The 57,671-nt window shown below is 59.3% G+C and carries 50 protein-coding genes (2 of these 50 cut by a window edge); 24 read left to right on the top strand and 26 right to left on the bottom strand.

Annotated elements, in window-relative coordinates; all coding sequences use genetic code 11:
• The 4 genes from ppk2 to groL form a co-directional block, all read right to left on the bottom strand.
• Positions 1-147, bottom strand: partial view of a polyphosphate kinase 2 gene (gene ppk2 / locus B142_RS0106705; RefSeq protein ID WP_018120780.1) — the beginning only. 753 nt of this gene lie to the left of the window's left edge; only the first 147 of its 900 coding nucleotides appear in the window; its start codon is at positions 145-147; its stop codon lies beyond the left edge, outside the window.
• Positions 148-304: 157 nt separating this feature from the next.
• Entirely contained in the window at positions 305-427 is a 123-nt protein-coding gene (locus tag B142_RS14185; RefSeq protein WP_018120779.1) for a hypothetical protein, read from the bottom strand.
• Between the two features lie 85 nt (positions 428-512).
• On the bottom strand, positions 513-710 hold the full coding sequence (locus B142_RS0106695; protein ID WP_018120778.1) for a hypothetical protein: 198 nt from the start codon (positions 708-710) through the stop codon (positions 513-515).
• A 626-nt stretch (positions 711-1,336) separates the two neighbouring features.
• A complete protein-coding gene (gene groL / locus B142_RS0106685) occupies positions 1,337-2,983 on the bottom strand; it encodes a chaperonin GroEL (RefSeq protein ID WP_018120777.1) in 1,647 nt (548 codons plus the stop codon).
• 236 nt (positions 2,984-3,219) lie between these two features.
• On the opposite strand from groL, the gene B142_RS0106680 reads away from it, so the two are divergent.
• From B142_RS0106680 to B142_RS0106640, 9 genes are read left to right on the top strand one after another with little or no spacing between them, the layout of a single operon-like run.
• Positions 3,220-4,650: a M20/M25/M40 family metallo-hydrolase gene (locus B142_RS0106680; RefSeq protein ID WP_018120776.1), complete on the top strand. Its 1,431-nt coding sequence runs from the start codon at positions 3,220-3,222 to the stop codon at positions 4,648-4,650.
• Between the two features lie 45 nt (positions 4,651-4,695).
• A complete protein-coding gene (locus B142_RS0106675) occupies positions 4,696-6,093 on the top strand; it encodes a M20/M25/M40 family metallo-hydrolase (protein WP_018120775.1) in 1,398 nt (465 codons plus the stop codon).
• 50 nt (positions 6,094-6,143) lie between these two features.
• Positions 6,144-9,185, top strand: a complete 3,042-nt coding sequence (locus B142_RS0106670; RefSeq protein WP_018120774.1) for a Na+/H+ antiporter subunit A — start codon at positions 6,144-6,146, stop codon at positions 9,183-9,185.
• A complete protein-coding gene (locus B142_RS0106665; protein WP_018120773.1) occupies positions 9,185-9,691 on the top strand; it encodes a Na(+)/H(+) antiporter subunit C in 507 nt (168 codons plus the stop codon). Before B142_RS0106670 ends, B142_RS0106665 begins: the two co-directional genes overlap by 1 nt.
• Positions 9,684-11,438, top strand: a complete 1,755-nt coding sequence (locus B142_RS12145; RefSeq protein WP_051067312.1) for a Na+/H+ antiporter subunit D — start codon at positions 9,684-9,686, stop codon at positions 11,436-11,438. Before B142_RS0106665 ends, B142_RS12145 begins: the two co-directional genes overlap by 8 nt.
• Positions 11,438-12,037 carry a Na+/H+ antiporter subunit E gene (locus tag B142_RS0106655; RefSeq protein ID WP_018120771.1) on the top strand — a complete coding sequence of 200 codons (600 nt, stop codon included), beginning with the start codon at positions 11,438-11,440 and terminating at the stop codon, positions 12,035-12,037. Before B142_RS12145 ends, B142_RS0106655 begins: the two co-directional genes overlap by 1 nt.
• Before the next feature lie 3 nt (positions 12,038-12,040).
• On the top strand, positions 12,041-12,316 hold the full coding sequence (locus tag B142_RS0106650; RefSeq protein ID WP_018120770.1) for a monovalent cation/H+ antiporter complex subunit F: 276 nt from the start codon (positions 12,041-12,043) through the stop codon (positions 12,314-12,316).
• A gap of 2 nt (positions 12,317-12,318) precedes the next feature.
• Positions 12,319-12,711, top strand: a complete 393-nt coding sequence (locus tag B142_RS0106645; RefSeq protein ID WP_018120769.1) for a monovalent cation/H(+) antiporter subunit G — start codon at positions 12,319-12,321, stop codon at positions 12,709-12,711.
• A 39-nt stretch (positions 12,712-12,750) separates the two neighbouring features.
• The gene (locus B142_RS0106640) at positions 12,751-13,212 is read left to right on the top strand and encodes a hypothetical protein (RefSeq protein WP_018120768.1); all 462 of its coding nucleotides are present in this window, start codon (positions 12,751-12,753) and stop codon (positions 13,210-13,212) included.
• A gap of 27 nt (positions 13,213-13,239) precedes the next feature.
• Here B142_RS0106640 and B142_RS0106635 read toward each other — a convergent pair whose 3' ends face one another.
• From B142_RS0106635 to B142_RS0106625, 3 genes are read right to left on the bottom strand one after another with little or no spacing between them, the layout of a single operon-like run.
• Positions 13,240-14,415: a glutamate--cysteine ligase gene (locus tag B142_RS0106635; protein WP_018120767.1), complete on the bottom strand. Its 1,176-nt coding sequence runs from the start codon at positions 14,413-14,415 to the stop codon at positions 13,240-13,242.
• Positions 14,415-15,275 carry a LytR C-terminal domain-containing protein gene (locus tag B142_RS12140; RefSeq protein WP_018120766.1) on the bottom strand — a complete coding sequence of 287 codons (861 nt, stop codon included), beginning with the start codon at positions 15,273-15,275 and terminating at the stop codon, positions 14,415-14,417. The genes B142_RS0106635 and B142_RS12140 overlap by 1 nt, the downstream gene beginning before the upstream one ends.
• 10 nt (positions 15,276-15,285) lie before the next feature.
• Entirely contained in the window at positions 15,286-15,555 is a 270-nt protein-coding gene (locus B142_RS0106625) for a DUF3263 domain-containing protein (RefSeq protein ID WP_018120765.1), read from the bottom strand.
• A gap of 16 nt (positions 15,556-15,571) precedes the next feature.
• Between B142_RS0106625 and B142_RS0106620 the strand changes: the two genes are divergently transcribed.
• The 4 genes from B142_RS0106620 to B142_RS0106605 are packed head-to-tail and all read left to right on the top strand — an operon-like array spanning position 15,572 to position 19,731.
• Positions 15,572-16,189, top strand: a complete 618-nt coding sequence (locus B142_RS0106620; RefSeq protein WP_018120764.1) for a peptide deformylase — start codon at positions 15,572-15,574, stop codon at positions 16,187-16,189.
• A 6-nt stretch (positions 16,190-16,195) separates the two neighbouring features.
• Positions 16,196-17,329 (top strand): N-acetylglutamate synthase, CG3035 family, encoded by a 1,134-nt coding sequence (locus B142_RS0106615; RefSeq protein ID WP_018120763.1) that lies wholly within the window; start codon positions 16,196-16,198, stop codon positions 17,327-17,329.
• A 35-nt stretch (positions 17,330-17,364) separates the two neighbouring features.
• Positions 17,365-18,189, top strand: coding sequence for an exodeoxyribonuclease III (locus B142_RS0106610; RefSeq protein ID WP_018120762.1), 825 nt, complete (start codon positions 17,365-17,367; stop codon positions 18,187-18,189).
• A gap of 3 nt (positions 18,190-18,192) precedes the next feature.
• Positions 18,193-19,731 carry a phospholipase D-like domain-containing protein gene (locus B142_RS0106605; protein WP_018120761.1) on the top strand — a complete coding sequence of 513 codons (1,539 nt, stop codon included), beginning with the start codon at positions 18,193-18,195 and terminating at the stop codon, positions 19,729-19,731.
• Positions 19,732-19,756: 25 nt separating this feature from the next.
• Here the strand turns inward: B142_RS0106605 and B142_RS0106600 are convergent, their stop codons facing one another.
• Positions 19,757-20,353, bottom strand: a complete 597-nt coding sequence (locus B142_RS0106600) for an NUDIX domain-containing protein (protein WP_018120760.1) — start codon at positions 20,351-20,353, stop codon at positions 19,757-19,759.
• 50 nt (positions 20,354-20,403) lie between these two features.
• Here B142_RS0106600 and B142_RS0106595 point away from each other — a divergent pair, with 50 nt between their 5' ends.
• From B142_RS0106595 to B142_RS0106585, 3 genes are read left to right on the top strand one after another with little or no spacing between them, the layout of a single operon-like run.
• On the top strand, positions 20,404-22,023 hold the full coding sequence (locus tag B142_RS0106595; protein ID WP_018120759.1) for a hypothetical protein: 1,620 nt from the start codon (positions 20,404-20,406) through the stop codon (positions 22,021-22,023).
• A complete protein-coding gene (locus B142_RS0106590; RefSeq protein ID WP_018120758.1) occupies positions 22,020-23,081 on the top strand; it encodes a glutamate ABC transporter substrate-binding protein in 1,062 nt (353 codons plus the stop codon). The genes B142_RS0106595 and B142_RS0106590 overlap by 4 nt, the downstream gene beginning before the upstream one ends.
• Entirely contained in the window at positions 23,078-25,678 is a 2,601-nt protein-coding gene (locus B142_RS0106585; RefSeq protein WP_018120757.1) for a serine/threonine protein kinase, read from the top strand. The genes B142_RS0106590 and B142_RS0106585 overlap by 4 nt, the downstream gene beginning before the upstream one ends.
• Here the strand turns inward: B142_RS0106585 and purT are convergent.
• Positions 25,675-27,192 carry a formate-dependent phosphoribosylglycinamide formyltransferase gene (gene purT / locus B142_RS12135; RefSeq protein ID WP_018120756.1) on the bottom strand — a complete coding sequence of 506 codons (1,518 nt, stop codon included), beginning with the start codon at positions 27,190-27,192 and terminating at the stop codon, positions 25,675-25,677. The genes B142_RS0106585 and purT overlap by 4 nt on opposite strands.
• A 6-nt stretch (positions 27,193-27,198) precedes the next feature.
• On the bottom strand, positions 27,199-28,491 hold the full coding sequence (locus tag B142_RS0106575; protein WP_018120755.1) for an adenylosuccinate synthase: 1,293 nt from the start codon (positions 28,489-28,491) through the stop codon (positions 27,199-27,201).
• A 107-nt stretch (positions 28,492-28,598) separates the two neighbouring features.
• On the opposite strand from B142_RS0106575, the gene B142_RS0106570 reads away from it, so the two are divergent.
• Entirely contained in the window at positions 28,599-29,528 is a 930-nt protein-coding gene (locus tag B142_RS0106570; RefSeq protein ID WP_018120754.1) for a diacylglycerol kinase family protein, read from the top strand.
• Between the two features lie 30 nt (positions 29,529-29,558).
• Here the strand turns inward: B142_RS0106570 and B142_RS12130 are convergent, their stop codons facing one another.
• The 7 genes from B142_RS12130 to B142_RS0106535 all read right to left on the bottom strand — a co-directional run bounded on the left by B142_RS12130 (position 29,559) and on the right by B142_RS0106535 (position 36,902).
• On the bottom strand, positions 29,559-30,788 hold the full coding sequence (locus B142_RS12130; protein WP_018120753.1) for an FUSC family protein: 1,230 nt from the start codon (positions 30,786-30,788) through the stop codon (positions 29,559-29,561).
• Positions 30,789-30,826: 38 nt separating this feature from the next.
• Entirely contained in the window at positions 30,827-31,861 is a 1,035-nt protein-coding gene (gene fbaA, locus B142_RS0106560) for a class II fructose-bisphosphate aldolase (protein WP_018120752.1), read from the bottom strand.
• Positions 31,862-31,919: 58 nt separating this feature from the next.
• Complete coding sequence (locus tag B142_RS0106555) at positions 31,920-33,125, bottom strand: glycoside hydrolase family 76 protein (protein WP_018120751.1); 1,206 nt, start codon at positions 33,123-33,125, stop codon at positions 31,920-31,922.
• A 138-nt stretch (positions 33,126-33,263) separates the two neighbouring features.
• Positions 33,264-33,953 carry a TrmH family RNA methyltransferase gene (locus tag B142_RS0106550; RefSeq protein WP_018120750.1) on the bottom strand — a complete coding sequence of 230 codons (690 nt, stop codon included), beginning with the start codon at positions 33,951-33,953 and terminating at the stop codon, positions 33,264-33,266.
• Complete coding sequence (gene pyrE / locus B142_RS0106545; protein WP_018120749.1) at positions 33,953-34,495, bottom strand: orotate phosphoribosyltransferase; 543 nt, start codon at positions 34,493-34,495, stop codon at positions 33,953-33,955. The genes B142_RS0106550 and pyrE overlap by 1 nt, the downstream gene beginning before the upstream one ends.
• Entirely contained in the window at positions 34,488-36,062 is a 1,575-nt protein-coding gene (locus tag B142_RS14015) for a hypothetical protein (RefSeq protein WP_018120748.1), read from the bottom strand. Before B142_RS14015 ends, pyrE begins: the two co-directional genes overlap by 8 nt.
• 9 nt (positions 36,063-36,071) lie before the next feature.
• Positions 36,072-36,902: a sulfurtransferase gene (locus B142_RS0106535; RefSeq protein WP_018120747.1), complete on the bottom strand. Its 831-nt coding sequence runs from the start codon at positions 36,900-36,902 to the stop codon at positions 36,072-36,074.
• On the opposite strand from B142_RS0106535, the gene B142_RS13570 reads away from it, so the two are divergent.
• A complete protein-coding gene (locus B142_RS13570; RefSeq protein ID WP_018120746.1) occupies positions 36,901-37,146 on the top strand; it encodes a hypothetical protein in 246 nt (81 codons plus the stop codon). The genes B142_RS0106535 and B142_RS13570 overlap by 2 nt on opposite strands.
• On the opposite strand, the gene B142_RS0106525 is transcribed toward B142_RS13570, so the two are convergent.
• From B142_RS0106525 to B142_RS0106515, 3 genes are all read right to left on the bottom strand, one after another.
• Positions 37,109-37,897: a putative hydro-lyase gene (locus tag B142_RS0106525; protein ID WP_018120745.1), complete on the bottom strand. Its 789-nt coding sequence runs from the start codon at positions 37,895-37,897 to the stop codon at positions 37,109-37,111. The genes B142_RS13570 and B142_RS0106525 overlap by 38 nt on opposite strands.
• 93 nt (positions 37,898-37,990) lie before the next feature.
• Positions 37,991-40,549, bottom strand: coding sequence for an ATP-dependent chaperone ClpB (clpB, locus tag B142_RS0106520; RefSeq protein ID WP_018120744.1), 2,559 nt, complete (start codon positions 40,547-40,549; stop codon positions 37,991-37,993).
• Positions 40,550-40,719: 170 nt separating this feature from the next.
• Positions 40,720-42,117: a sodium/glutamate symporter gene (locus B142_RS0106515; RefSeq protein ID WP_018120743.1), complete on the bottom strand. Its 1,398-nt coding sequence runs from the start codon at positions 42,115-42,117 to the stop codon at positions 40,720-40,722.
• Positions 42,118-42,359: 242 nt separating this feature from the next.
• Between B142_RS0106515 and B142_RS12940 the strand changes: the two genes are divergently transcribed.
• The 3 genes from B142_RS12940 to B142_RS0106500 all read left to right on the top strand — a co-directional run bounded on the left by B142_RS12940 (position 42,360) and on the right by B142_RS0106500 (position 46,413).
• Complete coding sequence (locus B142_RS12940) at positions 42,360-43,586, top strand: hypothetical protein (protein WP_018120742.1); 1,227 nt, start codon at positions 42,360-42,362, stop codon at positions 43,584-43,586.
• A gap of 63 nt (positions 43,587-43,649) precedes the next feature.
• Positions 43,650-45,689, top strand: a complete 2,040-nt coding sequence (locus tag B142_RS0106505; RefSeq protein WP_018120741.1) for a hypothetical protein — start codon at positions 43,650-43,652, stop codon at positions 45,687-45,689.
• Positions 45,690-45,768: 79 nt separating this feature from the next.
• Positions 45,769-46,413: an ABC transporter ATP-binding protein gene (locus tag B142_RS0106500; protein WP_018120740.1), complete on the top strand. Its 645-nt coding sequence runs from the start codon at positions 45,769-45,771 to the stop codon at positions 46,411-46,413.
• On the opposite strand, the gene B142_RS0106495 is transcribed toward B142_RS0106500, so the two are convergent.
• Entirely contained in the window at positions 46,408-47,235 is an 828-nt protein-coding gene (locus B142_RS0106495) for a nitrilase-related carbon-nitrogen hydrolase (RefSeq protein ID WP_018120739.1), read from the bottom strand. The two genes, B142_RS0106500 and B142_RS0106495, sit on opposite strands and share 6 nt — an antisense overlap.
• Positions 47,236-47,347: 112 nt before the next feature.
• On the opposite strand from B142_RS0106495, the gene B142_RS0106490 reads away from it, so the two are divergent.
• Both B142_RS0106490 and B142_RS0106485 read left to right on the top strand, forming a co-directional pair.
• Positions 47,348-47,668, top strand: a complete 321-nt coding sequence (locus B142_RS0106490; protein WP_018120738.1) for a hypothetical protein — start codon at positions 47,348-47,350, stop codon at positions 47,666-47,668.
• A gap of 2 nt (positions 47,669-47,670) precedes the next feature.
• Complete coding sequence (locus B142_RS0106485) at positions 47,671-48,924, top strand: alpha/beta hydrolase (RefSeq protein WP_018120737.1); 1,254 nt, start codon at positions 47,671-47,673, stop codon at positions 48,922-48,924.
• A 6-nt stretch (positions 48,925-48,930) separates the two neighbouring features.
• Here the strand turns inward: B142_RS0106485 and exaC are convergent, their stop codons facing one another.
• From exaC to dnaK, 5 genes are all read right to left on the bottom strand, one after another.
• A complete protein-coding gene (gene exaC, locus B142_RS0106480) occupies positions 48,931-50,445 on the bottom strand; it encodes an acetaldehyde dehydrogenase ExaC (RefSeq protein ID WP_018120736.1) in 1,515 nt (504 codons plus the stop codon).
• 244 nt (positions 50,446-50,689) lie between these two features.
• Positions 50,690-51,151, bottom strand: a complete 462-nt coding sequence (locus B142_RS0106475) for a heat shock protein transcriptional repressor HspR (RefSeq protein WP_018120735.1) — start codon at positions 51,149-51,151, stop codon at positions 50,690-50,692.
• Positions 51,152-51,181: 30 nt separating this feature from the next.
• A complete protein-coding gene (gene dnaJ, locus B142_RS0106470) occupies positions 51,182-52,375 on the bottom strand; it encodes a molecular chaperone DnaJ (RefSeq protein WP_018120734.1) in 1,194 nt (397 codons plus the stop codon).
• A 25-nt stretch (positions 52,376-52,400) separates the two neighbouring features.
• Positions 52,401-53,189: a nucleotide exchange factor GrpE gene (gene grpE, locus B142_RS0106465; RefSeq protein ID WP_018120733.1), complete on the bottom strand. Its 789-nt coding sequence runs from the start codon at positions 53,187-53,189 to the stop codon at positions 52,401-52,403.
• On the bottom strand, positions 53,190-55,052 hold the full coding sequence (gene dnaK, locus B142_RS0106460) for a molecular chaperone DnaK (protein WP_018120732.1): 1,863 nt from the start codon (positions 55,050-55,052) through the stop codon (positions 53,190-53,192).
• 446 nt (positions 55,053-55,498) lie between these two features.
• Between dnaK and B142_RS0106455 the strand changes: the two genes are divergently transcribed.
• A protein-coding gene (locus B142_RS0106455; protein WP_018120731.1) for a proline dehydrogenase family protein crosses the window boundary here: on the top strand, positions 55,499-57,671 show its 5' portion. Its footprint extends 1,283 nt past the window's final position; 2,173 of the gene's 3,456 nt are visible here — the first part of the coding sequence; its start codon is at positions 55,499-55,501; the stop codon falls past the right edge of the window.

Below are 57,671 nucleotides of genomic sequence, written 5' to 3'. Positions count from 1 at the left end.
ATACGGATAGTTTTCCCGCCACGTGTCGACGGGTTCGCCGCTGGGGGTGATCAGCGAGGGATCGTCTTCGTCGGAGTCATCGACGATGTAGCCGTCGGTTTCTGCGAGGTCGATGGTGGGGAGTTCGTCTTCAAAATCGGCTGCCATGGTGCCAGTCTAGCCCGCTGTGTGTTTTCTGTCGCAAGTGTTGGGATAAACGCTAAGTGTTTACACATTGTTCACTGTAAATTTTTCTGGCATGCAAAAAGCTCCCTCTCCGCATAGGAGAGGGAGCTTAACCCTGGTGGCTATCTAGCCTCTGGGATTACTTAGCCAGCTTCGCGAGGCCCTCGAAGCCTTCAACGATGTTCTTGAAAGCGCCGAAGATGTCCTTGAAGTTAACGGACATTGCAACGAAGTTAGAGGAAGTCTCTACAAGAGTGTTCATGTTTATCTCCTTGGAAGAAATATGAAGTGAAATGAGTGATGGTTAGTCACTCACAAGAATTCCCGGCAGCTTGGCCGTGAGGTGATTACTTAGCAGCTGGAGCGTTCGAGGAGCTGGAGCTCAGTGGCTCAAAGGCACCCTTGATAGCTCCATAGATACCGGTAGCTTCTTTGCTTTCACCCTGTGGGGTGTAGAAGAATTCCAAGCCCTTGCTGATGTTCTCGAAAGCCTTGAAGAAGGTAACTGCGTTGTTCAGCTGTTCCTGGATCATTTCAACGTTCATGAATTTCTCCTCATGAGGATTCCCCCGGCGATCCCAGGGTAGATGTTCAATTTCCCGACGCCCCAGGGCGTCCTGGGTCTTATTGTGACACAGTTCGAAGAAAAGTCAAGCACCTACGACAAATTCGCTAAATATAAAAAATATGGCATATCCACCACTTTTGCTTTCCACCCAACCTTAACCAGTAATTAACGGTTAACCCGCCCCCATAGGGAACGCTTACCAAAATAAACCTGCAGGTCACAGGGTGGTTGCAGCTGATTTTCAGCAAACCACAATCCGCACCTCACAGAACAACCCCGCTTGGAAAATTCCGACCATCACCCATTCGCAACCAACCCCGCCCTGTGCGTCTTACCCTCTTATGGGTGAATGGGTTTGACCTAGAAAGCAGCAATAGTCGTTTATACACGGTCGCTTATACATGGCCGCTTATCCACGGCTCCGCACATCTTTGAATGCTCAGCCACTCTCCCGCAGGCCGATTACTCAAGCCCCTAAGTCCCCTTAACACACCCCTTACGCACGCAAAAAGCGCCGATCCCCGATCACCCGGGAAACGGCGCTTCAGTTAGCAACTCACTGCATCATGCGACACAGCCTGCGAGTTACACACCGGCGGATGTTTACATCATGCCGCCCATGCCACCCATTGGGTCAGCACCAGCAGCAGCGTCGGCACCGGCTGGCTCTGGCTTGTCCGCAACCACGGCCTCGGTGGTCAGGAACAGCGCTGCAATGGAAGCAGCGTTCTGCAGAGCAGAGCGGGTGACCTTGACTGGGTCGTTAATACCAGCAGCCATTAGGTCTACGTACTCGCCGGTAGCAGCGTTCAGGCCTTCGCCAGGGTTCAGGCGGGAAACCTTGTCCGCAACAACGCCAGGCTCCAGGCCAGAGTTGAAAGCGATCTGCTTCAGCGGAGCAGACAGTGCCTCGCGGACGATCTTAACGCCAATGGCTTCATCGCCAGTCAGCTCCAGCGCATCCAGTGCAGAGGCAGCCTGCAGCAGGGCAACGCCACCACCAGCGACGATACCCTCGTCGACAGCAGCCTTAGCGTTACGCACAGCGTCCTCGATGCGGTGCTTGCGCTCCTTGAGTTCAACCTCGGTAGCAGCACCAACCTTCAGCACGGCAACACCGCCGGACAACTTCGCCAGACGCTCCTGCAGCTTCTCGCGGTCGTAGTCGGAATCGGAGTTCTCGATCTCCGCGCGGATCTGCTTGATGCGGCCGTCGATCTGTGCCTGCTCGCCAGCGCCCTGCACGATGGTGGTCTCATCCTTGGTGACAACGACCTTGCGTGCGGTACCCAGCTGCGCGATGTCGGCAGTCTCCAGGGACAGGCCAACTTCTTCAGAGATAACTTGGCCGCCGGTCAGGATAGCCATGTCCTGCAGGGTCGCCTTGCGGCGGTCACCGAAGCCCGGAGCCTTCACGGCTACGGACTTGAAGGTGCCGCGGATCTTGTTCACCACCAGCGTGGACAGGGCTTCGCCCTCGACGTCCTCGGCGATGATCAGCAGTGGCTTGTTGGACTGCATGACCTTTTCCAGCAGGCCAACCAGTTCCTTGATGTTGGAGATCTTGCCGGAAACCAGCAGGATGTATGGGTCTTCCAGCACAGCTTCGCCGCGCTCAACGTCGGTGGCGAAGTAACCCGAGATATAGCCCTTGTCAAAGCGCATACCTTCGGTGACTTCAAGGTCCACGCCAAAGGTGTTGGATTCTTCGACGGTGATAACGGAATCCTTGTTCACCTGGCCGTTGCCCACGGTGTACATGGCTTCGGCGATCTTTTCACCGATGGCAGGGTCCGCTGCGGAAATACCTGCGGTGGTAGCGATCTGCTCCTGGGTTTCTACTTCCTTGGCGGAATCCAGCAGACGCTCCACAACCGCCTTAGTGGCGGTCTCAATGCCGCGCTTGATGCCCATTGGGTTGGAGCCAGCGGCGACATTACGCAGACCCTCACGTACCAGTGCCTGTGCCAGCACGGTAGCGGTGGTGGTGCCGTCACCGGCGACGTCGTCAGTCTTCTTGGCTACTTCCTTGACCAGCTCAGCGCCGATCTTTTCGTAAGCCTCATCCAGCTCAATTTCGCGAGCGATCGACACACCGTCGTTGGTGATCGTCGGCGCGCCCCAGGACTTTTCCAAAACGACGTTGCGTCCCTTTGGTCCCAGGGTGACCTTGACGGCGTCGGCCAGCGTGTTCAGGCCGCGCTCGAGGCCACGGCGTGCTTCTTCGTCGAAAGCGATCTGCTTTGCCATGTGTTATGTGCTCCTTTTATTGGTGAAGGACAACACTCACGGTAATGATCACGCCAGGCGCCCGCGACGGCACGAATGGCGTGAGTGTGCACCATTCTCACCTGCGTGATAGGTCTTTTAGTAGTGGTTTAGCACTCCACTACTGGAAGTGCTAGCAACCATTCTGGCACTCGGCCCCCGTGAGTGCAAGGTTATGCCCGGCGTTTCGCTAGCCGATTCCTGCTAGGTTGGCGGTCATGAATAGCACGAGCAACACCAACAGCACCGGCAAAAGCACCGAAGCCGCCCTGCAGGAGCACATCCGCGGCCAGCACGAAGAAATCTTTGCGCAGCTATCCGAGATCATTGCCTTTAATTCTGTATACCTCCCGGACAACCCGGAGCTGAAAGAAGAACACACCAACGCTGGTAACTGGGTGGATGCCGCGCTTGCCGACGCCGGGCTCGAAGTCAGCGCCATTCCCACCGCCGACGGTTCCACGACGTACCTGGCGTCCACCCCAAAGATTGAAGGCGCGCCGACGGTTCTGCTGTATTCGCATTACGACGTCGTCCTGGCCGGTGATCCAGCTGAGTGGACCGCAGATCCGTTCACCCTCACCGAGCGCGACGGCCGTTGGTACGCCCGCGGCGCCGCGGACTGCAAGGGTTCGCTGGCGATGCACCTGGCCGGTCTGCGCGCAGTCGACGACACCGTCGGCCTGCATAACCTGGGCATCAACCTGCGCGTGCTGGTCGAAGGCTCGGAAGAACAAGGCGGCGACGGCCTGGACAAACTAATCAAAGAGCGACCGGAACTATTCCAGGCAGACGTCATGCTGATTGCCGATGGCGGCAACGTCGCCGCGGGCACCCCAACCATCACCACTGCCCTGCGCGGCGGTGCCCAGCTGAAGGTGTCCGTCGACACGCTGCGCGCACCCGTGCACTCTGGCCTATTCGGCGGCGTCGCCCCGGATGCCACCCTGGCGCTGCTGCGCGCGCTGAACTCGCTTTTCGACGACAATGGCCACACCGTCATCCGCGGTTTCGAACCCACCGACGATGCGAAGTGGCACTGGGATGGCGCTAGCTATGATGCAGCCACTTTCCGTTCCGATGCCGGCGTGCTCGACGGCGTCGGCCTGCACGGCACGGGCACCGACGAGGAAATTGCTGCCCAGTTGTGGTCCCGACCTGCCGCAACGGTGACGGCATTGAGCTCGCGGCCAACCTCGGACGTCGTTAATGCTGTCACCCACCACGCCGAAGCCGTGGTTAACCTGCGCGTGCCTTTCCACCTGGATACCCAGGACGTCGTCGAGGCTGCTGCCCAGCAGATCCGCGATGCCGTGCCTTTCGACGCCCGCATCAAGGTCACGGCAGAAGATGTCTTCAGCCCGTTTTCCACCAGCACGGATTCCGCCGCCTTCGAAACCTTCGAATCCGCCATGGCCACCGCCTTCGGCAAGGACGTCCGCAATACCGGCAACGGCGCGTCCATCCCGCTGACCACCGCTTTGGCCGAGGCCAACCCGGATGCCGATATCGCCGTCTACGGGCTGTGCGAGCCACAAACCACCATCCACTCGCCGGATGAATCCGTGGATCCGGAAGAAATCATCCGCCTGGCCACCACCGAAGCGCTGTTTATCACTCGCCTGAGCGAGCAAACGCGTAACTCATAAGCAACGCCCCGGTATAACACTCGGACAACCCCAAGGATTAGCACCGTGTCCAGCTATCACGATCCGTCCAACCCGAACCACGGCCACCTCGCCCACGCCCTGCGCCACCACATCGGTGGCCAGCGCCAACGCATCTTCGGTGACCTCGCACAACTGTGCGCTATCCCATCGCTAGCGCTCAACGACGAGCACGCCAAGGATATGGACCGTTCCGCCGCGATGATCCGCGATCTCATGGTAGAACGCGGGCTGACTACCGAGATCATCACCACCAGCGATGGTTCCCCGGCGATCGTCGGCAAGCGCGCGGCCAAGAACAACGCCCCCACGGTGCTGTTGTATTGCCACCACGACGTCGTCGATATTTCCACCCCGGACGAGTGGGAAACGGATCCATTTATCCTCACCGAGCGCGCGGGTCGCTGGTATGCGCGCGGGTCTGCGGACTGCAAGGGAAATGTGCTGATGCACCTGGCCGCTATCCGCGCGGTCGATGCCACCGGCGGTTGCGATGCGGGCATCATCCTGGTCTGTGAGGGCTCCGAGGAACGCGGCGGGCAGGGTTTACGCGATCTTGTCGACGACCGCCCAGAGCTTTTTGACGCCGACCTGATCTGCATCGCCGATACCGCCTCTGGCCAGGCAGGCTTGCCGACGCTGACCACTAGCCTGCGCGGCGGCGGGCAGTTGACCGTCACCGTGAACACGCTCGAGGCCCCGGTGCATTCCGGACAGTTCGGCGGCGCGGCCCCGGATGCAGTCGCCGCGCTGGTGCGGGTTCTGGCCACGCTGCATGACGACGACGGGCAAGTTGCGGTCGACGGTTTGGGGCAACACCGCAACTGGGAAGGCAGCCCCTACCCGGCCGAAGACGAGGAAGCACGAGAAGCCGCGGGCCTGCTCGACGGCGTCGACATGCTCGGTGCTCGCAATGATGAGATGGCTGATCTGGTGTGGGCCCGCCCGGCAGTCACCATTACTGGTTTTAGCTCCACTCCAGTCGAAGAAGCTATCAACGCCGTACCAGCCACCGCCTCGGCCCAGCTGAACCTGCGGGTACCGCCAGGAGTCGATACGGCGGCCGCGGCAGAAAAAGTTGCCGAACATTTGCGCGCGAATATCAGCTGGGGCGCGCACATCGACGTCGAAATCACCTCTGCCAATCCGGCATTTGCTGCTGATACCTCCGGCCCACTTTTCGGTGTGCTCAGCGACTGCATCGCAGAAGCCTATGAGCATGAGACCGAGTTGATCGGCACCGGCGGCTCCATCCCGCTGACGGTGAAATTGGCGGAGAAATTCCCTGATGCCGAATTTGGCTTGTACGGGGTAGCCGAATCGGCTTCGGCCATACATTCGAGTAACGAATCTGTGGATCCTGAAGAAATTGCGCGCTTGGCGCTGGCAGAAGCTCTGCTGTTGACGCGTCTCCATTTCCGCTAGACTTGAAAAAGTCTTTAACCCGCGCGCAATAAACGGGAGGCGGAATAATTGTGCTCATCCTGCTAGGTTCCCTAGCCTGCGCCTCAATCCTGGCGCCGCTTCTGATCCGCTGGTTGGGCCGCCCGGCCTTTGCCCTTCTCGCCGTGGTTCCCGCGGTGAGTTTTTTCTGGTTGCTGCAGCATTTCGTCGACGGCACCTTCAGTGACGAGGGCACGCTGGAATATTCCTTGGCCTGGGTGCCGGAAATTCAGCTGTATATAGATTTGCGCATCGATGCCTTATCGGCGCTGTTTGGGCTGATCATCACCGGGGTGGGTGCGCTGGTGATGCTGTATTGCTGGGGCTATTTCACGTCCACCACGCGACGCCTGGCCATGTTCGCAGGCCAGATGATGGCCTTTGCCACCGTCATGATGGGCTTGGTGGCCTCGGATAACTTCCTGCTGCTGTATATCTTCTGGGAAGCCACCTCGATTCTGTCTTTCCTGCTGGTTTCCTACTACGGCGAGCGGGCTTCTTCCCGACGTGCCGCGGGCCAAGCTTTGATGGTCACCGTACTCGGCGGCCTGACGATGCTGGTGGGCATCGTATTGTTGGGACAAACCACCGGCACGTGGCGGTTCTCGGAACTCAGCGCTTTCGCGGCCACAGCAGAGCTCAACGAAGTGCCGTATATCGGTATTTCCATCGTGCTGGTCATCGTCGGCGCGCTGTCGAAATCCGCCATCGCCCCATTCCACTTCTGGTTGCCTGGCGCCATGGCTGCCCCGACTCCGGTCTCGGCATATTTGCACTCTGCGGCGATGGTGAAAGCCGGTATTTACTTGGTTGCTCGCCTAGCACCGGATTTTGCGCAGGTGCCCAGCTGGCACGCGTTGATTATTCCGCTGGCATTGTTCACCATGCTGCTGGGCGGTTGGATGGCGCTCAAGCAGCGCGACCTGAAGCTGATTCTGGCCTACGGCACCGTCTCCCAGCTCGGTTTTATCACCTCCGTCGTGGCCATCGGTTCGCGCGAAGCCATGCTGGCAGGGTTGGCGCTGACCGTTGCGCACTCACTGTTTAAGGCCACGTTGTTTATGGTCGTCGGCGCGATCGACCATTCCACCGGAACCCGCGATATTTTCGATCTCTCCGGTTTGGGCCGCAAACAACCCCTGTTAGCAGTCATCGCCATTCTGGCTGCGGCCTCCATGGCTGGTGTGATCCCGATGCTGGGATTCGTTGCCAAGGAAGCGGCCCTGGAGGCCGTGCTGCACGAGGATCTCCTGGTGGGCACCCCACGACAATTGATGCTGGTGTTCATCGTCGTCGGCTCCGTGTTCACGGTCGCCTATTCCATCCGGGTGATTTATGGTGCGTTTGCCAGCAAAAAACCCACCCACCCCACTGGTGGCGGCATATGCCACGAAGTCACCCAGATGAAACCAATCACGGTGCGGCTCTGGGCCCCACCGGCAGTCCTGGTGGGGTTGACCATTTTCTTCGGTCTGCGCCCCGTCATCATCTCCAATGCCATTAACCAACACCTGGATTCCAAGTATGCGCACCTAGCTGGCGCGGGCCATGGCGAACATGGCGAAGCAGCCGCGCACGCGACGGACCTGGCGCTGTGGCACGGCTGGACTGTGCCATTGGCAATTTCGGCCGGCATTCTGGTCGTCGGTGGTCTTTTCCACTGGCAGCGTCATGCCCTGGCGAAGGCCTATTTCGAATATCCCGCACTAGGTAATGCCAACGACGCCTACTACGCCATTCTGAACCGACTGCGTCGGATTTCGCTGCGTTTGACGGCCTCCACCCAGCGCGGTTCGTTGCAGTACAACCTGGGTGTCATTTTCGTCGTCCTCACCGTGTTGCCTCTGGTGGCACTGCTGTTGGGTGACCGGACGAATATCCGGCTGAGCCTGGGTGAATCACCCTGGCAAGCCGGGGCCGCGGTAGCGATCATTGCAGCCGCGATCGCCGCGACCGTCATGCACAATCGTCTGTCGGCGGTGATCTTGGTCGGTGTCACCGGTTACTTCTTGGCGTTTATTTTTGCGATGTACGGCGCACCTGATCTGGCTTTGACCCAGGTGCTGGTGGAAACCGTGCTGATGATCATTTTCATGTTGGTGCTACGAAAGATGCCGACCAATGTGGAATGGCGCGGCAGCCCGCAGTTCAACCGTTTCCGCGCCTGGCTGTCCATCGCAGTGGCGTTTTCCGTGGTCACGGTCGCGTTATTTGCGATGAACGCGCGCACGGCACCATTGATTTCCGAGCCCATGCCAGCACTCGCGGAACAAATCTCGCACGGTTTGAACACCGTGAATGTGATCCTGGTGGACTTCCGCGCCTGGGACACGATGGGCGAAACCATCGTGCTGATCATCGCCTCACTCGGTGTGGCATCGCTGGTCTTCCGCACCAACTCATTTGTCCGGCATTCCCGTCGGCCAATCCTCACGGCGGTTTCGCGCCGCTGGCTGGCCGCCCAAGTAGAAACAGAACGTGCGGCAAACCGCTCGATCATGGTCGATGTGGCCACGCGCGTGCTTTTCCCATCGATGATGGCACTGTCGGTGTATTTCTTCTTCGCCGGCCACAACGCCCCCGGCGGTGGCTTCGCTGGCGGCTTGGTCGCTGCCCTGGCTCTGTCCTTGCGCTATGTTGCCGGTGGTCGCGCCGAATTGGAAGAAACCCTGCCCGTCGATCCCGCACGCTTGTTCTTCGTCGGCCTGCTGCTTTCTACCGGCTCGGCCCTGGTACCAATGGCCTTCGGCGATCCGCCGCTGACGTCGTACTATGCGTCGGCGGAAATCCCCGTCATCGGTGCGGTGTCCTTGCCTTCGGCGTTGATTTTCGATGCTGCGGTGTACCTGATCGTGATTGGCATGACGATGTACGTGCTCACCTCCCTGGGCACGCAGCTGGATCTGGAAGAAGAAGAGCGCAAGCAGCGCGCGCGTGATCGCGCCAAAAACTTGCAACGCAAGAACCTGCAGCGTAAAAACGAGCAACGCAAAAACGAGCAGAAGGCTGCCAAACGCAAGCAACAACAAGCAGCCGCCACCGCGGGAGAATCCGGAGAAAGGAGCCGTAGCTAATGGAAGCGAATCTGTTTCTGCTACTCGCCTCCGGGGTGATGCTCGCCGCCGGGGTTTATCTGATGCTCGACCGCGCGGTCACAAAAATTGTGCTTGGTTTGCTGCTGATCGGCAACGCCGCCAATTTGCTGATTCTGCAAGCTGGCGGCCCCGCCGGATCACCACCGATTACCGGCAGCGAATCCTCGCTTTATCCGGACCGGGAAGCTGATCCACTGGCCCAAGCCATGATCCTGACTGCCATCGTAATCGCCATGGCTCTCACGGCATTCTTGCTTTCCCTGGCCTACCGCCAGTACCGCTACCGTTCTGCCGACGTCGTCGAAGACGACCACGAGGACGCAGCAATTGCCGCCCGGCCGATCAACGCTGCCGCCGGCCCAGACCACGACGCCTCCGACGACCCGAAGACCGGGCGCGCCACCGAAGAAGGCGACCGCTTCGGCCCAGAGTCGTTTGAAAAGCCCGTCGAAGACGCCAAAGGAACGGAAGGCGCCGATGACTAGACTAGAACCCTTCACCGAGGCAGTACTGCCATACATGCCTTTTTTGATCCCGCTGCCGGTGATCCTTCCCGCGCTTGCAGCGGCCGGGTGTCTGCTGTTTCCCCGCATGCTCAACGTCCGGCGGGCCTTCGTGTTCTTCACCCTGTTGGCACTCGCGGTGCTCTCAGCCACCATGCTCATCGTCGTCGACGGCGAAGGCATCCAAACCCTGCAAATCGGCGGTTGGGACGCCCCGCTGGGCATCACTCTGGTTGCTGATCGCTTGTCGACGATGATGCTGTTCGTCAGCTCCATCATTTTGTTTGCGGTGATGTGGTTCGCTATCGCGCAGGGCATCCGTGATGACACGAAGGATGAGCCCGTCGCGGTTTTCCTGCCGTCGTACATGCTGCTGACGATGGGCGTGAACTTGTCATTCCTGGCAGGTGACTTGTTCAACCTGTACGTCGGCTTCGAAATCTTCCTGGTGGCCTCGTATGTCTTGATGACGCTGGGTGCTTCCCCCTCGCGCGTTCGCGCCGGTGTGGGTTATGTGATGGTCTCGATGGCCAGCTCCATGGTGTTCCTGTTCGGCATTGCCGTAACCTACGCGGCCGTCGGCACGGTGAATCTGGCCCAGATTGGCCAGCGCATGGAAGATATTCCGGGTGGCACGCAGGCCGCGATTTTCGGCGTGCTGCTGGTCGCCTTCGGTATTAAAGCCGCGGTTTTCCCGCTGGATTCCTGGCTTCCCGACGCCTACCCCACTGCCCCATCGCTGGTCACCGCCGTGTTCGCGGGCCTGTTGACCAAGGTTGGTGTCTACGCCATCATCCGCATGCGCACCACCGTGTTCACCGACGGCAGCTTGGATGCGCTGCTGATGCTCGTCGCCCTGGCCACGATGCTCATCGGTATCTTGGGCGCGATGGCGCAAAACGATATCAAGCGTTTGCTGTCGTTCACGCTGGTCTCACACATCGGTTTCATGATCTTCGGCATTGGCTTGGGTAGCTCGCAAGGCCTATCCGGTGCGATCTTCTACATGGTGCACCACATTCTGGTACAAACCGCATTGTTCCTGGTCGTTGGCCTGATCGAACGCCACGCGGGCACGTCGTCGCTGCGCCGGTTGGGATCACTGATGTATACCGCACCGATTATCGCCGTGCTGTACCTCATCCCGGCGCTCAACCTGGGCGGCATCCCACCGTTTTCCGGCTTCATGGGCAAAGTCATGCTCTTCCACGCTGGTGCCGAGGCCAATACCTGGATGTCGTGGGTGCTGATCGGCGGTGCCGTGGTGACCTCGCTGCTGACGCTCTACGTGATGGTCATGGTCTGGTCCAAGGGCTTCCTCCGCGACCGGAAAGATGCCCCGGAAGGCAACATGGCCATCGCCCGGCCCGCCCCTTTGGCGGATATCACCCAGGAAGTGGAGTTCTCTGAGCGGGAATCCGTCGGACGCACGCCTTTTGGCATGATCGCAGCCACCGCGATGCTGGTGCTCGCATCCAGCGCGATCAGCGTCGTGGCTGGCCCCATCGCCAGCATCACCGACCGTGCAGCCAATTCCACCCAAGACGTCAATATTTACCGCACCGCGGTATTAGGCACCGATCCGAGCGAGCCGACGCGCAACCTGAAACTCGAGCGGCTCGACGACGGTGAGGATCGTCGGGAAGAGTCTGCAGAAGACACAGAGTCTGAAGAACGCACAGAGTCTGCTACACCGTCCCGTACATCCGGCAAGGGAGGCGATTCCTAATGAGAACCAGGACACCGGGCTCGCAGGGAAACCAGGCCCACGATAAATCGCAGAAGAGCCCAGCCCGTGAAGCGCATTTAAAAAAGCGCGTGCCTAAGGGACTGCGCAACCGCTTCCGCCCGTGGTTTATCACCTGGCTGATGATCATGTGGATCATCCTGGTCGGCGAGATCAGCTGGGGCAATATCGTCGCTGGGTTAATCGTCGGCACGCTCGTGGTCTACCTCCTACCACTGCCTGCAATGCCCGTTACTGGCCTGCACGTCTCCTGGCACAAACTGGCATGGTTTTTGGTGGTATTCGTTGTCGAGCTGCTCAGAGCCTCACTGCACGTAGCATTTCTGGCACTGCGCCCGAAAGAGCTGCCGAAAACCGCGATCGTCACCGCCCCGATGCGGGTGTCCAGCGAATTCATTTTGGTCATTGCAGTCACGCTGTACAACCTGCAGCCTGGCGGCGCCATCACGGATATTGATATCGCCAACCGCACGCTGACGATTCACCTGCTCGACGCGGATAACGACGAGCGCATCGAGCAAGAACTCGAACGCGTCAAAATCCTCGAAGCCCGGATGATCGAGATCTTCGAAAGGACCTAGCCCATGGATCCAGAGTTGTATACCACGCTACTGATCATCCCCGGATTACTGATCAGCGCGGCCTTGGCCATCACGGTGTGGCGCATTATCGTCGGGCCGAATTCGCTGGACCGCCTCATCGGGCTGGATGGCATGGTCGCGATGATGCAATGCGCAGGCGCCACGTATATCGCGTGGAGCTCTAATTCCACCGTGGTCTACGCCATGATGGTCATCGCGATGCTGGCGTTTATTTCCACCGTGGCCGTCACGCGTTTCCGCAAAAGGGATGTGAGTTAACCATGAATTGGGCTTTGCTTGCCGACGTCGTCTCCCTGGTGTTACTCACCGTGGGCGCGTTTTTCGTCTTCTCTGCCGCAGTCGGTGTCGCACGATTCCACGACACCATGTCGCGGGTGCACGCGGTGACGAAACCGCAGACCGTCGGGTTGATCATGTGCATCGTCGGCGCGGGTATTCATTTACCGGCGGCTGATTACAACACCGGTTGGCAATCCGATATCGGCGTGCTGTTCTTGCTCGTGATTTTCGCGCTACTGACCAGCCCTGTTACCGCCCAGCGTCTGGGCCGCATCGGGCGTCGTGAAGGTTTGTATGGCGCGGATGCCGCGATGTCACGCAACGACCGCCCGGCCAAGCGCACGCTGCGCAAAAAAGACCCGCGTAAAAATTAATCCATGCGTTAAGTCTCGCAGCATTAAGGGGCTCTCAAGGTGAGCAACAATAGCCGTTCTTCTTCTCTGTGGGATTGGCCACTATGGGCACTTCCGTTCCTGGAAATTCTACTGATCGTCGCACTACAACTCACAGCGTGGATCTACTGCTCGCTCAATGACTGTGCAGAAGGCGTCACCGATTTCACCACCGGCGGCAGCTCTTTGTGGTGGTGGCAGCTCATGAGCGTGTTCGCCATCGTCGTCAGCATTATTTTCGCCGCATTCCCGCTCCGCAGTCATCTACCAGAAATCGGCTTATTACTCTGGTCCGTTTTTACGTGGTCACTACAGTTGTGGGCCTTTAACCAAGACCTAGTCGATAACTACGACTTACAGTTGCTCCTGTACCCAGTCTCGGAATCCTGGCGGGTCGGTATCATCGCCGCAGTAAGTTTATTCCTCCGGAAGAGCCTGCTCAAACGGCAGTTAAGCAAAAAGGCAGCTGTCCCCAGCAGCTAGTGGCCGCCTAGGGGCCGCGAGCCAGCATTATTCTAGGGGCCGCCAGGTGCTCATTTCCTCCGCGGTGCCCGCCACAACTTTCTTCCAGTCTCCCCCAGCTTGCGCGAAGCGCTGCCGTTGGCGTTGGTATCCGGCGCCCTTGTCGACGATCTCACTGACCAGCTGCAGCTCGCGGGCACATCCCAATTCTTCCGCGATCGGGGCGAGTTCTTCCACCAGATCCGCGAGTTCATCTTTGACCCAGCGCTCGTGCGTATCCCGGGAGGTAATCACCAGCGCGTCCAGCCCATAGCGGGCGGCGCGCCATTTGTTTTCCGCGATATGCCACGGCTGCAGGCTGGGCAGCGCGATGTTTGTGTCGGCATCGGCACGCTGCTCATCCAGCATCCGGTCGTAGTAGACCACCAAACAATGCGTGAGCGCAGCGACGGCGGACAACTCGCGCAGGTTCGACGAGGCATCCGAAACCCGCACTTCGATCGTGCCCCACTTGGAGGCCGGGCGGATATCCAGGTGCATCGAACCGGTGTGGCTGATCACCCCGGATGCCGCCTGGTCGCGCATATAGCCCTGCCATTGTTCCCAGGTGTTAATCGCCGGTGGCAGGCCCGCCGTCGGCAGCTGTTGGTACAGCATCGTGCGGTTAGAGGCATAGCCAGTATCGATGCCATCCCAGCCCGGCGAGGATGCCGACAGCGCCAGCAGGTGCGGGAACTTCGTCATCATGGCGTTGATGATCGGCCACACGCGGTCTTCGTGGCTGATGCCGACGTGCACGTGGGTGCCCCAGATCAGCATTTGGCTGCCCCAGTATTGGGTGCGCTCGATGATCTCGGCATAGGTCATCTTCGCGCTGACGGGGTTGGTGCGGAAATCCGAAAACGGGTGGCCGCCCGATGCCCACAGCACCAGCCCGTGGTGCTCAGCGGCCTGGCGGATGACGGCAAGATCCCGGTCAAGCTCGGCCACGGCCTGCGGGATGGAGTCGCAAATGCCGGTGACCAGCTCAATGGTGTTTTGCAGGAATTCTTTTTCCAGGTGAATATCCGGCTGAATCTGCTGCGCCGTCGCGATTACGGCTTCGGCCTGGTGCGCCAGGTCCCAGGTTTCTGGGTTGATCAGCGCAACTTCCCACTCGATGCCGACGGTGGGTTGTGGCGAGCGTTTGAAGACTTCCGTGCCCGCTGCAGGCATATTCGCCATTAGATAGAGACCTCTCCGATAAGAACCATGGTCAAACCATTATTATCGGTAGCTTCGCGTGGTAGGTAATCCATGTTTTCGCGGGCGACGCCGCCGACGCGATCGGCGAGTTCGCGGGCGCGCTGTTCTGCGGCAGCGTTGCCAGCTGGAAAGAACACGGTGTTTTCGCGCAGCACCTTTTCGCCGCCGGGCAGGTTGCCGGATTCGCGGGTTTTTTGGCCTTCGCGTTCCAGGGATTCGGTTACCCGGTGTGCCAGGCCTGACACGGTGGAGTTGTTCAGTACGGTGACGTCAAAAGTTTGTGGGGCCCCAGCGCCCGAGCCTGCTCCGGCACCAGAACCTGCACCACCAGAGCCTTGACGACGCTCACCCGGCGCGGGTGCGCCTTCTGGGCGTGCGCCATCACGATCCGTACCTTCTTCGCCGTTGTGTCCGGCGGCGTCTGGGTGTGCACCATCGGCATGGTCAATATGCTCACCGTCAGCATGGTCACCTTCGCGGCGGTCGCCGTCGGCAGGCGCACCGTTCTGGTTGTTGCCGCCGTTGGCGCCATCGGCACCGTTCGCGCCCTCCCCGCCGTTGGCTGCGGATTCCTGCGCGTTATTGGCAGTATTTGTCGCGGTGGTCTCATCCGAGCTGGTCAGCGCGAAAATTCCCCATAGACCCAACAAGATGGCCACAGAAATCAGAACCATCGCTAGTCCGCGCAGGGGAAGTTTGGAGCCAGCAACACCTGCGCCCCCAGCTGCTCCCGCAGCGCCGCCGGCAGTGCCCGCGCCAGCACCGGCACCGTTCGCACCGGCGTTGTTCGCGCCGGAATTGTTCATGTTCGCCTCATCACCGTGGTTTACATTCGTCACACTAGCCACTCTAATCTTCAGTGGCCCCAGAACTGGTCACGGCACGCCGATTACGTACCCGACGCAAGCGTTTTACCAACAACGGATATTCCTGCATCGCGGGGGCATAATCCAATAAAATATTCAGCCGCCGGTAATAGCGCACCGGGCTCATCCCTAATTCGGCGCGAATGGCTTCTTCTTTCGCCCCGGCGGCCCTGGGCGCGCGTGCGGTGAAATCCAAAAGCTCCCTGTCACGATCGGAAAGGCCACCGTCTGTGAGCGTTTGGTGATCGGTCATAGTTAAACTGTAAGGCATGACTGTGCGCCCCATTGTTATCCACGGCGATCCCGTGCTGCATAACCCCACGACTGTTGTCGATACCCCACTGGATACCCCAGAAATCCAGCAGCTCATTAAAGACATGTACGAAACCATGGACGCTGCCCGCGGCGTCGGCCTGGCTGCCAACCAAATTGGCGTCGGGCTGCGAATTTTCGTCTATGGTTGCCCAGATGTCGACGGCCCAGACGGCAGCGATAAGCCAGACGGTGGCATGCGTCGTGGTTGCGTGATCAACCCGAAGCTGGAGACCTCCGAGATTCCCAAGACCATGCCTGCCGACGACGGCAGCGACGACGAAGGTTGCTTGTCCGTCCCGGGCGAAGGCTTCCCGACGGGCCGGGCAGACTGGGCTCGGGTGACCGGACTGGATGAAAATGGTGAAGAAATCTCTATCGAAGGCTACGGCTTTTTCGCTCGCTGCCTGCAGCACGAGGTGGGCCACTTGGATGGCTACCTGTACACCGACGTGCTGACCGGCCGTTATAAGCGCGCCGCGAAAAAGGCCATCAAGGCCAATGGTTGGACCACACCGGGCCTAACCTGGATGCCGGGCGAGGACCGCGATCCTTTCGGCCACGACGAGCGGTAATCACGTATGAACCACCCCCACGCTCCACGCAGCACGAAGTCCCGGATTTTCCGCAGCGATGAGGTTTCTCTCGGCGATCGCGTCATCGTGCGCCGTGCGCTGGGCAACCGCAATGCCCCGGTGTATTCGGATGTCACCGGGCACGTGGTGGAGCTGGATCCGTTGGTGGTACGCCCACAAGAAATCGGTGGCTTCCCCTCGGAGAAGCCTTCGGTGCACATCGCCGACGAAGAGATTTATGTGATCAAACGCCTCTCTCCCCGCCGAATCCGCAATTCGGAGATCCGCGCGGTTGAAGAGGCCACGGCGGCGGCGTTCCCGGGCATTCACAACCGGGTCTCTTCTGATGGCCAGTGGCTGATGCGTGCAGGCGATGGCATCACGGAGCGTTCCAACTCCGCGGTGCCGTTGGGGCGTTCGGCGGGTTTTGTGCCGGTGCCGATTGCCGAGATTTTTGCTTTTTATCGCGAGCACAACCTGCCGCCGCGGCTGCTGATCCCCGAGCGTATTGGCGCTCCCGCCGAGCGCCTGCTGCGCAGTGCCCCGGAAGGCCAGTGGGATCTTGGCCCGGAGATCCTGGTCATGACCCGTTCGCTTGCCGACGCCGAGGTGGACGCATACCAAGCACCCGCCGCGCCTGCGCCGCGAGCACAACCTGCACCGAGCACGCCAGCACCTGCACCAGGCACACCAGGCGTCGACACGCTCATCTTCCGCGTCGACGACACCCCGGACCAGGAATGGTTTGACCTGTATACATTCCGCGGCACCGCGCTGCCGCAACACGCGCTGCAATTGCTCGCTGGGCGGATCGATGGCGAGATGGGCTTTGCCCGCCTGTTGGAACCAGAAACCGGCCGGACAGTCGCAATCACCCGCGCCACACTGACAGAATCCGAAAGCGGCGAAAAATGGCTCGGTTATTCCGCGGTCCAGGTCGCCGAAGATTGGCGCCGCCGCGGGCTGGCTACCCGCCTGGGCGCGGACATGCTGGCGTGGGGCGCAAGCCGCGGGGCGGATTCGGCGTATCTGCAGGTCATTTCCACCAATACCCCGGCGATTTCTCTGTACCACAAGCTGGGTTTCATCGAGCATCACCGCCACCGCTGCGCCACCTGGCTTGGGGCTAGCCCACAGTAAGCGTCGGCACGCCTGCGCGCGTAAAATAAAGCGCCATGCGGATCGCTAACTGGAATGTGAACTCAATTCGCACGCGCACCGAGCGTGTCCTGGATTTTTTGCAGCGCCACAACATTGACGTGTTGGCGGTGCAGGAAACCAAGTGTGCGGATGACAAGTTCCCGTACCAGGCTTTCGAAGATGCCGGTTACCACGTCGCCCACTGCGGTTTTCACCAGTGGAATGGCGTGGCTCTGATTTCCCGGCACGAACTCCACGATATCCGCCGCGAGTTCCCTGGCCAGCCGGGATTTCACAAAGATCCCGACGAACCGCAAAACATTGAGGCCCGCGCGATCGGCGCCCGTATCGGCGATACTGACACCGAGGTCTGGTCCCTGTACGTGCCCAATGGCCGCGAGATCACCGACCGCCACTACGAATACAAGCTGTTTTGGCTCTACGCGCTGCGCGATTATGTCCGCGACCAGCTTGCCATTGCTGCCGACAAGAAAATCCTGCTCACCGGTGATTTCAACATTGCCCCGCGTAACGAGGACGTGTGGGACCTGCGCGTTTTCGATGGCGCCACCCACGTGACCGAGCCGGAGCGCGCCGCTTTCCAGATGTTGGAGGAAGCCGGCACCCGGGAAATCACCCGCGAGCTCACCGAATCCCGCTATACCTACTGGGATTACACCTCCATGCGCTTTGCCAAGGGCGAAGGCATGCGCATCGACTTCCAGCTGGCGTCACCGCAACTGGCGAAACAGGCCCGTGCTGGGTTCGTGGACGTCGACGAGCGCCACGGCAAAGGTGCTTCTGATCACGCACCGGTGGTGGTGGATTTCCAGGCGAGTGATTTCGACGAGGTTCGCTAAATCGTGGAACCGGCGCTGTCTATCGATGTGACGTGGTGGCAGGCCGCGTTTTTTATCCTGGATTACACCATCAAGATACTGGCGGTCGGCTTCGTGCCGGAGGGGCGGCGTCCGTCGTCGTCCACGGCCTGGCTGTTAGCGATTCTGCTGATCCCGTTTTTGGGCCTGCCGCTGTTTTTCCTGATGGGCTCGCCGTTTATCAACCGGCGTCGCCACGAGGTGTATAAAAACGCCAATGCGCAGCTCAACGACGCCCAGAAGCAGTTGCCGGATATGCCGCCGCATCTGGGCCAGTCCCGCGAAGTCGCGTCCGTGATCGCCTTGAATCGCCGCCTGACGGGGTTCCCGGCCGTCATTGGCGATCAACGTGGCCTGCTCGCCGATTATGACCAGGCCATCAAGCGCATGGCGGAAGTCATCGACACCGCCACCGACTACGTGCACGTGCAGGTTTATATCCAGTCCTGGGATGAGACCACCGACGTGTTTTATCAGGCGCTTGCCGACGCCGTCGCCCGCGGGGTGAAGGTGCGGCTGTTGTTTGATCAGATCGGTAGTGTGAAATACCCGGGCTACCGCAAGCTGGGTAAACGCTTGGACGCGATTGGCGTCGACTGGCATTTGATGCTGCCGCTACAGCCGTGGAAATGGCGCTTTCGTCGCCCCGACCTGCGTAATCACCGCAAGATCATCGTCGTCGATGGCAAGGTCGGTTTTATGGGTTCGCTGAACCTGATTGATCGCAGCTACCGGATCCGGAAAAACGTGCGCGCTGGGCGCCAATGGATTGATTACATGGTGGAGCTGGCCGGGCCGATCGTCACCTCGATGGAATCGGTGTTTGCGATCGACTGGTACTTGGAATCCGATGAGGTGCTCGACCTGGAAAAACAGCCCAACAGCACACAGTCTGCAGCACCATCCCAGTCGGCTACCCTTCCCCAGCCGGAAAGCATCCATGATGCCAACGTCGTGCAGATGATCCCTTCGGGGCCGGGCTATAGTTCCGAGCCGAATCTGCGTATGTTCAACCAGGTGGTCCACCACGCAAAAAACCGGCTGGTGCTGTGCTCGCCGTATTTCATTCCCGACGAATCCCTGCTGGAAGCCGTGACCAGCGCGGCATTTCGTGGCGTGCGCGTCGAACTCTATGTATCGGAACGTGCGGATCAGTTCATGGTGCACCACGCACAATCGTCGTACTACCAGACGCTGCTGGAAGCCGGGGTGCATATTTACCAATTCCCTGCGCCGTACGTGCTGCACTCGAAATTCGCGTTGGCGGATCCGCAGGATAATCACTGCGAGGGCATCCACGCCGTCGGCATGCTCGGCTCGTCGAATATGGATATGCGTTCTTTTGGTTTGAACTACGAGTCGACGCTGTTTGTGGTTTCGGGATCACTCATTGATGATCTCAACGAACTTGCCGCCACCTACCGTTCCGTGAGCCGCCCGCTCACGCTGGAAGAATGGGAAAAACGCGGATTCTTCCGCCGCTACATCGATAACGTCATGCGGCTGACCTCTGCGCTGCAATAACGCCAACCTGTCCAGGGTCTAGCGTCTAGCCCAGTTTTGCCAGCGCGTTGCGCAACGTCGGCAAGGATTCCGCAAACGGGGCCAGCAAATCCAGCTGTTCCAGCTCGTCGATCGGTACCCAGCGCAGATCATCGGATTCCGCGTTCGGGAAAGTCTGCAACTCGCTGCCGTCGGCGGTTGTCGCCAGCACCGTCGTATAGGTCCACTCCCCTGCCAGCTCCGGACGCTCGGGATCACCCGGCAATGGGCCCGCGGTCACGATTTCCTGCAGCACCGTGACATCGGCTTCTTCGATACCGCATTCTTCGAAGGTTTCCCGCACCGCGGCCTGGCTAGCGCTTTCGTGACCATCCCGTGCGCCACCGGGAATGCCCCAGGTGCCACCTTGGGAGGTCCACGGTGCACGCAGCTGCATCAACACCGTGGAATCGCCGGACAGCAAAAACAGCCCGGCAGCACCGAAGCGTCCCCACAACTTACTGCCGTTCGGCCCGGCCGCCCAGCCGTCACCACTGCCTCGGTGAGTACTAGGCCGGTGAGTAGGTGCTTGGGTGCGTGCCCGTTCTGTGCCCACCCGTTCTGTGCCTACCCGATCTGCGCTTGCCCGGTGTGTATCTGACATGCCGCCTATTTTAGTAGCCCAGCGCACATAGTGTGCGTTAGTCTAGGGTAATGAACGGTCACAGGCCTGCGACGAGCCTCGATCGCCCCGTCGATGTAGATGACTCAGAAGATGAGGTCTCGGCACATTTCGCCCGCCCCTCTGCTGGTCCGTCGCTGCGCGTCGAATCCGTCCCGGCGCATGCCCAAGATCACTGGCTCGATGAAGCCGAAACCACCGACGCGCCCGGTATGTCATTCATTCGGCGCTTTTTCCGCTCCTCATTTTCGGGTTCCACGCAGATCATCACCCGCGTCTTCGGCTTTTTTGGCACCACCCCGGGCAAAATGGTCGTCGGCATGATTGTGCTCACCGCAGCGCTGCTGGCCGCGGGTTTGTCTATGGCCAATTCCGTGTCTAATCGGCAAACTGAACTCAACCATTTGTTGACGTCCACCGAACCCATGAGCAATTCGGCGCACAAGTTGTACATGTCGCTCTCGCTGGCAGATACCATCGCTACCACCGGGTTCGTGCAGGCTGGCGTGGAGCCAGAAAACACCCGCGAACAATACCTAGGCGCGATTGATTCTGCCGCCGCCGAAGCCACCTCGGCCGTGCTGGATTCTGACGACGACGAAGAATACCTCCGCCAACTGGCCGTGCAGATCCAACGCCAACTGCCGGTCTACACCGGGTTGGTGGAAGCCGCGCGCACCAATAACCGTGCTGGCAATGCCGTCGGTGCTGCATATATGTCGAATGCCTCGGCGATGATGCGCGATGAGATCCTACCCGCGGCAGCTTCGTTGTTCCGACTGTCCAGCAACAATGTTTCTGAGCAGCAAGATCAGCTCACCCGTCCGCAGTGGGTGCCGTTATCCGGGCTGGTCGCCGCCCTGATGTTTTTGGGGCTCGCACAGTATTGGCTATGGCGTATCAGTAGGCGACGTTTGAACCGCGGTTTCGCCGCCGCGACCGTGATGATGGTGGTAGCGCTGCTGTGGGTGTCCGGCACGAATGTGTACACCTGGCATTTAGGCAGCCGCGGTTTTACTGAGGCTTCCACCCCATGGGATTCGCTGACCCAGGCCCGCATTGATGCCCAGCGCACCCGCACCGAGGAAATTTTGGCATTGGTGCAGCGCCGCACAAATTACAACCCGTCGTTGGAGTTTTCTTCCACCAACAAGCATATTTCTGCCGCCTTGGATGATTACAGCAATTCTTCTGCGTTGCGGACCGCAGCCGAAACATCCGCTGACGAGGGATCTGCTGACAAGGCATCTGCCGACGCCACGGACTTATCCACCATCGACGAGGCCCGCACCGCTTTGCAAGAATGGGATGAGGCCAAAGCGCACCTGCTGCGCGCGCTCGATTCCGGTAATTATGAACAGGCCTTGGCCTTGGCGACGGATTCCACGATGGGTGCGCAGGGTTCTGGCGCTGACAGCACTGGTACAGCAGGCTCCGGCACCAACCAAACAATGAGTTCAGCTGCCGCCTTCGAAAAACTCGATGCCGCCTTGGCTACGTTAATCGCAAACGCGCGTGATTCCATGCGCTCGTATTTAAGCGAAAGTTTGGCCGCGCTGAACTTGGTCGCTGCCGCCGTCAGCCTGTTGTCCTTGCTGTCGGTGCTGGCAATCTGGCTCGGTATTCGGCCAAGGATGGTGGAATACCTATGATCGCGCCCAAACGCCGCACGGCCCTTGTTGCCAGCATCACCGCGCTCGCAGTGGGCCTTTCCGCCTGCACCACCCCGGATTTCAATACCCGAAAAAACTCGCTGGATATCCCCCGTGATACCAGCGCTGTTGTCCCACTGCCCGCCGGGGCCCGTCTTGAGGAAGCCGGCACCCGCCGCGGCGTCGAACTCGAAGAACAAACCCTACTCGGCTCATTGGAACCCGATGCCCGCACCGCAGCCGAGCGCATCCCCAAAATCGTGGAGCGCGGCTACCTCATCGTCGGCATCCAACAATCGCAAAACCTGCTGTCTTTCCGCGACCCCACCACCGGCCAGCTCTCCGGCTTCGAAGTCGACTTGGCCCACGAGATCGCCGAAGATATTTTTGGCGACCGCAACGCCGTCGATTTCCGCTTCGTCGAATCACAAAACCGCGTATACACGCTGCAGACCGGCAAGATTGATTTCTTGTTATCCACGCTGACTATCACCCCGGAGCGACAACAAGAAGTGGAATTTTCCACGCCGTACTTGTCGACGAATACCCGGCTGCTGGTCAACCGAAACTCGAATGTCGGGCGCTTAGAGGATTTGGCAGACCGCACCATTTGTGTGACGGATAATTCCACCGGCATTAACCTCGCGCGGCTGCATGCCCCGGAGGCTGATATTTTAAAGGCGGTGACCTGGGCAGATTGCCTGTACGCGATGCAGCATAACCAGGCTGACGCGATCCTCGTCGACGATGTGATTCTGTCCGGACTAGAAATTCAGGATCCCTACACCGAGATCGTCGGCCCGCCCGTGGACTCCGATATTTATGGCGTCGGCATGCCCAAACCGCCGCGCAGCTCGGATGCGAAGGCCGTCGCAGAGGCAGAAGGCCTGGTGCAGCAGGTCAATTCCACGCTGGAGCGCATCCGTGACGACGGCACGTGGTGGGAGCTGTTCCGTCATTGGTTCGGCGGACGCTTGTCGACGGCTGGCCCGCCGCCAGTGAACTACCGGCCAGACAATGCTGACGACCACGCTGATGCAGGGACGGTGACACAGTGACTGAGCACAATGATCGCTCGAACAAGGCTTCCGCGGAGTCTGCAGACAAGACCAAGACCGCTGCCGAGCAACCCCAGGGCACCCAGGGCCCCCAGTCCACTGAGGGCACCGAAGCTACTGAAACTACTGAATCAACCGAAACCACTGCGCGAACCGAAGCCACTGCAGTTCCCGAAGCAGAACCAGCAACATCCGCGGTGCCGTTCGACCCCTTCGCGGACGACGATGATGACTATGACTTCGCTGGCGGCATCGACACCAGCACCGGCACCGGTGCAGCGCACTACCCCGGCCCGCGCGAGGACGGCGATACCTCATCGGTGGAGGTTAGTCTTGACCAAGACAATATCGCTTCCCTGTTGCAGGACCTGCAGAAAATCCGCGACGAGAAAGCCCAGCAGGCCCAACAAGCCCAGCAGAAAAAACCGCTGGAAGATACTTCCACGCGCGCGCGTCGGCAAGCATTATCCACATTCCGGAAGCGCCGTCGCGCCCAGCGCACCGCCCGCGCGGTAGCCGACCGGATGGTGCGCCTGCCTTTCGTTGTGCCGACGGACCCGCAGGAAGCACTCATTGACCCGCACGAGGCCATCGAAAAGAAAAAGATCCCGGCGCCGCAATTGCAGCCCGGGGATATCGTCGCTCAGCAATACGAGATCCTGGGGGTCATCGCCCACGGCGGCATGGGCTGGATTTACCTGGCCAACGACCATTTTGTGTCCGGGCGCATCGTGGTGCTCAAGGGCATGCAATCGCAAAAATCCGCCGAGGAAACCGCCGCGGCAGAAGCCGAGCGCGAATTCTTGGCAGATATTACCCACCCGGGCATCGTGAAGATTTTTAATTTCATTGACGACGAGCGCGTGCCCGGCGGGTTTATCGTCATGGAATACGTCGGTGGCCCCTCGCTGCGGCATCGGCGGAATTCGCAGCCCAATCACGTTGTCGCCATCGATATCGCGATCGCCTATATCCTGGAAATCCTGCCTGCGCTGGAATATCTACACGCCCGCGGGGTGGTTTATAACGACTTAAAGCCGGATAACATCATTATCAGCGAAGACCAGGTGAAAATCATCGACCTGGGCGCGGTCTCCGGTATTGGTGCTTACGGCTATATCTACGGCACCAAGGGTTTTCAGGCCCCGGAGGTGGCCACGAAAGGCCCGTCCATCGCCAGCGATATCTACTCCATTGGCCGCACGCTGGCGGCGCTCACCCTGAATCTGCCATCGGAAGACGGAATTTATTTGCCCGGCCTGCCCGGCCCGTCGGAAGAACCCACGTTGCGGCGCTACCTATCGTTTTATCGCCTGCTGCAACGCGCCACGCACGAAGACCCGGAGCAGCGGTTTTCTTCCATCGAAGAGCTGCGCACCCAGTTGTATGGGGTGTTGCGCGAAGTCATCGCCATTCGTGACCGCATCCAGCACCCGGCGCAGCACTCGCTGTTTTCGCCGCAACGTACCACGTTTGGCACCAAGCACGTGGTCTTCCGCACTGATCAGTTGATCGACGGTATTGAGCGTTCCGTGCATATCACCGCCGCGGAGGTCGTTTCTGCCCTGCCGGTGCCGCTGATTGATCGCAGCGACCCGGGTGCTTCGATGCTGTCGGGCTCGTCGTATACCGAGCCGCAAGAAGCCCTGGAAACGCTGCGCCAGGCGATGCACACTAACGAATACGTCGGTTCACGGGAAATCCCTTTGGGCGTGGTGCGCGCGATGCTGGATTTGGGCCTGACTACCCAAGCGCGCGAGTGGTTGCGTTCGTTGGAAGAAGATATGGCCAAAGACTGGCGTTTCCGCTGGTATTCCGGGGTCACAGCGACGTTGTTGGATGATTACCGGGACGCACAGGATCATTTCTCCTCGGTGATGTTCTTGCTGCCCGGCGAGGCGGCACCGAAGCTGGCTTTGGCTGCGGTCGACGAATTGCTGCTGGAGGAACAAGGCCGCAACCATTTGAGTTTGATTCCGCCGGAATTGTCGCAGGCGACCACGGGGATCCCGGATTCGTTGTCGAATATCCCGAATGAGTTTTTCTTGCAGCGCCCAGAAATTTGGGAGCACCGCACCGACGATCCCGTTGCGCTGCGTTTTCATGCGCTGCGGTTGTATTCCATCGTCTGGGAGACCAACCCGGCGACGGTGTCCTCGGCGTTCGGTTTAGCCCGCCAGCTTATGGCCGAGAATCAGGTGGAGCTGGCCGTGCGGGTGCTGGACCGGGTTTCGCCGGCATCGCGGCATCACCGGATGGCAATCTTGACGACGATCTTGCAGCTGTTAGTTAGCCCGTTGAATGAGCCGTATATTCGGCGTGCCGCACGGCGTTTGGAATCGATTCCGACGAATGAGCCGCGCTATTTGCAGATCAAAACTGCGGTGCTGACCTCCGCGTTGAATTTTTTGCGTGCGGAGGATCTGGAGCAGTCGGCCTCGCCGCATGAGCTTTTCGATCACACGTTTAGCCAACACGGCTTGCGCTCTGGTTTGTACGACACGCTGCGGGCCCAGGCGCGGGTGGCGCCGTTCCCGCGGCACCGCTACGCACTGGTGGACCTAGCAAATATGATCCGCCCAGTGACGTGGTTTTAGGCTCGTGATTCGCTGGTGCCATCAGCATCGGCAGGATGATCGTTACCCCGCTGCTGGGCCTGCTCATCGCGGGCAGGGCTATTCGTATTCGACGCGTCTGCCCCATCTGCGACGGTATTGCCGGAGGTGTCAGCACTTTCAGCACCATCAGCGCCCTCAGTGCTTTCTGCATTCTCAACACTGTCAGCACCCTTAGTGCCGTCCGCGTTCTCAGCGCCATCAGCACTCTGAGCGCCATCAGCACTCGCAGCATCATCAGCCCCAGCCGCTAAACCAGCCCCGGCATCATCAGATTCGATGGTGATCTGCATGCCCGCTTCGCGCGCTGCCAGGTGCGCGGCATCGGTGTTATCCGCAGTGGACAACACCACGCCCATGCGTCGACCCGGATAGCTCCCGGCTTTGCCGAACAACACCACGGACGTCTCCGGGTGCGCGAAAGCCTCTTGTAGCCCGCCATAGGATAAGTTCTCCGCATCCACTTCCGAGCGCAGCATGCGCGCAGCCCCCGGGGACGTCAGCGTCACATCAATGGGTAGGCCCAGAATCGCGCGTGCGTGCAGATCAAACTGCGAATAGCGCTGCGTGGCCATGGTGACCATGCCGGTATCCGTCGGCCGTGGTGACACCGAGGAGAAATAGACATCGTCGCCAGCAATGAACAATTCGACGCCGTACACGCCGCGCCCACCCAGCTCATTCGAGATACGGGCGGCAACCGAGCGCGCATTCTCCAGCGCAACCTGGCTCAGCTGTAGCGGCTGCCAGGAATCGATCAGCCCGCCGTCACGGTGATCATGCCCAATTGGCTCGGCGAACCACGTGGCCATCTGCCCGGTCGCCGGATCAATCGAACGCACCGCCAGCAGGGTGACTTCAAAATCAAAATCGACGAAGCGTTCCACGATCACGCGGCCGTCGAAATGCGCCTCCGAGGAGGCGGTTTCCCAGGCCTCGTTGATGTCGTCGCCGTAGCGCACGACCATGTGCCCGCGTCCGTTGGACGTCACCGCCGGTTTCACGATGGACGGGTAGCCCATCTCATCCAAAATGGTTTTCAGTTCTTCCGGGCTGGAGGCGAAATCATAGGCGGTCGTCGGCAAGCCTAATTGTTCTGAGGCGGTACGACGGATGGCTTCGCGTTCCATGGTCAACTCGCAGGCGCGCGCCCCGGGCACCACGACGGCGGAGCTGGCTTCTTCGATCTCGCGCAGCGCTTCCACCGCGACGATCTCAACTTCCGGGATCACATAATGCGGGTCAATGCGCTTGGCCAGATCCAATACGGCCTCCGCATCCGTGACATCTGCCACGTAGGAGTACTGCGCGACCTGGTGGCCCGGCGCGCCATTGCGCTTGTCGACGGCGTGGATTTCCAAGCCCAGGCGCTGGAAGCTGATCGCTAACTCGCGGCCGATTTCACCGGCCCCGAGCAGCAGCACGCGGGTGGCGTTTGGGGTCAGCGGTGTGCCAATCGTGGCACCAGCTGGCGCATCAGGCGTGTTTTCAGTCATGACAGCCTATTTTCCCGCCAGCACGTCGTGGCGCACGATGGTTTGCTCACGTGACGGGCCGACGCCGATATACGACATGCGCGTTCCAGAGAGTTCTTCCAGGCGCAGCACATAATCTTGCGCGCGTTGCGGCAGCTCTTCAAAGGTGGAGCAACCGGTGATGTCTTCGTCCCACGCCGGCATCTTTTCGTAGATCGGTGTGGCGTGGTGTACTTCGGACTGCGAGACCGGCATCTCATCGTGGCGGACGCCATCAACATCGTAGGCCACGCAGATCGGGATCTCCCCGATACCGGTGAGTACGTCAAGTTTGGTGAGGAAGTAATCGGTGAAACCATTAACGCGGCTGGCATAGCGCGCGATCACGGAATCATACCAACCGCAGCGGCGGCGTCGGCCAGTGTTCACGCCGACCTCACCGCCGGTTTCCTGCAGGTAGTTGCCCCATTCGTCGAAAAGTTCCGTCGGGAATGGGCCCGCGCCGACGCGGGTGGTATACGCCTTGATGATGCCCAGGGAAGTAGCAATGCGGGTCGGGCCAATACCGGAGCCGACGCACGCGCCACCTGCCGAAGGATTCGACGAGGTCACAAACGGGTAGGTGCCGTGGTCGACGTCCAGCATGGTAGCCTGGCCGCCTTCCATCAGGATGTGCTTACCGGCTGTAAGTGCCTCATTGAGTTCGCGCTCGGCATCAATGACCATCGGGCGTAGCCGCTCCGCGTAGGACAGGAAGTAGTCGACAACCTCGTCGGCTTCGATAGCTTTGCGGTTGTACATCTTCACCAGCATCTGGTTTTTCACATCCAGTGCCGATTCCACTTTTTGCCGCAGGATGGACTCATCAAAAATATCCTGCACGCGGATGCCGACGCGAGCGACTTTGTCCTGGTACGTCGGGCCAATACCGCGGCCGGTGGTGCCGATCGCGCGCTTGCCCAAAAAGCGTTCCTGCACCCGGTCGAGTGTCTGGTGGTACGGAGCAACCAGGTGCGCGTTGGCGGAAATCTTCAGCCGCGAGGCATTCGCACCACGGGCTTCCAGGCCGTCAATCTCTGCAAACAGCGCTTCCAGGTTGATAACGACGCCATTGCCCAGCACCGGGGTGGCGTTTTCCGACAAAATACCCGCCGGGAGCAGTTTGAGCTCGTATTTCTCACCGCCAACGACGACGGTGTGGCCGGCGTTGTTGCCGCCGTTGGGCTTGACGACGTAATCCACCTGGCCGCCCAAAATGTCTGTGGCTTTACCTTTGCCTTCGTCGCCCCATTGGGCGCCGACGATGACGATCGCTGCCATACCTACCTCATCACTTCCCTGCGGTCAGTAGTTTGATCAGCCTCATAGCCTACTAGGTATTGCCCCACCTGCGATAATTTTTTGTGTCGTCAGATACGATTCTTGGCATGCGTGTGCTGATTCTGCGCTGCGGGCAGGCCGCAGCCGAGCTAGTTTTGCCCGCCACCTTGCATCGTTCTGCCGGTGTGGAAATTTTTTCGCTGCCTGCTGTGCCAGCTCGGGGCGATCTGAAATTTTTATCCGATCACACCACGGAATTGCTGCCGGTTGATCCGACTCCTTCGCTGGAAGAAATCCAAGCGCAGCCGCGCGTCGAGCACCAGGCTGCCCCGCAACTGGCGCCGCAACAGCCGGTGATGCCGCTGCGGATCATCGTGCTTGGTTCGGATGCTGCCTTGTCGGCGGTACTCACCCGGTTGATGCGGGCGGATGCCTTGTGGCCACAGATCGGGTTCGTCCCGGTCACAGATGCTGCACGCGATGACGAAAGTACCGCCGCGCGAAATTGGTCCCTTCCCACTGATCCAGCCGCCGCACTCAAGCTGGCGCTGACCGGCGAGGTCAAACCCGTCCCGCTGATCCGCAACGACGCCGGGCAGGCCGTAGCTGGTTCAGCCACCATCACCCAATGGGATGGCGGGGCAATGACCGGCGAAATCATTGTCGACGACGCCACCTTAGTACAGCAGGATGCGCGGGGACTTGCCGACGGCAGTAGCGCTGGCAGCGGCGGTGCCACGGCTTTTGGTGCGCGCTTGGTTCCGATGCTGAGCGCACCGGGCATCGCTGCGGCAGCGCACACCGCGCAAGAAAAACCGCGCGGCCTTTTTGCTCGTTGGCGCAAGAACAAAGGCACCACCCAAGACGCCGACGCCAACGTCGGCAAGCTGGATCCCAGCACGCTGGTCACCGGACGCGCGGTGCAAGCCGGCGGCCCAGAAATGGCGGTGCACGTCGACGGGGTACGTAGCCCACGCCCGCAAAAGCGTGTGACTTTTTACCGGCACCTGCGGGATCTACAAATCATCCGGCCATGAGTTCCGGGCACGCTGCACGCGCTGCACACCCTACTCCTTGTGTGAGCCCTCGGATTCGTCGTAACGATCCGCCGCGTTGTGCGCATTGTCCTGGATATCCTCAATCTCCCAGACTTCCGGCGGATAAGCCGGCGTCGACGAGGTCGGTGCCAGCACCGCGGCGGCAGACTCCCGAGACATACCAGAGACCATCAGCAGGTCCACGGTCAAAAAACGCACTTGCGACAGGATGGCGTATTCCGAAAGCACGGGATCGTCACTAATCACAGAAAGATCCGTCCGCGCACCAATAATGCGCAAACGGTTGACGATGCCCGGGATCTCGTGGGCTTGGCTCACGCGCGCGCTGGTTTCATAAATTTGCGACAGCTCCAGCGCGATCTCTGCCAACTCATCGATGATATTGATCAACCTCGGGGTGATTTTGTCCCCGTCGACGCTCAAGACCATGCAGCGCCGGGCCAACACACGCACGTTACGGGTGGCGTTGTCGACGGGTGTGAGGATGCGCTCGATGGAACGTAAGTGTTTGCGTGAGCCCCACCGAAACGGTGACACCCCCGCGATTTCACGGCCAGAAGCCGTGGCTTCTAGCATGTGGTCAATATTTGATTGCGTGCCGCGGACCTGCTGGAGCGCGTCTTCGATACGTTCCGAATCCCCTGCTTCCGCGCCTTCTGCCACATCGTGCAGCACCGAAGAGGCAACAGAAAGCACCTTGGCGATTTCATGCCGGGCATCCCGCAGCGCTGAGTTGGGGATCAACGCGATGGAAATGATTCCGATCACCGAGCCGATAGCTGCGTCGATGATGCGTTCAGTGCCGCCGCCTTGCGGCATGATCGTGGCGATCAGGATCGCACCGATGGCCACCTGGTTGCTGACCAGCAGAGATTTCGATAAAAACGCCGCCACCGTCAATGAGATCGCCACCCCGGCGGCAATCTGCCAGTCACCGGTGCCCAGGGTATGCACCAATAACTGGCCCACGCCCACGCCCACGACACCAGCGACCGACATCTCCACGGCTTTGTTCAGGCGATTGCCACCGGAAATACCGAGTACCACCACCACGGAAATCGGCGCAAAAAATGGGACCGCGTGCCCGAAAAACGTCTGCGCAACCCAAAACGCCAAACCTGCGCCGAACGCCGCTTGCACAATGAAGATGAAACGTTTGCGCACGCGTTGCAGGCGCGAAGTCAGCGAATAGTCTAAATGCCGCAGCCGTTCGCGGGTGGAGATCCTGTTAGTTGCCATAGGCGCCGTGACTACCTGAGAAATGCGAAAAGCGCAGCTTAACGCGCGGTGGTCTGCCCCGCAGAGCGCAGCACCTGGCAAGATTCAATGACGCGATCAGCCATGGAGCGCTCTGCCTTCTTCAGGTAGGAGCGTGGATCGTATACCTTCTTGTTGCCCACTTCGCCATCAATCTTGAACACGCCGTCGTAATTGCTGAACATGTGGCGCGCGACCGGGTTGGTGAAGGCATATTGCGTATCGGTGTCAATATTCATCTTGATCACGCCATAACGCAGGGATTCTTCGATCTTGGAAGCCTCCGAGCCGGAACCGCCATGGAAGACATAATCGAAGGGCTGGGAGCCGTCGGCAAGCCCCAGCTTCTTCGTGGCGACCTTCTGGCCTTCGTCCAATACCTCTGGGCGCAGCTTCACGTTGCCGGGCTTGTAGACGCCGTGCACGTTGCCGAAGGTGGCGGCCAACAGGTAACGGCCGTTTTCACCAGTGCCTAGCGCGTCGACGGTCTTTTCAAAATCCTCCGGGGTGGTGTACAGGTTAGCGCCCGCCTTGGCTTCCACGCCGTCTTCTTCACCGCCGACGACGCCGATTTCCACCTCGAGAATGATATTCGCTGCGCGCGACTGTGCCAGCAGCTCCTGGGCGATCTCCAGGTTCTCATCAATCGGGATGGCGGATCCGTCCCACATGTGGGACTGGAACAGCGGCAGCTGACCAGCGTCGACGCGCTCGCGGGAAATCTGCAACAGCGGGCGCACGAATTCATCCAGCCGCTCTTTCTGGCAGTGGTCCGTGTGCAGCGCGATATTCACGCCGTAGTGCGAGGCAGCCTCATGAGCGAACGCAGCCAAGGCCTTCGCGCCAGCAACTTTGTTCTTCACGGCCTGGCCGGAACCGAATTCCGCACCACCGAGAGAAAACTGGATGATGCCGTCGGACTCGGCCTCTGCAAACCCCTGTAGTGCAGCGTTGATGGTCTCGGAAGAAGTGCAGTTGATCGCGGGAAAAGCGAATTGCTCCTTCTTCGCGCGGTCGAGCATCTCGTTATAAACCTCAGGGGTAGCGATAGGCATAAAACATCCTCCAACGTTGGATCTGCAGTCTCGAAGACCAATTATGCCTGAGTCAACGCTAACCTGCAGCCGTATCGCCTTCCGCCAGGGCAACCCGGGCCATCGCTTCTAACGCCATCCAGCCAGATAACTGCACCGATAAATCTCGTTCTGCGATGCGCACAACGCCGACTTTCTCGCGGATCGACATGGGCCCCAACCCAAAGTTGTGCGGCAACAGCGCATCACTGGTCCAGTCCGTGGCAAAAACCGGCAGCCCGTCGACTTCCAAACGGTGGGTCCACACCGATTCCGCCGACGCCCGCACCAGCCGCGTCGCCAGCTTGCGGGTAGCGCGGTTCGCCGGGGAATCATCGGGCAAACGCACCGCGACATCGGCAAGATAGCGCAGCAAAATACCTTTGAACAGACCGCCATCGCCATCGCCGGTGTCCCAGTCGATCACGCCCGCCGGGGTAGCCATGTGCTGGGAAATCGCGTGTACCAAGCTACGGATCCGGCTGATATAGGGCATGGCTTCGTCGGCACGCTCGGCCTCATGCACCGACTGAATATCTTCCAAGCTGTGGATGCCGTGTTCCGCGCGCAGCTTGAGGGCAATTTCCAGGCTGGCTCCGAGCATCACGCCCTGGCAATACGGGTGAATATCGCGCACGATTTCCGGACCGTGCATCCGCATGCGCATCCCATCCATGATCAGCCCGTCATCATTCTGCATGTTGTCAAAGACCCAATCGACGATGTGGATGGCTTCTTTCCAATACCCTGTGCGCGCCAGCATGATCGCCACCGGGCCATTGGTGGGCACGTTATAAAACGTCGAACGGCTATCGCGCCAGGGTGCTACCCCAAGCGTTGTATCCAACCCGGCGCGCAGATTGGTACGTAGAGCATTCAACTGCGGCGGGGTGCCCAACTTGTCCGCTTTTTCCACGCGCCCGAAGGCCAGTGCCAACCAGGCCTTATCGTCGTAATATTTGTTGCGCTCCAGACCGCGCAACTGCCGCAGCTTGATCCCGCGCATGGTATTCGCGATGCGTTTGCTGCGGGTTTTCGTCGGCTGGCGCAGCGCGGCATCGACCTGACAGTCCAGGTAGTGCGCCTGCCACCAGTAATGCCAATGGATAAATAGGCGTTCTTTGAATAACGCGGGCCAGCTCACCCGGGCAAGGTTGGTGCCCGGCACAGACCAGACTGGGCCGGCATGCCGGTCGTTAATGGCGGTCTCTGCGAGATCCGCCCGGTGGGACCATTTTTCTTGCACTATTATCCCATCACTAACTGGGCTTATTCACGGGGCTATTACTAGGCGCTACTACCGAAAATTCGATCATCTGTAGCATACATCACGAATATATAGTGATGCGCTAGTGATTTCACTGCCCCGCTGACACCGACACGCCTACCAGGCCTGATCCAGATCCGCGTGCTGCCGCACCCACGCGTGCATCGCAATCCCAGCAGCCACCCCGGCGTTGATGGAACGCGTCGAACCAAACTGCGCGATCGAACACGTCATCACCGACGCCTGGCTGGTTTCCGCACTCACCCCAGGGCCTTCCTGGCCGAATACCAGCAAACAGCGCCGCGGCAACTCGGCGGTTTCCAGCGGCACGCACCCAGGCGTGTTATCGATGGCCACGACGGTCAGATCATTTTCTGCTGCCCAGGCCATGAGCGTGGCGACGTCACTGTGGTGCTGCAGATGCTGGTAGCGGTCGGTGACCATCGCGCCACGGCGATTCCAGCGCCGCCTGCCGACGATATGCACCGTGTCCACGGCAAAAGCATTTGCCGTGCGCACCACCGTGCCGATATTCGCATCGTTTTCGAAATTCTCGATCGCGATATGCAGCTCATGCCGGCGAGTATCGATATCTTTGATGATCGCCTCGCGCTTCCAATACCGGTAAGCATCGACGACGTTGCGCCGGTCGCCTTCGGCAAGCAGCTCCGGATCTAAGCGGGGATCATCCGGCAGCGGGCCTTCCCACGGGCCGACGCCATGCCGGCCTTCTGCCCATTCCGTCGGGCCTTTATGCTCCGGCGAACTAGCGCGCTCTGGGGTGCTCGTTGCTTCGCGCTCGGCCATTACAGACCCAGGTCATCCAAGCCCAACAGGCTGCGATATTCCAGGCCTTCGGCGCGGATGGCATCGGCGGCACCGGTAGCGCGGTCCACGACGGTGGCTACGCCAACGACGTCCGCGCCAGCTTCACGCAGCGCAGCAACAGCAGTCAACGGGGAATTACCCGTGGTGGTGGTATCTTCCACAACCAGAACTTTCTGGCCCTCGACATTCACGCCTTCGATGCGGCGCTGCATACCGTGTTTTTTCGCTTCTTTCCGCACCACGAATGAATCGATCGGGCGGCCGTCGGCATGCATGATCGAGGTGGCCACCGGGTCCGCACCCAAGGTCAGGCCACCAGCGGCAACGTAGTCCCAGTCCGCGGTTTTTTCACGCAGCAACGAACCAATCAGGCGGGAGGCCTCATGGTGCAGCGTCGCGCGGCGCAGATCCACGTAGTAATCGGCCTCTTTGCCGGATGACAAGGTTACGCGCCCGTGAACAACGGCAAGCTCACGAACGAGTTCGGCCAGGCGGGACAGGTCTTGGGTTTTCTCAGTCATGGCTACCACTGTAGTCATCACCAAAAATCGACGGCCCGGCAGACAGGTCGCGTTTCACGTGCGGGTGTTTCCGTTTGCCACTCTCATCTGGCTTGTCGACGCCGTCGGCAATGGCATCTACTTCGTCGACACCCAACGCGTATGGTTCCAAGTAGCCCCGGGCATCGGCTTTGCTGCGAGTTGGCAGTTCCACGGGTTCGCTGGGGCGTTGCACCGGCGGATGATCCTGCGGGTCCGGGACGACACGCAGCGGCTGATTATTCTCGAAGACCGGGGGCTGTTTCGGACCCATCATCCGGGTGGGATCCGCCCCGTCGAATTTTAAAATTTGTTTTGCCATCGATCGTGGGGGCAACACGCGGGCGGCGTCGGCAAGCAGTCCCAGTGGGGCCAGCATCTCATCCCAGTCCGCAGCATGAGAGCCTTTATCGGTTTGCGCCAGTACCCAATCGGATTCGATCCACACCGCGGTGACGATCTCCGGCAGGTTATCGCAGGCGGTGACCACGCGGGCGTCGATCATGCGGCTAGCGACGGCGGCATCGGTGGCATACGCCGTGAAATCTCCGATGTGTCCGACCTCCAGCAGGTCATCAAAGCCCGCTTCGTCGGTAGTGCGGTCAGTGCGCTGGTCACGATCCGCGCGACGGAAATCCACGACAATTTCAGTCGCCGCCCCGGTGCGCATGGCCATGACGTTCACGCCGCCGAGATCCATCAACACCATCTCGTGACCATAGGCCGAACCTTGCACGATGTCTTTCGGCGCGGCCCCGCCAGCAGCGGCACCGCGGGTCCACTCATCGACGAGGTAATCGTCGTGCTTGGCAAAGCTGAACCCGTTCTTTTCTGCCCACTGCCGACGCTCCCGGCGCAGCGCACCCGGGATGATGGAATCGCGGCGTGGGCCGGCGGGCTTGGCGACGGGGGTTGGGTGTTGTTCTGGTTCTGATTCTAGCTCGGGCGCGGGCTCAGGCTGTTGTTCTGGTTCTGGATCTGATTCTGGTTCTTGCCGTAGTTCAGGCCGTTGTTCTACATCCGTTTCTTGCTCAGGGAGCGCGGAATCGTCGGTTAAAGCATCGGCAGCGTCGACAGCATCGTCGGCTTCCTCGATATCCCCGACGCTTTCGTCGGTTTCGACGGTTTCGTCGCGGTAATCGTCAGCAAGCACGTCATCGGCGATCGGTTCGCCGTCCAGTGCATCATCGGCGGCCGATTCGCCGTCCAGCACATCATCATGTTGTGGATCATGTTGTGGCAGCTGTTCCGCGGTCGCGAGTTCTTCATCATCTAGGACTCGCCCCCGGATCGGCACGTCGCCATAGCTGGCTTGGGCGGACCATTCAGCGTGTTCTTCCGTAGTGCCTGGCTCGTCGGAAATGGGCTCGTCAGAAAAATTATCGTCGACAAGCGCAGCACCAGTAGTGGTGCGGCCTTCCTGCTCCGCTGGCTCCACGGCAGCAGGCGAATCCTGGTGCTGGGTACGGCGCTGCTTCGAATCCAGGTACCACAGAAATACGGCTGCGGCCCCGGCGATGACGGCCAGAGTTAGTAGAACATACGGCATGCAGTTAGTTTAACGTGAAGTTTCCACAGGATTGGCAGCATTCGCCGACCACTGCGACCATCCGCCCACGTAATGCGACGCACCGGTCAGCCCAACGTGTTCCGCCAGGGCCAGCGCCAGGCCGGAGTGGTTTCCAGAACCGGAATAAAACACGGTGCCCTCGCCCTTAGTCACGCCTGCTTTGGCAAAGACCTCACGGATTTCTTCTTTCGGTTTGGCCAGGCGATTCGGAGTCAGCAGATCCCGCATGGACGCATTCACCGCGCCTGGGATGTGACCGGCTTTCAAATCCAAATTTTCTTGTTTGCCGGAATAACGCCAAAAAGAGCGAGTGTCGACGAGCGTGCCATCGAAATTGCGTACCTCGTCAATAGTGGCCGAAGGCATAGACCCCGGCTGGATCGTCAGCGCAGAGCCCATCGCGATATTGCCAGGCCCGCACATGGTGTCGAAGCCTGTGCGGTACCACTGCGCCAATCCACCATCCAAAATGGACACATTTTTAATACCCGCCCAGCGCAGCACCCACCAGGCACGGCCCGCGAAAAAGCCCTGTCCATCGTCATAAACCACCACTGGCCGATCACCACGCAACCCCCAGCGATTAACGTTCGCTTGCAGACGCGCCGGATCCGGCAACGGGTTGCGCCCAGCCTTCGATCCTGGCAAGCCGGCCAGAGTGGTAGCGGGGTTGACGTGCTGGGCAGTGGGAATATGCCCGGCGCGGAATTGTCGGAAGCTGTTGCCCTGCCCCGGAACCCAGGTGGTAGCTAGCAGGGTGAGTTTGTCTCCACGGTGGATTTTCTCGTGTAATTCTTCGGCACTGACCAGGACGCTCATGGCTTCCAGTGTAGGGCAAACGCTTGCCGACGTTCGGTCCCTGAAAGATGATGCAGAGCAAGCCCAGCCAGGTGTTGAATTCAGCGTCGTTGAGGAAATTACGATTAATTTTCCAATAGCCCTGCTCGACGCTAATGTCCTCTACCCGAACATCATTTATGAAAATATCCATCGGGGTATTTGCAGCCAGCTGGCCCGAATCATTCCTATGGCACCTGGTAGCGACGGTCTTCTTGATCAGTAATCAACATATGCCCAGGTGCATGAGTAATCGCCAGTTCGGGACGTGACTGCATCACCATCGCCTGTGGAGTCACTCCACACGCCCAGAACACCGGAATATCGCCTTTTTCAGAAACCGGCCGGTCACCGAAATCCGGCGCATCTAAATCTGCAATCCCCAGCGCTTCCGGATCCCCAATATGAACCGGTGCGCCGTGCACCGCGGGGAAACGTGAACTAATACGCACTGCATCAGAGACTTTCGCCGCCGGAATCATCCGCAATGAAACCACCAGGTTGCCCGACAAACTCCCCGCTGGACGGCAGGCAATAGTGGTGTTGTACATCGGCACATTACGCCCCGCGGGAATGTGTCGAACCGGCACACCATTGTCCAGCAGTGGGTGTTCAAAACTAAAAGAACAGCCTAATAAAAATGCTACGAGATCATCCCGCCACGCCTCGCGCGCATCAGGGACCTCGTCGACAAGCTCGCCATTTTTGAACACGCGGTAGGCCGGGGCGTCGGTGCGCACATCGGCCTCGTCCGCAGCAAAGATGCCGCCGCGCACCTGCCCCGGCTCCAATACTTCCAATACCGGGCACGGTTTCGGGTTGCGCTGGGCAAACAGCAAGAAATCAAAGGCCAGCTCACGCGGCAACGCGAGCAAGTTGGCCTGCGTATACCCGGCAGACCAGCCACTGGTCGGGGTCACCAACCCCTCGCGAAACTTCCGGCGGGCCTGTGCTGGGCTGAGGCTGCGAGTATCCATGCACTCCAGGCTAGTGCGCTAGCCAGCCAGCGCACAGCCCGGTATGCAGCCACCCAACGCTAACCACCCGGTACACACCGGGTAGTTCAGCTACTAACTGGAAATCTCCAGCTCCTCGCCGCCGTCGGCAAGCGAGACGTGCACAGCATCGCCGTCCACGACCTCACCGGCCAGCACCAGCCGCGCCAGCTTGTCACCGATGGCCTGCTGGATCAGGCGACGCAGCGGACGCGCACCGTAGGCGGGATCATAGCCGCGTTCTGCCAACCAGCCCTTCGCCGCCGAGTCCACGCTCAAACTCAGGCGCTTGCCAGCCAGGCGTTCACGCAGTGTATCCAGCTGGATATCCACGATGCCTTCTAGCAGCTCGCTGGACAGTGGTTCGAAGGTCACCACATCATCCAGGCGGTTAATGAACTCCGGCTTGAACGCGGCCTTCACCGCATCCATGATCTGCTCGCGATCGCCGCCTGCCCCCAAGTTCGAGGTCAGGATGATCACCGTGTTGCGGAAGTCCACGGTCCGGCCCTGCCCATCGGTCAGCCGGCCTTCGTCGAGCACCTGCAGCAGCACGTCAAAAACATCCGAGTGTGCCTTTTCCACCTCGTCGAAAAGCACCAAGGTGTACGGGCGACGTCGCACGGCCTCAGTCAACTGGCCGCCCGCGTCGTGGCCGACGTATCCCGGAGGCGCACCGACCAGCCGCGAAACCGAGTGCTTCTCGCCGTATTCGGACATATCGATGCGCACCATCGCGGATTCGTCATCGAACATGAACTCCGCCAGCGCTTTCGCCAGCTCAGTCTTGCCGACGCCCGTGGGCCCCAGGAACAGGAAGGATCCGGTCGGCCGGTTCGGGTCGGCGATGCCCGCGCGGGAACGACGCACCGCATCGGAGACTGCCACCACCGCGTCTTTCTGGCCGACGACGCGGCGCGCCAGGATATTTTCCATATCCAGCAGCTTTTCGGTCTCACCTTGCAGCATCTTGCCAGCCGGAATGCCGGTCCAGGCGGAGACGACCTCGGCGATGGTGTCCGGGGTGACTTCCTCGCTGAGCATAGTGTTGCTGCGTGCCTGCTCAGCGGCTTTGTCCTCGGCCACGGCGATCTCGCGTTCCAGCTCATTGATGCGGCCGTAGCGCAGCGTGGAGACTTTCTCGTAGTCCCCCTCGCGCTCGGCGATTTCTGCTTGCCGACGCAGATCGTCGAGTTCTTCCTTCAGCGCCTGGACATCATCGATGGCCTTTTTCTCGTTCGCCCAGCGGGCTTTCAACTCGCCCAGTGATTCGCGCTGGTCCGCCAGTTCTTGCTGCAGGCGCACCAGCCGCTCCTTGGACGCGGCGTCGGATTCCTTCTTCAGCGCCAACTCTTCGATTTCCATGCGGCGGACGATGCGTTCGAGCTCGTCGATTTCCTGCGGCGAGGAATCGATTTCCATGCGCAACCGGGAGCCAGCTTCGTCGACAAGATCGATGGCCTTATCCGGCAGGAAGCGGTTGGTGATGTACCGGTTGGATAGCTCGGCGGCCTGCACCAGCGCGGAATCTTGGATGCGCACACCGTGGTGTACTTCGTAGCGTTCTTTCAGGCCACGCAGGATACCGATGGTGTCTTCCACCGAAGGCTCACCGACGTAGGTCTGCTGGAAACGACGCTCCAGGGCGGCATCTTTTTCGATGTATTTGCGGTATTCATCCAGCGTGGTCGCACCAACCAGCCGCAGTTCGCCGCGCGCCAGCATCGGTTTGATCATATTGCCGGCATCCATCGAACCTTCGCCAGTAGCACCGGCACCAACCAGCGTGTGCAGCTCGTCAATGAACGTGATGATCTCGCCGTCCGAAGATTTAATCTCTTCCAGCACGGCCTTCAGCCGCTCCTCGAATTCGCCGCGGTATTTCGCACCCGCAACCATCGAACCGAGATCCAGCGAAACCAGGCGCTTGCCTTTCAGCGATTCTGGCACGTCACCACCGACGATGCGGCGTGCCAGGCCTTCCACGATGGAGGTCTTGCCGACGCCCGGCTCACCGATAAGCACCGGGTTGTTCTTCGTGCGGCGGGATAGCACCTGCACGACGCGGCGGATTTCCGAATCACGCCCAATGACGGGGTCAATCTTGCCTTCGCGGGCCTGCGCGGTGAGGTCGGTGGAGTATTTCTCCAGTGCTTGGAAGGAATCCTCCGGGTTTTCCGTGGTCACCTTCGCAGCCCCACGCACGGCCGGGAATGCGCCTTTGATGGCGTCGTAGGTAGCGCCACGGGAGGTCAGCAGCTGCGCGGCGTCGGTTTTCGAGGCTGCGATGGCAGCCAGCAGCACCTCGGTGGAAACGTATTCGTCGCCAAGCTCACCAGCCAACTCTTGGGCTTTGGTGAGTACGTTGAGCCCATCGCGGTTGAAGTTCGGCTTAGCCACGCCTGCGCCTTCAGCCTTGGGGTAGCCCGCAACGAGTTCGGCGGCTTCTTTGCGCACCGTGTCTGGGTCTACTCCGGTGGCTTTCAGCACCGGGGTGGCGATGCCTTCTTCTTGGCTGAGAATTGCCTGCAGCAGGTGTGCCGGGCGAATGTCCGGGTTGCCTGCCGCCGAGGCGGTTTGCAACGCGGATTGTAGGGCTTCTTGGGTTTTTGTCGTGGGGTTAAAAGAACTCATGGTGTGTCATATCCTCCCTGATCTTCCCTGATTTTGTCATCATTTCAGGGGCTTCATTGGATACAACACACCATGAGTTGAGTCTATTCCACTCAAGTTAGGATTTTGTGGAATTTTTTACGAGATACTTGCGTCGCACCCGCTCAAGTTTAGGGCAACGCCCATCTCGCCTACGCCTTGCCCTGCATCGCAGGATCCGGCCCGTTGCCATTGACGTCCACCACGCCCTTGGCCATGATCGCGCCGCGCACCGGCATCCAGCCACCAAACTTGGCGGTCAGGTACACCGCGATAGCAATCGCCAGCGCCAGCCAACCCAGCCCGGCAGTCATTCCATAGATCACTGCCAGCGGAGCCAGCACCGTCATACCGATCTCAAATGGGCCGAAGCCCACATAAGCCACGCCGTATTCGGACAAGGTTCCGGATTTCAGCTTCGGGTCGACGATCTTCAGGATGGCAATACCCGTGGCCACCGTCGCCGTTGCCCAGCCCCATCCGAAGATTCCGCGCTCCAGCCACGCAGCGCCGAAGAATTCTGCCGGGAACCACAGCAAGAAGAAGGTACAGAACACAGTGCCCAGAACAAACAGCAGCAACAACGCCTGCCAGTAGGAAGCCACGGCAGCGGGCACAATCGCTGCGATACCGAAGGCGATCAGGTAATCCGTCGACGCACCGGATACCGAAGAAACTGTGTCTTTGTCCAGGTAGTCACCGGCACCAATGCCGTTCATGACGGCACGGAAAATCAGGCCCACCACCAGGGACATCGCAAATAGCGGGATGGAGACGTTGTCCCACAGGTGGGAAATTCCGGTGTTGATGCCGTAGGCGGTCAGCACCGTCAGCATGATAAAGCCTAGGTGCAGTGCGAGTGGCTCGATAGCCGATGGGTTGGTGGAGGCACGACCAATCGATGGGCGTTCGCTGAGGTTTTTGATGTAGCCGCGGCGCAGTTCTTCTGGCAGCTCGCCGGGAAGCTGCGAGACTTTATTCCGGCGGATACCCCAGTTACCCGCGATCACACCACCGATAATAGCGGCCAATGTGCCGACGGTTGCAGAGGTAAAGCCCAGCGACGAAGCCTCAGCCGCACCAACGCCTTCCAGCGCGCCACCCACGGCCGCTGCGGTACCGAAACCACCGGTGAAACCGACCGGCAGCATCATGCCGAACCAATCCGGAGTATCAAATACCGGCGCGAACAGGTACACGCCCAACACGACGAACAGGCCCCACTGCGCGGTGAACATGAAGGTGGAATACGCCCACATATTGCGCGCACCCTTGCGCACGGAGCCACCCAGTTCCATGGAATAAGCCATGGACGCAAACACCACGGCGATCAGGATGGAGGTATAACTGCCCAGGTTCTCGGAAAAACCGACGATATTCAAAACGTTGGGCCCCAGCAGCAAGCCCAGCAAACCAGCGGTCACTGGTGCAGGCAACAGCAGGTCCTGGAAGAAGAATTTGATGCGATGGCGCAATACGTTACCGATAATCATCAGCAACGAGATAAAGCCAACGTCGAGCATGAGGTCGTACGCGGAAAAGCCTTCCATGAAACACCTGCCTTTACAGAGTGAGCGTGAACTAGATCGTGCAATGCTTGCGCCTGGACGCACTATCCTGTGATCTAGACGAAGCCGCGCCTGATACGGCGATCAAAACACAGCACGAGAACGAGATGATCATAGTACCCATGCCGTAATTGTGCTACCCATTGCTATCGAGTTCTCGCTCAACGCTAAGCATCCAGCACAGCCCAGCCAGCACCGCCCGGTCCGCGCGATATTGTGGAGGCATGACTATCCGGGATCTCGCCAGCCTCGCCACGCACCTGCGCGCCCACCCTGCGACGTTCCGGGATGCGGTGCACCGCCATTTTTTCGCGGCTCTTCCCGACGCCCGCCAGTCCTTCCCCATGGATGCTTCGCAGGCCCACCGCGGGCTCGCCGAGTCTTTCGCCGCAGCCTTCGATGCCCCGGACCTCGATGAGTATTTCGCTGACCTGGGCCGCTCGCACCGTCGGCACGGCTTCCCGCCGGATACCTACCCTATTTTCGCCACTGCCACCCGCCAGGCTTTAGCAGAAATCGATCTTGCCGACGACGTGCTGCAGCAGGCCGGTGCGCTTGTCGACGACATCGTCGAGTGCATGTCCGCTGCTGCGCACGAGGCGGATGTGGCTGGGATTCCGCCTGCGCACATGGGGCAGGTGGTCGATGTGGAACGTGTTGATGCCCATACTCGCATCGTGCGCCTGGAATGTGGTCTGCCGGTTGATTATGAGCCCGGGCAGTATTTTTCTGTGGCTACCACATTGATGCCGGGTGTGTGGCGCACTTTGGCGGCTGCCCGCCCCGCTGATGGCTGCGGCACACTGGAATTTCACGTTCGCGATGTCTCGCAGCTTCCTGGCGCGTCGGGATATTCGCGGAGGTTTATGATGACGCGCCCCGGAGATCAGTGGACACTGGGCAACCCGGCTGGCCAGCTGGAGCTGGATCCGCATCGTGAAAGCCTCATCATTGCTTTTGGGACCGCGGTGGCTACCCTGCGCTGTTTATTATTCGCGGCTTTTGATGCCCACGGCGAGCAGCATGCCCCGGTACAAGCGCTGGTGATCAATGACTTTCCCGGCCAGCATTATGAGTTGGCCACGCTTAACAGCCTGGATAACCTCACCCCGTGGTTGGATGTGCACGCATTTGCCCGCCATGATTCTGATCCGCATTGGTTGAAACCACAACGGGCCCGGCGTCGCGACCTGCAGCGGGTGCTTGCCGACGACAACGACGGCGAGGACACTGGCTCATCTGCGAGCTTATCGGTGGAGGAAAAACCAGAAGAGACAATCGCTCACTACCGCGATTGGTCCGAGCACGACGTGTTTATCTTGGGTCCGGAAGCTGAAGTCACGGGGATGCTGGACGCTTTTACGGCAGCCGGATTAGACCCGGATACCGTGCAGACCCAGAGCTGGGGTCGCACGGGTGTGGATACCGCGCCGACGGCGAAAAACCAATAAAGTTATTTATTCGAAAAAGACAAAATCGTAGACTTACCATAGTAGTTTTGCTTAAATGACTACATGAAACGACAATTCAATTTGTTGTCGCTAAGCTTAAGCTTCGCTTTTCTGCTTAGTCCGATCGCCGCATTTTCCGCGACGAGCTTCCTGGACGACAGGCTGCTGCCATTCAACGAAGCCGCTGTGGTCATCGACGGTGCCTCCGGGCTTCCCATCGCCACTGACTTTCGCAATGACCTACAAAACTTCGTCGACGACCATGACGCGACAATCGCCTTTGATGTCGTCGATGGTGATCTCGCTGCAGAACACACTCATTTGGCTATTGCCACAGGTAGTGATGCATCCGATAACCAGGTTGCACAATGGTTAGCGGGAACGAAAAATCCGCAGCCCTTTGATCCGCAAAAAGCCAGAACCACTACCAGTTTTTCTCGTCTGGATAGCGATGACGTTCGCGGAATTTATTACCTCAATGGCCCATCAGATATCAAAGGGAAATTTGTAGATCTAGCACACGAACACGGATACACTACCGTGCCCACGGATGATGGTTCATTGTTGGCAACAATTCCAACTCCGGTGAAACTGACGGCCTTAATCATTGGCTTATTGACTTTTATCCTTGCCGGGCTGCATGCCATTCTCGGCAGTCGCCGTTATGCTATCCACAGTGTGCACGGGTTACCACACAGTTTCAGCATTGTCGGTGATTGGCGCTCCAGCGTCCCGGCGATAGCTGGCACAGCCACTGTGGTTAGTGCTGGCACCACCTTCTTCCTCCACGGTTACAATGGCTTCGCACAGTGGCAGCTATATTCCGCAAACGTGTTTATCTTCGCAGGCCTGGGAGTTTTATGTGCTGTAACAGGCTATCTCGCAGCATTTGTCGTCATCACACGCACCAACGTTCTTAGTGCGCTCAAGGGCAACCTCGTTTCCCGCCCACTGTCTTTTTCCACCCACGGCATTCGCATCGTCGCACTGTTTTTTGGCTTGGTGTCAATCGCTTCGCTTGTCATGTTTATCCAGGAAACCAACCGTCATGCGGAATATTCTCAGGAATGGGCCAAGCGTAGCGATGTATTCAGCGCTTTAGTATCCGGCGGAATTGGCGATGATATGAAGCAATTGGGGCCCGAATTACGCAGGCTCGATCACGAGCAAAAACTACTATTCATCAATAGCTTCTGGCAGTCTTCGTTAGAATTTTCCACAACCAGTCGGATACTGGCCAACCAGGAATTCGCGCGACAAGAAACCCCGATTTCTGAGGAAGTGCTTTCCGATGCTGCCAAGAAAAATGAAACTATTATTTATCTTCCCGCAGCAGCTGATGCAGCAGTTGTGACAGAAATTCGCGAAGGTCTCGCCGGGGAAGCAGAATTCGCAGAAAGCACCGACTACGATCCTGCACAACGCACCAGGGTCGAATATCATAAACAACCATTTACGGTTTTTGATTATTTCAATCCTGGCGGTTCGCTGACTAAGTCTCCATTGCTGCATTCACCAGAACTCGTAATTTTGCCTCCTGGCTTGCAGCCGCTCAGCGACCACAACATCAGTGCAACTCTCACCCGAACCGAAATTCTATTCACTGACCACGGTGCCGTAGAACAATTACGCAATGAATCTCCTGCCGGAAAGTACGTCTTAGCCAGCCGCCCCATGATTGATTATTGGGGGAAGTCCAACAAGTCGCTATATTCTGATCTGCGCAACACGACTTTTTCCACACTGGTGGCGATATTCATTATCATCATTGCCGCAATTTCTAGCACCGTGCTGTTTTTCAACCGCTGCCACCACCAACTCCGGGTTTACGAGATTCTGGGCTATCCCGTAGTACGAAAATTCCGCGGGTTAATTATCACAGAACTTTTCTATGTGTTCGCCATTGCTATCTGGCTAATTCACAGGTATTTCTCGTACCAAGATTATCTAGCCATCAATACCCCGATGAGCTGGATATTACGTTTGGAAGCACCGTCGATTTTTACTGCCCTATCCGTTTTTGCCATTCCCGTTTGCACCACACTTACTGTATTTTTCACCATCATTGCACGTGAACGTACCCACATCCGCCACCGCACGTAATGCCTGCCTGATTCCGGGCTAATGCCGCGCTGATGTCGGGACCACAACCTCACTGCCTGCTACCAGAAAAGAAATCGCCATGCTTGAAATCAACAATGCGAATAAAAGTTTCGGCCCGAAAGATCTATTCCGTCATTTCACTGCCACAGCTGCTACTGGACGTATCACCGCTTTAACAGGAATTTCCGGGTCTGGAAAATCCACTCTGCTTAATTGCATAGGTGGACTCGATACTCTGGACTCTGGCTCTATCGAATTTGCAGGCACCGCCATCACCGGACTGTCGAAAAGCAAACTTCGAGCCTTGCGACAGACTACCATCGGCTATTTATTCCAGGATTATGCCCTCATCCCAGAACAAACCGTTCGCAACAATCTCATTCTCGCACTTCCGCGCGACCAGCGAACTCTGCTAGGCGCTGCTACAAAGCCGGGGCTGCGCGCTATCGACACCGCCTTAACCGCGGTCGGCCTCGAAGGTTATGCGTCCCGGGAGGTATACGCATTATCCGGTGGTGAACAGCAGCGCGTCGCTGTTGCCAGGCTGCTGTTGCGCACCCCCTCGCTCATTCTTGCCGACGAACCCACCGGCGCTTTAGACGCTGCCAACCGCGACGTCGTGCTCCAACATCTTCGCACTCTTGCCGACGACGGCGCGACCGTACTCATCTCCACGCATGATCCCGCCGTCACCGAATTTAGTGACGCAGAAATACGGCTATAGCTCACGCGTGCCACGCAGCACCGGTAGTGCTTTCCGGGCTTTCGCTAGTTCACCAGCAATATCGTCGAGCTCCACATACAGGATCTCGTCGTCGTAACCAGCTTCGGCTAATAACTCGCCAGTAGGACTAAGCACCCGCGAATGCCCCAGCCCGGTCGGGCCGGATTTTTCCCCACCCTTATCCGCGCCTCCGGGGCGGGCTTGACCAGCCGCCAGTAGATACACCGTGGCATCGAGTGCCCGGGCGCTCGTCAACACCCGCCATTGCTCCAGCTTGCCCGGGCCGTCCGCCCAGCTGGTAGGCAGCACAACAAGCTGGGCACCATCATCGGCCATCTTTTTAAATTGCTCCGGGAAACGCACATCGTAGCAGGTCGCTACGCCAACTTTGTGTCCCGCAACATCAACCACCACGGTGCTCTCCCCCGGGTGCACGGTATCGGATTCGCGGTAGGCGAAAGCATCGAAGGTGTGGATCTTGTCATAAAACTCGCTGTTTCCGCCGCCTGTCACGAGGGCGGAGTTGTACACACGGTTGATGGTTTTCCCGTCGACCTCCACCGTATCGGCGGGGCGGAACATACCGACGACGACTGTCACGCCGAGTTCGTCGGCAAGCGTGGTGATTTCTTCCGTGAAATACTCGGCATATTCCTGGGCGTTGCCATCCAGGCGCCCGGAGTCAAAGGCTTGAAACGTCGCCTCCGGCAGCACAATCAGCTGCGCGTCACTACCTGCGGCCTCAGTAATTTTATCTTTGGCCAGCGCCAAATTCGCTTCCACGTCGGGTCCAGAGGTCAGCTGTACTAGTGCGATCTTCATGATGCCAGTCTAATCGCGCGCCACCGCGCTGTGTTGTGGATAACTTTATTTATCCACAGGCATAGCTCGCACCGGCTAGCCTCGCAGCGCAATCCCACGCAGACTCGCACCCATGAACTTTCTGCAATTCACCGATTCTGCTCTTGACCTACTCGCCACACACGCCCGGCATCGATTCGCACCGCGTATCGCAGGTGCAGCTGATCTCGGTTCCGCCAGCACGGCACACCCCACCAGCACTGCAGCTTCCACCCCAACCCTGGCTGCGCTGCGTAATGCGGAAGGCAGCTGGTATGACACCGCCGTCGACATTGATGACCAGCTCCAGGCCCACCTGACAGAGATGCGCGGAACCTTCTGCGCACTCGCCGAAGACGACGAAGCCATGGCGTATCACCTCAACCACACGCTGTCGGCATCGAAAGGATACTGATCATGGCTCTCACCACCGCCGCACAGGCCAGCATGACCACTACCGCGCAAGAAATGTACTCCGCTGCCGCCGGAATCCGCTCCCGCGCCAGCGCCCTCGAGCACGACCACCAGCAATTTTCCGGTGACATCACCAGCATGGTGGGCTTCGAGTTCGACGGCGCAGCTGCCAGAGCTGGTATTGACCGTGCCCGTGAGATCATTGACGCCATCACCACGGCAACGCGCAACATGCGCACCATCGCCGGAATCGTTGAAAGCTTCGCCGGGCACATGGAATGGGCCGAGCGCCTGGAACGCATCGCGACTGCCACCTTGAATGCGGTTCCTGCCGGTCCGGCGATATCACAGGTGCTGCAGGCCATCCAGCTGATTGGCAAAAGCATCGACGCCGCCTGCGCTTTATCTATTGAGGCCGCATGCTTCGGATCGCAACACCTGCCGCACCGTCTGGGGGATTTTTTGCCCTCCGCACTTGGCCGCACCCGACCTGACGGTGCCGTCGACCTGGACATTGATGATATTCACACCATCCAAGCCTGCCGGGCGCCCGATCCGCTCTTGGCACACACCGTGGATCACCCCGATCTCCGGTTGCTGGAAGTATCCGATAAGCACTGGGCAGGCATGGTCGGCCCGCCACCGGAGGAAACCGATAACCTGGTGGTATTCGTTCCCGGCGTGGGTTCGGACGGCAATGACAGCATCGGTGGGCAAATCGACCGCGCCCGCACCCAAGCAGCGGCGATGGGTGGCACGGGGGTGGTCTACGGCTACGATGCCCCAGATCAGTTGCTCAGCGGTACATCTACAGGCGCAGCAAAAACCGCGGGGCCGCAGTTGCGGGATTTTCTTGCCGACGTCGATGAGCGCTACCCCAACCACCACGTCACGGTCGTCGGCTATTCCTATGGATCGGTGGTGGTCGGCAATGCAGCCGGTGGCCAGGTACCGATGCGTGCCGACGACGTGCTATTCGTTGGTTCGCCTGGCACGGGTCTGGCTAGCACAGACGAAATGAACCTGCGGGGTGATAATCCACAGGTTCATGCTGCCCGACGCGCCCTGGATCCGGTCAGTGGGATGGCTTATTCCAATGGCGGGCTGTTCGGGGTGAACCCGGCCGCACCCACGTTTGGTGCCCACCCCTGGCCGGGAGAAGGGATGCGCGATCACAGCGGATTCTTTGCTGATGAGGCTTATCTCGACGGTTTCGCTGACCTCGCACACCGGCGGGGCTTGGCAGGGCCAGAGTGACCAGATTTAGAACAGCCCGACCGGGTTTTCGGCATAGGAGACCAGCACGTTCTTAGTTTCTTGGTAGTGTCCGAGCATCATCAGGTGGTTTTCCCGGCCCAAACCAGACTGCTTATAGCCGCCAAATGCCGAGTGCGCTGGGTAGTTGTGATACTGGTTCACCCACACACGACCGGCTTGGATATCACGTCCGGCACGGTAGGCGATATTTCCGTTGCGCGTCCACACGCCACTGCCCAAGCCGAAGTCCGTGTCGTTGGAGATCCTGATGGCTTCGTCGTAGTCCTTGAATGTGGCCACGGACAGCACCGGCCCGAAGATTTCTTCGCGGAAAATCTTCATATCGTTGGTGCCTTTGAACACGGTTGGTTCGATATAAAAGCCACCGCCGATGACCTCGTTGACGTTGCCGCCGATCAGGGTTTCTGCGCCTTCTTCTGGTCCGGACTTCAGATAGGAGACAATCTTGTCCATCTGTTCCTGGGATGCCTGCGCGCCCATCATGGTCTCGGTATCCAACGGGTTGCCGATCTTGATCTGCTTCACCCGCTCAAGTGCACGTTCCAAAAAAGCATCGGCAATATCTTCGTGGATCAACGCGCGCGATGGGCAGGTACACACTTCGCCTTGGTTCAGCGCGAACATGGTAAACCCTTCGAGACATTTGTCCAGGACCTCGTCGTCTTTGTCCATGATGTCCGGGAAGAACACCGACGGCGATTTTCCGCCGAGCTCCAGGGTGACCGGGATGATCTTGTCTGCCGAAGCCTTATTAATCAGCTTGCCGACGGGCGTGGATCCGGTAAACGCGATCTTCGCGATGCGATCCGACGATGTCAACGCGACACCGGCTTCGTCGCCCAGCCCGTTGACAATGTTGAGTACACCGGGTGGCAGCAGATCCGCGATCTTTTCCACCAGGTACAGGATGGAGACCGGGGTTTGTTCTGCTGGCTTCAATACGATGGCGTTTCCGCTGGCCAGGGCCGGGGCCAATTTCCAGGCTGCCATGAGGATCGGGAAGTTCCACGGAATGATCTGGCCGACGACGCCGAGTGGCTCGTGGAAGTGGTAGGCGACGGTGTCGTCGTCGATTTGTGAGAGTCGTCCTTCTTGGGTGCGGATAGCAGAGGCAAAGTAGCGGAAGTGATCTACGGCCAGCGGGAGATCCGCTGCTAGGGTTTCGCGTACAGCCTTACCGTTTTCCCAGGTCTCTGCTACCGCGAGTTCTTCCAGATTGTCCTCAATACGCTGGGCAATCTGCAGCAAAATATTGGAGCGCTCTGCCGCTGAAGTTTTCCCCCAGGCTGGTGCTGCCTTGTGCGCGGCATCCAATGCGCGTTCGATGTCTGCTTTGGTACCGCGTCCGAATTCACAAAAAACTTTGCCGTTGACCGGTGAGATATTTTCCAGATATTGTCCTTCTGCGGGCGCTACCCATTCGCCACCAATGAAGTGGTCATAGCGCTTTTTGAAGTCGACGATGGAGCCTTCTTCGCCTGGGTTTACGTACACGGTCATGAGGTTGACACCTTTCTTCCAGATAGTGCAGCCGTTGCAGCTAATGAGCGGTGTATTGCACATTCACTCCGCGCATTATGAGCGCGGTCACAACAGCATGCCGATGTACTACGACATCATAGCGTGACCTAGGGCACAAAGAAAGGTTTTACAGAATAAAATATCCCCACAGAAACCAATGGGATTCATCAGCTTCTGCGGGGATATCAGCGACAACCGGTTTTACGGGACGACGCTAGTCGGATTAATTCCGGCGTCCACGTCCACGGCGCGACGAGCGCGGCTCCCACATCACCACGGCCGAAGACCGCGGGACGTGCACCAACTCGCCTTTGCTCGAGTTCGCCCGCGCCGGCGCCGAACTCGATGCCGAGCGCAGTTTGCCGCGTAGCTCTTCGACCTCGGCGGCCAACTGGTCACGTTCTTCTTCCAGCGCGTCACGCTGTTCCGTCAGCTCAATGATGGCCTTGATTCCAGCGAGATTAACGCCTTCATCTTGGGAAAGCCGCTGGATTTTCCGCAGCATCGCGATATCGCGCTGCGAATAACGACGCCCACCACCGCGGGTGCGTGCCGGTGTCACCAGCCCGAGCCGGTCATAGGTTCGCAGGGTTTGCGCGTGCATTCCGGATAGTTCAGCAGCCACGGAGATAACGAAGACCTCGCGATATTCTTCACGGAATTCCTCGTGCGAATCGTTCGCCATGGTGTTGTCACCTCCTGTGGTTGCTTGTCGTTATTTATGTGGATTTCCGGCCCAACCGGCGCGGGCATCGAAACCGGAATCTTTTTCTGCCTGGGCGTAGGTGCGCAAACTAGATTTCGCGGCATCATCCAACGACGTCGGCACCGTTACCTGCACTTTCACGTGTAGATCACCATGCTTGCCGGAAGATTTCTTGATGCCTCGGCCACGCACCCGCAGGGTGCGACCGTCGGCCGTTCCCGCCGGGATTTTCACCCGCACCGGCGCATCCAGTGTCGGCACGGTGATCGTATCGCCGAGCGCGAGCTCCGCGAACGATACCGGGACCGTCAACACCAGGTCATCGCCGTCACGGGAGAAGACTTCGTCGTCACGAACCTTAACCGAAACGAACAAATCTCCGGATGGCTTGCCCTGCGGGCCAGCCTCACCTTGGCCTGCCAGGCGGACTTTTTGCCCATCGACGACACCGGCCGGGATCCGCACGGTAATCGAACGGGTCCGATTCACGGTTCCGCTTCCCGAGCAGGTCTCACAGGGGTCGGTGATCTTGGAACCAGTGCCGTCGCAGTTCGAACACTGCTGGGAAAATCCAAAGGCTCCCCGGTTTTCGCTGGTGTAGCCGGTTCCGTTGCACTGCCCGCAGGTGGCTTGTTTTCCGGATTTCGATCCGGAGCCGTGGCAGGTAGTGCACGGTGCGTTGCCGCGCAGCTCTAGCGGGATCGTCGTGCCTTTCGCAGCTTCTCGAAAGTCGAGCGTAATGGAGGTTTCGACGTCGGCGCCTCGCGTCGGCCGAGCTTGGTGCCCACCAGCACCGCCGCGGTTAAAGAGGCCGCCGAAGATGTCACCCAGACCGCCGTCTTCAAATGCTCCTCCAAATCCGCCAGCCCCGGCCGGGCCGCCTTGCGAGAAGAAGCTGTCTTGGCTTTGCGACGAGCGGCGAAACCCGCCGGGAAAGCCGGCGCCTCCAAACCTGCCGCCCCCAGCACGCAGCATCGCTTTGAATTCGTCGTATTCCTTGCGCTTCTTCTCGTCGCCAAGCACGTCGTAGGCAGACGCTGCCGCCTTGAACTTGGCGAGTTTCTGCTCGTCGTCCGGGTTGGTATCTGGGTGGTTTTCCCGGGCGATTTTGCGGTAAGCGCGGCGAATCTCAGCTTTTGAGGCATCGGAGGAAACGCCTAGGTCCCCGTAGTAATCCTTATTGGCCCATTCACTCTGGGACATGGTCCGTCCCCTCCTTCCTCATTGTTTACTGATTGTCGTTCGCCTGTGCGGATGCGTCAGAGCCAGATCCAGTTTCCGAACCTTCTGGATCAGCGATGATCACCATGGCGTTGCGCACCAGGCGGTCTCCTACCTTGTAGCCCTTACGCAAAACCGTGCCGACGACTTGCTCGCCACCGCTGGACAGATCCTGCACGGCCTCGTGGATCTCCGGGTCAAATGCTTCGCCCGGTTCACCGAAGGTCACCAGGTTCTGGCCCTTCAAGGTTTCGAGGAACTTGGAGCCGAACTTCTCCAGAGGGGATCCTTCTTCCAGATCACCGTGCTGTTTGGCCAGTTCCAGATCGTCCAGGATTGGCAGCAGTGCGGACAGTACCGAAGCCTTCGCGGACTCAGAAACGCTCTGGCGTTCCCGATCGCTACGGCGGCGGTAGTTGGTGTATTCCGCGTTCAGCCGCTTGAGATCGTCGGTGCGTTCATCCAGCTGACGTTGCAGGGCCTGCTCTGGGGTTTCGGCCTCATCGGCTGCAACTTCTTCAGCACCAGCCTCTGTGGCCTCGTCGGCAACCGCATCACGGGCAGCCGCTTCGTCCGCGGCCGTGCTAATTGGCTCTTCTACTTCGTCAACCTCAGGTTCCACAGCGACGTCGTCGGCAAGACCGTCTGCTCCGGCGCCACCGGAAGGCTGCCCAGTTTCCTGCTGGGTCGCCTCGGCAGCATCCGCGGCGGCTTCTGCCTGTGTGGCAGAGGTAGCCTCCGGGTCGGTCGCGTCCGGGGAACCGGGGTTATCCGGCATCTCGTCCCGGTTGGTCATTTACTTGTCACCCTTTGCGTTCTCGTCGGAGTTGTCGGCATCGTCCTCGTCGACAACTTCAGCGTCGACGACGTCGTCGTTGCCGCCAGCCTGGCCGGCGTCGCCATCAGCCTGTGCCTTCGCGGCTTCAGCCTCGTACATCGCCTGGCCCATGGCCTGGGATTCGGTGGACAGCTTCTCGACGGCAGACTTGATGGCCTCGATGTCGTCGCCCTTCAGTGCCTCGTCGACGGCATCGGCGGCTTCGGTGACCTTGTTCTTGGTCTCTTCGTCGACCTTCTCGCCGTTCTCGTCCAGGAACTTGCGGGTCTGGTAAGCAGTGTTTTCCGCGTTGTTGCAGGTCTCCTGCTCTTCACGACGCTTCTTGTCTTCCTCGGCGTGTGCCTCGGCGTCCTTGACCATCCGATCGATCTCTTCATCGGACAGGCCGGAGCCTTCCTGGATCTTGATGGTGTTTTCCTTGCCGGTGCCCTTGTCCTTTGCCGAAACGGAGACGATGCCGTTGGCATCGATGTCGAAGGTGACTTCAACCTGTGGGACACCGCGTGGAGCTGGAGCGATGCCACCGAGTTCGAAGGATCCCAACAGCTTGTTGTGCTGCGCCATCTCGCGCTCACCCTGGAAGACCTGGATCTGCACGGAAGGCTGGTTGTCTTCCGCAGTAGTGAAGGTCTCGGATTTCTTGGTTGGGATGGTGGTGTTGCGCTCAATGAGCTTGGTCATCACACCGCCCTTGGTTTCGATACCCAGCGACAGTGGGGTGACATCCAGCAGCAGAACGTCCTTGACGTCACCGCGCAGAACACCTGCCTGCAGGGCAGCGCCGGAAGCAACGACCTCATCTGGGTTGACGCCCTTGTTTGGCTCCTTACCGGTCATTTCTTTGACCAGTTCAGCTACCGCTGGCATACGGGTGGAGCCACCGACCAAAACGACGTGGTTGATGTCGCCGATGCCCAGGTCTGCATCCTTGATGACCTGGTTGAATGGCTTCTTGGTGCGGTCCAGCAGATCCTGGGTGATCTTCTGGAACTCGGTGCGGGTCAGGGTCTCGTCCAAGAACAGTGGGTTCTTGTCGCCATCGACGGTGATGTATGGCAGGTTGATCGATGCCTGCTGTGCCGAGGACAACTCGATCTTGGCCTTCTCAGCAGCCTCGCGCAGACGCTGCAGGGCCATCTTGTCCTTGGTCAGGTCGATGCCGTTGGACTGCTGGAACTTCTCTGCCAACCAGTCGACGATGCGCTGGTCCCAGTCGTCGCCGCCCAGGCTGTTGTCACCAGCGGTAGCAACCACCTCAACGACGCCGTCGCCGATTTCCAGCAAGGAGACGTCGAAGGTGCCGCCACCCAAGTCGAATACCAGGATGGTCTGTTCCTGCTCGCCCTTTTCCAGGCCATAAGCCAGTGCGGCTGCGGTTGGCTCGTTGACAATACGCAGGACGTTCAGGCCTGCGATCTGGCCAGCTTCCTTGGTGGCCTGACGCTGCGCATCCTCGAAGTATGCAGGGACGGTAATAACAGCGTCGGTGACATCTTCACCCAAGTAGGATTCCGCATCCCGCTTCAGCTTCATCAGGGTGCGAGCCGAAATCTCCTGTGGGGTGTACTTCTTATCGTCGATTTCGGTGGTCCAGTCAGTACCAATGTGGCGCTTGACCGAACGGATGGTGCGATCAACGTTGGTGACTGCCTGGTTCTTTGCAGACTGACCGACCAGGATCTCGCCGTTCTTAGCGAAGGCCACGATCGACGGGGTGGTGCGAGCACCCTCCGAGTTAGCAATAACCTTTGCTTCGCCGCCCTCCAGGACGGAAACAACGGAGTTCGTGGTTCCGAGGTCAATACCTACTGCGCGTCCCATTACTGAATTCTCCTTAGTTCGATTTGCGAGTTCGAATTGTGAGTTCGAATTGCGTGAACGTGTTTTCTGAGTTTTCTTGGCTTGAGCCTGAACTTGATTGCCAGTGACTCAACTACAAGCGAGACTGTAGCAGACGATTTTTCGTCGTGCCAACTTTCTTGAGCATCATTCACTCAACTTTCATAACCATCCCCGCTCAGCTTTTATTCCCAGCACGGAAAAACCACGAAAAACCCCACGAAAAGGGTGAAAAATCACACGTTTCTAAAATTCCCATCACAGTCAAAAGTGTGAGTAGAGTAGCCGATAGGTGGCATAGGTAACTGCCATATTCTCCGTACACATTGCTTCTCAAATACGCACGAGCGCCCGAAGTCAGCCAGATTTCCCGGCGCTTCCAGGGCCGATTGAGACCTCAATAACTGAGAACAACTGAGAAGGACAAAATGACTGCTAACGAAACTGCTTATACTCCCCCACAAAACAGCCAAGACGTCGAGGCTTGCGTCGACGCTGCAGTAGAGCGCGCGCATGAGTGGCTGAAGGTCACCAAGGGCGAATCCTCGCGTTCCACTGAGCAGCTCGCAGACATGGTGCGCGACCCGGATGGTGTCAGCTTCACCATGGACTTCGTTGACCGCGTGATGCGCCCGGAGGACAACAAGGTTGCGGCAGAGGCGCTGTCGGAGCTTGCTGAATCCCCAGAATTCTTGAGCAAGATCGACGCTCTGATGGTCGGCGCCGGCGGATTCTTCGGCCCAATCCTTCCCAACTTGGTCATGCCGGTCGCTCGTCGCCGTATGCGCCAGATGGTGGGCCACTTGGTGCTGGATGCGGAGTCCGATGCCCTCAACAAGATGCTGGACAAGGCCGCTGAGCAGGGCCAGGACCTGAACCTGAACCTGTTGGGTGAGGCCGTCCTGGGTGAAGAAGAAGCCAAGTCCCGTTTTGACCGCACCATGGAACTGGTGCGTAACCCACGGGTGACTTATGTATCCGTGAAGGCTTCCTCGCTGTGTGCGCAGCTGAACCACTGGGATCACGACGGTTCCGTGGAGCGTTTGAAAGACCGTCTGCGTCCGATGTACCGCGAGGCCATCAGCCGTAAACCGCAGATCTTCATCAACCTGGACATGGAGGAATACCACGACCTCCACCTCACCATCCGTCTGTTCAAGGAACTGTTGTCGGAAGACGAGTTCAAGGATCTGCAGGCCGGCATCGTCGTCCAGGCTTACCTGCCGGATGCCTTCGAGGCACTGCAGGAGCTGGCTGAATTCGCCGTCGAGCGTGTGAAAAACGGCGGTGCTCCGATCAAGGTCCGCATCGTGAAGGGTGCCAACCTGTCGCTGGAGCGCGTCGAATCCGAGGTTCACGGCTGGCCACTGGCGCCATACCTGTCCAAGGCAGAAGTCGATGCCAACTACATCCGTTTGCTGGACTACATCCTGCGTGAGGAATACGCCGACGCCATTCGCATCGGTGTCGCTTCGCACAACCTCTACACCATGGGCTTGGCCGTGGAACTGGCAGAAAAGCGTGGCGTTTCCCGGCAGATCGACGCCGAGATGCTGGCAGGTATGTCCCCAGCACAGGCCAAGGCTGTGCACGACGTCGTCGGCCGCCAGATCCTGTACACCCCAGTTGTGCACATGAAGGACTTCGACGTTGCCGTCTCCTACCTGGTGCGCCGTCTGGAAGAAAACGCCGAGTCGCAGAACTTCCTGTACGCCCTGTTCGCACCGGATGAGGCTAGCGACAAGGGCAAGACCCCAATGCAGGACCAGAAGGATCGCTTCTACGCATCCGTGCGTGATCGTTGGAAGACCTTCGCTGGCCAGCGCCGTCAGCAAGACCGCAACAATGAAACCGGCCGCCAGGTTCCAGACACCGGCCGCTTCATCAACGAGCCTGACACCGACCCAGCTCTGCGCGCGAACCGCGAATGGGCTTTGGAAGCGTTGGCATCCGACCCAGGCGAGCACGGCGTCAAGTCCGTTACCGAAACCTCCGAGGTTGATGAGGCCATCAACACCGCAGTGGGTCTTGCCGACGACTGGGCAGCCCTGTCCGGCGCTGAGCGCTGTGAGGTCCTGAACTCCGTTGGCGATGAGCTGGCGAAAGCCCGCGGCAAGCTGATTTCCGTCGCCGCCTGGGAAGCTGGCAAGGCTGTCGATCAGACCGACCCAGAAATCTCCGAGGCCATCGACTTCGCTACGTACTACGGCCAGCAGGCTATCGCGTTGGATCGCACCCAGTCGGTGTTCACCCCGAACAAGCTGACCGTCATCGTTCCGCCATGGAACTTCCCTATCGCCATTCCAGTCGGTGGTATCACCGCTGCTCTGGCTGCTGGTTCCGCGGTCATCATCAAGCCTGCTCCACAGGTTGTGCACTGTGCGAAGGTCGCCGTCGACGCCGTGCGTGCCGGCTTGGAAGCCGCTGGCCAGAACCCTGACCTGGTACAGCTGGTCAACGCCGACGAGGGCGAAGCCGGTAAGCACCTGATCTCGAACGAGAAGACGGATGCTGTCGTTTTGACCGGTGCTTCCGATACCGGTGCGCTGTTCCGTTCCTGGAAGCCGGACATGAACATCTACGCCGAGACTTCCGGTAAGA

The organism is Corynebacterium propinquum DSM 44285 (assembly GCF_000375525.1).
Lineage (GTDB): Bacteria > Actinomycetota > Actinomycetes > Mycobacteriales > Mycobacteriaceae > Corynebacterium > Corynebacterium propinquum.
The sequence above is the reverse complement of the archived record's forward strand: the minus strand, read 5'-3'. Positions and strand labels throughout refer to the sequence as shown.

Bases quoted from the DNA above. Each gene is read 5' to 3' on its own strand.
- B142_RS14185 (WP_018120779.1), bottom strand. From the start codon at position 427: ATGAACACTCTTGTAGAGACTTCCTCTAACTTCGTTGCAATGTCCGTT.
- B142_RS0106695 (WP_018120778.1), bottom strand. From the start codon at position 710: ATGAACGTTGAAATGATCCAGGAACAGCTGAACAACGCAGTTACCTTC.
- groL (WP_018120777.1), bottom strand. From the start codon at position 2,983: ATGGCAAAGCAGATCGCTTTCGACGAAGAAGCACGCCGTGGCCTCGAG.
- B142_RS0106680 (WP_018120776.1), top strand. From the start codon at position 3,220: ATGAATAGCACGAGCAACACCAACAGCACCGGCAAAAGCACCGAAGCC.
- B142_RS0106665 (WP_018120773.1), top strand. From the start codon at position 9,185: ATGGAAGCGAATCTGTTTCTGCTACTCGCCTCCGGGGTGATGCTCGCC.
- B142_RS12145 (WP_051067312.1), top strand. From the start codon at position 9,684: ATGACTAGACTAGAACCCTTCACCGAGGCAGTACTGCCATACATGCCT.
- B142_RS0106655 (WP_018120771.1), top strand. From the start codon at position 11,438: ATGAGAACCAGGACACCGGGCTCGCAGGGAAACCAGGCCCACGATAAA.
- B142_RS0106650 (WP_018120770.1), top strand. From the start codon at position 12,041: ATGGATCCAGAGTTGTATACCACGCTACTGATCATCCCCGGATTACTG.
- B142_RS0106645 (WP_018120769.1), top strand. From the start codon at position 12,319: ATGAATTGGGCTTTGCTTGCCGACGTCGTCTCCCTGGTGTTACTCACC.
- B142_RS0106635 (WP_018120767.1), bottom strand. From the start codon at position 14,415: ATGGCGAATATGCCTGCAGCGGGCACGGAAGTCTTCAAACGCTCGCCA.
- B142_RS0106625 (WP_018120765.1), bottom strand. From the start codon at position 15,555: ATGACCGATCACCAAACGCTCACAGACGGTGGCCTTTCCGATCGTGAC.
- B142_RS0106620 (WP_018120764.1), top strand. From the start codon at position 15,572: ATGACTGTGCGCCCCATTGTTATCCACGGCGATCCCGTGCTGCATAAC.
- B142_RS0106615 (WP_018120763.1), top strand. From the start codon at position 16,196: ATGAACCACCCCCACGCTCCACGCAGCACGAAGTCCCGGATTTTCCGC.
- B142_RS0106610 (WP_018120762.1), top strand. From the start codon at position 17,365: ATGCGGATCGCTAACTGGAATGTGAACTCAATTCGCACGCGCACCGAG.
- B142_RS0106600 (WP_018120760.1), bottom strand. From the start codon at position 20,353: ATGTCAGATACACACCGGGCAAGCGCAGATCGGGTAGGCACAGAACGG.
- B142_RS0106595 (WP_018120759.1), top strand. From the start codon at position 20,404: ATGAACGGTCACAGGCCTGCGACGAGCCTCGATCGCCCCGTCGATGTA.
- B142_RS0106590 (WP_018120758.1), top strand. From the start codon at position 22,020: ATGATCGCGCCCAAACGCCGCACGGCCCTTGTTGCCAGCATCACCGCG.
- purT (WP_018120756.1), bottom strand. From the start codon at position 27,192: ATGACTGAAAACACGCCTGATGCGCCAGCTGGTGCCACGATTGGCACA.
- B142_RS0106575 (WP_018120755.1), bottom strand. From the start codon at position 28,491: ATGGCAGCGATCGTCATCGTCGGCGCCCAATGGGGCGACGAAGGCAAA.
- B142_RS0106570 (WP_018120754.1), top strand. From the start codon at position 28,599: ATGCGTGTGCTGATTCTGCGCTGCGGGCAGGCCGCAGCCGAGCTAGTT.
- B142_RS12130 (WP_018120753.1), bottom strand. From the start codon at position 30,788: ATGGCAACTAACAGGATCTCCACCCGCGAACGGCTGCGGCATTTAGAC.
- fbaA (WP_018120752.1), bottom strand. From the start codon at position 31,861: ATGCCTATCGCTACCCCTGAGGTTTATAACGAGATGCTCGACCGCGCG.
- B142_RS0106550 (WP_018120750.1), bottom strand. From the start codon at position 33,953: ATGGCCGAGCGCGAAGCAACGAGCACCCCAGAGCGCGCTAGTTCGCCG.
- pyrE (WP_018120749.1), bottom strand. From the start codon at position 34,495: ATGACTGAGAAAACCCAAGACCTGTCCCGCCTGGCCGAACTCGTTCGT.
- B142_RS14015 (WP_018120748.1), bottom strand. From the start codon at position 36,062: ATGCCGTATGTTCTACTAACTCTGGCCGTCATCGCCGGGGCCGCAGCC.
- B142_RS13570 (WP_018120746.1), top strand. From the start codon at position 36,901: ATGGCTTCCAGTGTAGGGCAAACGCTTGCCGACGTTCGGTCCCTGAAA.
- B142_RS0106535 (WP_018120747.1), bottom strand. From the start codon at position 36,902: ATGAGCGTCCTGGTCAGTGCCGAAGAATTACACGAGAAAATCCACCGT.
- B142_RS0106525 (WP_018120745.1), bottom strand. From the start codon at position 37,897: ATGGATACTCGCAGCCTCAGCCCAGCACAGGCCCGCCGGAAGTTTCGC.
- clpB (WP_018120744.1), bottom strand. From the start codon at position 40,549: ATGAGTTCTTTTAACCCCACGACAAAAACCCAAGAAGCCCTACAATCC.
- B142_RS0106515 (WP_018120743.1), bottom strand. From the start codon at position 42,117: ATGGAAGGCTTTTCCGCGTACGACCTCATGCTCGACGTTGGCTTTATC.
- B142_RS12940 (WP_018120742.1), top strand. From the start codon at position 42,360: ATGACTATCCGGGATCTCGCCAGCCTCGCCACGCACCTGCGCGCCCAC.
- B142_RS0106505 (WP_018120741.1), top strand. From the start codon at position 43,650: ATGAAACGACAATTCAATTTGTTGTCGCTAAGCTTAAGCTTCGCTTTT.
- B142_RS0106500 (WP_018120740.1), top strand. From the start codon at position 45,769: ATGCTTGAAATCAACAATGCGAATAAAAGTTTCGGCCCGAAAGATCTA.
- B142_RS0106495 (WP_018120739.1), bottom strand. From the start codon at position 47,235: ATGAAGATCGCACTAGTACAGCTGACCTCTGGACCCGACGTGGAAGCG.
- B142_RS0106490 (WP_018120738.1), top strand. From the start codon at position 47,348: ATGAACTTTCTGCAATTCACCGATTCTGCTCTTGACCTACTCGCCACA.
- B142_RS0106485 (WP_018120737.1), top strand. From the start codon at position 47,671: ATGGCTCTCACCACCGCCGCACAGGCCAGCATGACCACTACCGCGCAA.
- exaC (WP_018120736.1), bottom strand. From the start codon at position 50,445: ATGACCGTGTACGTAAACCCAGGCGAAGAAGGCTCCATCGTCGACTTC.
- B142_RS0106475 (WP_018120735.1), bottom strand. From the start codon at position 51,151: ATGGCGAACGATTCGCACGAGGAATTCCGTGAAGAATATCGCGAGGTC.
- dnaJ (WP_018120734.1), bottom strand. From the start codon at position 52,375: ATGTCCCAGAGTGAATGGGCCAATAAGGATTACTACGGGGACCTAGGC.
- grpE (WP_018120733.1), bottom strand. From the start codon at position 53,189: ATGACCAACCGGGACGAGATGCCGGATAACCCCGGTTCCCCGGACGCG.
- dnaK (WP_018120732.1), bottom strand. From the start codon at position 55,052: ATGGGACGCGCAGTAGGTATTGACCTCGGAACCACGAACTCCGTTGTT.